General features: G+C 70.6%; 79 protein-coding genes (1 of these 79 only partly in view). 49 read left to right on the top strand and 30 right to left on the bottom strand.

Translation table 11 applies throughout. From position 1 onward, the window contains the following. Positions 1–275 carry the end of a hypothetical protein gene (locus ACFC51_RS32665; protein WP_376532317.1) on the top strand. Its footprint begins 667 nt before the window's first position, so 275 of the gene's 942 nt are visible here — the last part of the coding sequence; its start codon lies beyond the left edge, outside the window; the stop codon is at positions 273–275. Between the two features lie 111 nt (positions 276–386). Here the strand turns inward: ACFC51_RS32665 and ACFC51_RS32660 are convergent, their stop codons facing one another. From ACFC51_RS32660 to ACFC51_RS32580, 17 genes are all read right to left on the bottom strand, one after another. Further along, entirely contained in the window at positions 387–662 is a 276-nt protein-coding gene (locus ACFC51_RS32660; RefSeq protein WP_376532316.1) for a hypothetical protein, read from the bottom strand. Positions 663–821: 159 nt separating this feature from the next. Beyond that, positions 822–2,105 carry a hypothetical protein gene (locus ACFC51_RS32655; RefSeq protein ID WP_376532314.1) on the bottom strand — a complete coding sequence of 428 codons (1,284 nt, stop codon included), beginning with the start codon at positions 2,103–2,105 and terminating at the stop codon, positions 822–824. 96 nt (positions 2,106–2,201) lie between these two features. Then, positions 2,202–2,666 (bottom strand): hypothetical protein, encoded by a 465-nt coding sequence (locus ACFC51_RS32650; RefSeq protein ID WP_376532312.1) that lies wholly within the window; start codon positions 2,664–2,666, stop codon positions 2,202–2,204. After that, positions 2,659–3,099 carry a hypothetical protein gene (locus ACFC51_RS32645; RefSeq protein ID WP_376532310.1) on the bottom strand — a complete coding sequence of 147 codons (441 nt, stop codon included), beginning with the start codon at positions 3,097–3,099 and terminating at the stop codon, positions 2,659–2,661. Before ACFC51_RS32645 ends, ACFC51_RS32650 begins: the two co-directional genes overlap by 8 nt. Positions 3,100–3,297: 198 nt before the next feature. Continuing rightward, complete coding sequence (locus ACFC51_RS32640; protein WP_376532308.1) at positions 3,298–3,570, bottom strand: hypothetical protein; 273 nt, start codon at positions 3,568–3,570, stop codon at positions 3,298–3,300. Between the two features lie 109 nt (positions 3,571–3,679). After that, positions 3,680–4,111, bottom strand: coding sequence for a hypothetical protein (locus tag ACFC51_RS32635; RefSeq protein ID WP_376532306.1), 432 nt, complete (start codon positions 4,109–4,111; stop codon positions 3,680–3,682). A 113-nt stretch (positions 4,112–4,224) separates the two neighbouring features. Continuing rightward, positions 4,225–4,731, bottom strand: a complete 507-nt coding sequence (locus ACFC51_RS32630) for a hypothetical protein (protein WP_376532304.1) — start codon at positions 4,729–4,731, stop codon at positions 4,225–4,227. Between the two features lie 60 nt (positions 4,732–4,791). After that, positions 4,792–5,628, bottom strand: a complete 837-nt coding sequence (locus tag ACFC51_RS32625) for a hypothetical protein (protein ID WP_376532302.1) — start codon at positions 5,626–5,628, stop codon at positions 4,792–4,794. A 192-nt stretch (positions 5,629–5,820) separates the two neighbouring features. Continuing rightward, on the bottom strand, positions 5,821–6,915 hold the full coding sequence (locus ACFC51_RS32620; RefSeq protein WP_376532300.1) for a phosphoadenosine phosphosulfate reductase family protein: 1,095 nt from the start codon (positions 6,913–6,915) through the stop codon (positions 5,821–5,823). 135 nt (positions 6,916–7,050) lie between these two features. Continuing rightward, positions 7,051–8,136, bottom strand: coding sequence for a hypothetical protein (locus ACFC51_RS32615; RefSeq protein ID WP_376532298.1), 1,086 nt, complete (start codon positions 8,134–8,136; stop codon positions 7,051–7,053). Positions 8,137–8,225: 89 nt separating this feature from the next. Then, entirely contained in the window at positions 8,226–8,897 is a 672-nt protein-coding gene (locus ACFC51_RS32610) for a hypothetical protein (RefSeq protein WP_376532296.1), read from the bottom strand. A gap of 80 nt (positions 8,898–8,977) precedes the next feature. Beyond that, the gene (locus tag ACFC51_RS32605) at positions 8,978–9,331 is read right to left on the bottom strand and encodes a hypothetical protein (protein WP_376532294.1); all 354 of its coding nucleotides are present in this window, start codon (positions 9,329–9,331) and stop codon (positions 8,978–8,980) included. 96 nt (positions 9,332–9,427) lie between these two features. Beyond that, positions 9,428–9,850 (bottom strand): hypothetical protein, encoded by a 423-nt coding sequence (locus ACFC51_RS32600; protein WP_376532293.1) that lies wholly within the window; start codon positions 9,848–9,850, stop codon positions 9,428–9,430. A 160-nt stretch (positions 9,851–10,010) separates the two neighbouring features. After that, a complete protein-coding gene (locus ACFC51_RS32595) occupies positions 10,011–10,829 on the bottom strand; it encodes a hypothetical protein (protein ID WP_376532291.1) in 819 nt (272 codons plus the stop codon). A gap of 102 nt (positions 10,830–10,931) precedes the next feature. Then, the gene (locus ACFC51_RS32590) at positions 10,932–11,285 is read right to left on the bottom strand and encodes a hypothetical protein (RefSeq protein WP_376532289.1); all 354 of its coding nucleotides are present in this window, start codon (positions 11,283–11,285) and stop codon (positions 10,932–10,934) included. A gap of 169 nt (positions 11,286–11,454) precedes the next feature. Continuing rightward, a complete protein-coding gene (locus tag ACFC51_RS32585) occupies positions 11,455–14,448 on the bottom strand; it encodes a hypothetical protein (protein ID WP_376532287.1) in 2,994 nt (997 codons plus the stop codon). A gap of 191 nt (positions 14,449–14,639) precedes the next feature. Next, positions 14,640–14,915 (bottom strand): hypothetical protein, encoded by a 276-nt coding sequence (locus ACFC51_RS32580; protein WP_376532286.1) that lies wholly within the window; start codon positions 14,913–14,915, stop codon positions 14,640–14,642. Positions 14,916–15,187: 272 nt separating this feature from the next. Between ACFC51_RS32580 and ACFC51_RS32575 the strand changes: the two genes are divergently transcribed. The 17 genes from ACFC51_RS32575 to ACFC51_RS32495 all read left to right on the top strand — a co-directional run bounded on the left by ACFC51_RS32575 (position 15,188) and on the right by ACFC51_RS32495 (position 25,503). Beyond that, complete coding sequence (locus ACFC51_RS32575; protein WP_376532284.1) at positions 15,188–15,643, top strand: hypothetical protein; 456 nt, start codon at positions 15,188–15,190, stop codon at positions 15,641–15,643. A gap of 69 nt (positions 15,644–15,712) precedes the next feature. Continuing rightward, positions 15,713–16,171 (top strand): hypothetical protein, encoded by a 459-nt coding sequence (locus tag ACFC51_RS32570; RefSeq protein ID WP_376532282.1) that lies wholly within the window; start codon positions 15,713–15,715, stop codon positions 16,169–16,171. An 80-nt stretch (positions 16,172–16,251) separates the two neighbouring features. Continuing rightward, a complete protein-coding gene (locus ACFC51_RS32565) occupies positions 16,252–16,812 on the top strand; it encodes a hypothetical protein (protein WP_376532280.1) in 561 nt (186 codons plus the stop codon). Beyond that, positions 16,809–17,039 (top strand): hypothetical protein, encoded by a 231-nt coding sequence (locus ACFC51_RS32560; RefSeq protein ID WP_376532278.1) that lies wholly within the window; start codon positions 16,809–16,811, stop codon positions 17,037–17,039. The genes ACFC51_RS32565 and ACFC51_RS32560 overlap by 4 nt, the downstream gene beginning before the upstream one ends. A 167-nt stretch (positions 17,040–17,206) precedes the next feature. After that, positions 17,207–17,602 (top strand): hypothetical protein, encoded by a 396-nt coding sequence (locus tag ACFC51_RS32555; RefSeq protein ID WP_376532277.1) that lies wholly within the window; start codon positions 17,207–17,209, stop codon positions 17,600–17,602. Between the two features lie 89 nt (positions 17,603–17,691). Beyond that, positions 17,692–18,489: a hypothetical protein gene (locus tag ACFC51_RS32550; protein ID WP_376532275.1), complete on the top strand. Its 798-nt coding sequence runs from the start codon at positions 17,692–17,694 to the stop codon at positions 18,487–18,489. Positions 18,490–18,581: 92 nt separating this feature from the next. Then, a complete protein-coding gene (locus ACFC51_RS32545) occupies positions 18,582–19,031 on the top strand; it encodes a hypothetical protein (RefSeq protein WP_376532273.1) in 450 nt (149 codons plus the stop codon). Between the two features lie 82 nt (positions 19,032–19,113). Next, positions 19,114–19,374, top strand: a complete 261-nt coding sequence (locus ACFC51_RS32540; RefSeq protein WP_376532271.1) for a hypothetical protein — start codon at positions 19,114–19,116, stop codon at positions 19,372–19,374. Between the two features lie 127 nt (positions 19,375–19,501). Next, positions 19,502–20,329 carry a hypothetical protein gene (locus ACFC51_RS32535; RefSeq protein WP_376532269.1) on the top strand — a complete coding sequence of 276 codons (828 nt, stop codon included), beginning with the start codon at positions 19,502–19,504 and terminating at the stop codon, positions 20,327–20,329. Positions 20,330–20,407: 78 nt separating this feature from the next. Then, the gene (locus ACFC51_RS32530; RefSeq protein ID WP_376532268.1) at positions 20,408–21,253 is read left to right on the top strand and encodes a hypothetical protein; all 846 of its coding nucleotides are present in this window, start codon (positions 20,408–20,410) and stop codon (positions 21,251–21,253) included. 29 nt (positions 21,254–21,282) lie between these two features. Next, entirely contained in the window at positions 21,283–21,756 is a 474-nt protein-coding gene (locus ACFC51_RS32525; protein ID WP_376532266.1) for a hypothetical protein, read from the top strand. An 83-nt stretch (positions 21,757–21,839) separates the two neighbouring features. After that, positions 21,840–22,220, top strand: a complete 381-nt coding sequence (locus ACFC51_RS32520; protein WP_376532265.1) for a hypothetical protein — start codon at positions 21,840–21,842, stop codon at positions 22,218–22,220. Positions 22,221–22,415: 195 nt separating this feature from the next. Then, the gene (locus tag ACFC51_RS32515) at positions 22,416–23,753 is read left to right on the top strand and encodes a DNA cytosine methyltransferase (RefSeq protein ID WP_376532263.1); all 1,338 of its coding nucleotides are present in this window, start codon (positions 22,416–22,418) and stop codon (positions 23,751–23,753) included. Positions 23,754–23,854: 101 nt separating this feature from the next. Continuing rightward, positions 23,855–24,217, top strand: a complete 363-nt coding sequence (locus ACFC51_RS32510) for a hypothetical protein (protein ID WP_376532261.1) — start codon at positions 23,855–23,857, stop codon at positions 24,215–24,217. Next, complete coding sequence (locus ACFC51_RS32505; RefSeq protein WP_376532259.1) at positions 24,214–24,639, top strand: hypothetical protein; 426 nt, start codon at positions 24,214–24,216, stop codon at positions 24,637–24,639. Before ACFC51_RS32510 ends, ACFC51_RS32505 begins: the two co-directional genes overlap by 4 nt. Positions 24,640–24,769: 130 nt before the next feature. Beyond that, positions 24,770–25,201, top strand: a complete 432-nt coding sequence (locus ACFC51_RS32500) for a DUF4262 domain-containing protein (RefSeq protein ID WP_376532257.1) — start codon at positions 24,770–24,772, stop codon at positions 25,199–25,201. A 101-nt stretch (positions 25,202–25,302) separates the two neighbouring features. After that, complete coding sequence (locus tag ACFC51_RS32495) at positions 25,303–25,503, top strand: hypothetical protein (RefSeq protein ID WP_376532256.1); 201 nt, start codon at positions 25,303–25,305, stop codon at positions 25,501–25,503. Here ACFC51_RS32495 and ACFC51_RS32490 read toward each other — a convergent pair. Then, positions 25,494–25,871 (bottom strand): hypothetical protein, encoded by a 378-nt coding sequence (locus ACFC51_RS32490; protein ID WP_376532254.1) that lies wholly within the window; start codon positions 25,869–25,871, stop codon positions 25,494–25,496. The genes ACFC51_RS32495 and ACFC51_RS32490 overlap by 10 nt on opposite strands. Before the next feature lie 109 nt (positions 25,872–25,980). On the opposite strand from ACFC51_RS32490, the gene ACFC51_RS32485 reads away from it, so the two are divergent. The 23 genes from ACFC51_RS32485 to ACFC51_RS32375 all read left to right on the top strand — a co-directional run bounded on the left by ACFC51_RS32485 (position 25,981) and on the right by ACFC51_RS32375 (position 42,039). Then, the gene (locus ACFC51_RS32485) at positions 25,981–26,349 is read left to right on the top strand and encodes a hypothetical protein (RefSeq protein WP_376532252.1); all 369 of its coding nucleotides are present in this window, start codon (positions 25,981–25,983) and stop codon (positions 26,347–26,349) included. An 84-nt stretch (positions 26,350–26,433) separates the two neighbouring features. Continuing rightward, positions 26,434–26,778 carry a hypothetical protein gene (locus ACFC51_RS32480; protein ID WP_376532250.1) on the top strand — a complete coding sequence of 115 codons (345 nt, stop codon included), beginning with the start codon at positions 26,434–26,436 and terminating at the stop codon, positions 26,776–26,778. Between the two features lie 236 nt (positions 26,779–27,014). Next, positions 27,015–27,479: a hypothetical protein gene (locus ACFC51_RS32475; protein ID WP_376532248.1), complete on the top strand. Its 465-nt coding sequence runs from the start codon at positions 27,015–27,017 to the stop codon at positions 27,477–27,479. A 797-nt stretch (positions 27,480–28,276) separates the two neighbouring features. After that, positions 28,277–28,897, top strand: a complete 621-nt coding sequence (locus ACFC51_RS32470) for a hypothetical protein (protein ID WP_376532246.1) — start codon at positions 28,277–28,279, stop codon at positions 28,895–28,897. Continuing rightward, the gene (locus ACFC51_RS32465; RefSeq protein WP_376532244.1) at positions 28,861–29,334 is read left to right on the top strand and encodes an XF1762 family protein; all 474 of its coding nucleotides are present in this window, start codon (positions 28,861–28,863) and stop codon (positions 29,332–29,334) included. The genes ACFC51_RS32470 and ACFC51_RS32465 overlap by 37 nt, the downstream gene beginning before the upstream one ends. A 100-nt stretch (positions 29,335–29,434) precedes the next feature. Further along, complete coding sequence (locus ACFC51_RS32460; protein ID WP_376532242.1) at positions 29,435–29,791, top strand: HNH endonuclease; 357 nt, start codon at positions 29,435–29,437, stop codon at positions 29,789–29,791. After that, positions 29,788–29,964 carry a hypothetical protein gene (locus ACFC51_RS32455; protein WP_376532240.1) on the top strand — a complete coding sequence of 59 codons (177 nt, stop codon included), beginning with the start codon at positions 29,788–29,790 and terminating at the stop codon, positions 29,962–29,964. The genes ACFC51_RS32460 and ACFC51_RS32455 overlap by 4 nt, the downstream gene beginning before the upstream one ends. Beyond that, positions 29,961–30,539: a hypothetical protein gene (locus ACFC51_RS32450; protein ID WP_376532238.1), complete on the top strand. Its 579-nt coding sequence runs from the start codon at positions 29,961–29,963 to the stop codon at positions 30,537–30,539. Before ACFC51_RS32455 ends, ACFC51_RS32450 begins: the two co-directional genes overlap by 4 nt. 366 nt (positions 30,540–30,905) lie before the next feature. After that, positions 30,906–31,523 (top strand): hypothetical protein, encoded by a 618-nt coding sequence (locus ACFC51_RS32445; RefSeq protein WP_376532236.1) that lies wholly within the window; start codon positions 30,906–30,908, stop codon positions 31,521–31,523. A gap of 56 nt (positions 31,524–31,579) precedes the next feature. Further along, the gene (locus tag ACFC51_RS32440; protein WP_376532234.1) at positions 31,580–31,825 is read left to right on the top strand and encodes a hypothetical protein; all 246 of its coding nucleotides are present in this window, start codon (positions 31,580–31,582) and stop codon (positions 31,823–31,825) included. Next, positions 31,822–32,160: a hypothetical protein gene (locus tag ACFC51_RS32435; RefSeq protein WP_376532232.1), complete on the top strand. Its 339-nt coding sequence runs from the start codon at positions 31,822–31,824 to the stop codon at positions 32,158–32,160. The genes ACFC51_RS32440 and ACFC51_RS32435 overlap by 4 nt, the downstream gene beginning before the upstream one ends. Before the next feature lie 419 nt (positions 32,161–32,579). Further along, complete coding sequence (locus ACFC51_RS32430) at positions 32,580–33,242, top strand: hypothetical protein (protein WP_376532230.1); 663 nt, start codon at positions 32,580–32,582, stop codon at positions 33,240–33,242. Between the two features lie 285 nt (positions 33,243–33,527). Then, positions 33,528–35,315: a hypothetical protein gene (locus ACFC51_RS32425; protein WP_376532228.1), complete on the top strand. Its 1,788-nt coding sequence runs from the start codon at positions 33,528–33,530 to the stop codon at positions 35,313–35,315. A 46-nt stretch (positions 35,316–35,361) separates the two neighbouring features. Then, complete coding sequence (locus ACFC51_RS32420) at positions 35,362–36,375, top strand: hypothetical protein (RefSeq protein ID WP_376532226.1); 1,014 nt, start codon at positions 35,362–35,364, stop codon at positions 36,373–36,375. A gap of 41 nt (positions 36,376–36,416) precedes the next feature. Then, complete coding sequence (locus tag ACFC51_RS32415; RefSeq protein ID WP_376532225.1) at positions 36,417–36,644, top strand: hypothetical protein; 228 nt, start codon at positions 36,417–36,419, stop codon at positions 36,642–36,644. A 225-nt stretch (positions 36,645–36,869) separates the two neighbouring features. After that, complete coding sequence (locus tag ACFC51_RS32410; RefSeq protein ID WP_376532223.1) at positions 36,870–37,406, top strand: endonuclease domain-containing protein; 537 nt, start codon at positions 36,870–36,872, stop codon at positions 37,404–37,406. Beyond that, the gene (locus tag ACFC51_RS32405; protein ID WP_376532221.1) at positions 37,403–37,861 is read left to right on the top strand and encodes a DUF5949 family protein; all 459 of its coding nucleotides are present in this window, start codon (positions 37,403–37,405) and stop codon (positions 37,859–37,861) included. The genes ACFC51_RS32410 and ACFC51_RS32405 overlap by 4 nt, the downstream gene beginning before the upstream one ends. A gap of 96 nt (positions 37,862–37,957) precedes the next feature. Then, complete coding sequence (locus ACFC51_RS32400) at positions 37,958–38,512, top strand: hypothetical protein (protein ID WP_376532219.1); 555 nt, start codon at positions 37,958–37,960, stop codon at positions 38,510–38,512. A 457-nt stretch (positions 38,513–38,969) separates the two neighbouring features. Then, positions 38,970–39,422, top strand: a complete 453-nt coding sequence (locus tag ACFC51_RS32395) for a hypothetical protein (protein WP_376532218.1) — start codon at positions 38,970–38,972, stop codon at positions 39,420–39,422. 35 nt (positions 39,423–39,457) lie between these two features. Next, entirely contained in the window at positions 39,458–39,976 is a 519-nt protein-coding gene (locus tag ACFC51_RS32390; protein WP_376532216.1) for a bifunctional DNA primase/polymerase, read from the top strand. A 3-nt stretch (positions 39,977–39,979) separates the two neighbouring features. Then, positions 39,980–40,546, top strand: a complete 567-nt coding sequence (locus tag ACFC51_RS32385) for a hypothetical protein (RefSeq protein WP_376532214.1) — start codon at positions 39,980–39,982, stop codon at positions 40,544–40,546. A gap of 213 nt (positions 40,547–40,759) precedes the next feature. Then, on the top strand, positions 40,760–40,996 hold the full coding sequence (locus ACFC51_RS32380; RefSeq protein ID WP_376532213.1) for a hypothetical protein: 237 nt from the start codon (positions 40,760–40,762) through the stop codon (positions 40,994–40,996). 245 nt (positions 40,997–41,241) lie between these two features. Then, a complete protein-coding gene (locus tag ACFC51_RS32375; protein WP_376532211.1) occupies positions 41,242–42,039 on the top strand; it encodes a hypothetical protein in 798 nt (265 codons plus the stop codon). Positions 42,040–42,131: 92 nt separating this feature from the next. Here the strand turns inward: ACFC51_RS32375 and ACFC51_RS32370 are convergent, their stop codons facing one another. Next, positions 42,132–42,584, bottom strand: a complete 453-nt coding sequence (locus tag ACFC51_RS32370) for a hypothetical protein (RefSeq protein ID WP_376532209.1) — start codon at positions 42,582–42,584, stop codon at positions 42,132–42,134. 107 nt (positions 42,585–42,691) lie between these two features. Between ACFC51_RS32370 and ACFC51_RS32365 the strand changes: the two genes are divergently transcribed. Then, positions 42,692–42,913, top strand: a complete 222-nt coding sequence (locus ACFC51_RS32365) for a hypothetical protein (protein ID WP_376532207.1) — start codon at positions 42,692–42,694, stop codon at positions 42,911–42,913. A 32-nt stretch (positions 42,914–42,945) separates the two neighbouring features. On the opposite strand, the gene ACFC51_RS32360 is transcribed toward ACFC51_RS32365, so the two are convergent. The 11 genes from ACFC51_RS32360 to ACFC51_RS32310 all read right to left on the bottom strand — a co-directional run bounded on the left by ACFC51_RS32360 (position 42,946) and on the right by ACFC51_RS32310 (position 49,116). Beyond that, entirely contained in the window at positions 42,946–43,200 is a 255-nt protein-coding gene (locus ACFC51_RS32360; RefSeq protein WP_376532205.1) for a hypothetical protein, read from the bottom strand. A gap of 150 nt (positions 43,201–43,350) precedes the next feature. Further along, entirely contained in the window at positions 43,351–44,115 is a 765-nt protein-coding gene (locus tag ACFC51_RS32355; RefSeq protein ID WP_376532203.1) for a hypothetical protein, read from the bottom strand. Beyond that, entirely contained in the window at positions 44,112–44,570 is a 459-nt protein-coding gene (locus ACFC51_RS32350) for a hypothetical protein (RefSeq protein WP_376532201.1), read from the bottom strand. Before ACFC51_RS32350 ends, ACFC51_RS32355 begins: the two co-directional genes overlap by 4 nt. Beyond that, positions 44,567–44,833 carry a hypothetical protein gene (locus ACFC51_RS32345; RefSeq protein ID WP_376532200.1) on the bottom strand — a complete coding sequence of 89 codons (267 nt, stop codon included), beginning with the start codon at positions 44,831–44,833 and terminating at the stop codon, positions 44,567–44,569. Before ACFC51_RS32345 ends, ACFC51_RS32350 begins: the two co-directional genes overlap by 4 nt. Beyond that, entirely contained in the window at positions 44,830–45,273 is a 444-nt protein-coding gene (locus tag ACFC51_RS32340) for a hypothetical protein (RefSeq protein ID WP_376532198.1), read from the bottom strand. Before ACFC51_RS32340 ends, ACFC51_RS32345 begins: the two co-directional genes overlap by 4 nt. A 191-nt stretch (positions 45,274–45,464) precedes the next feature. Continuing rightward, entirely contained in the window at positions 45,465–45,731 is a 267-nt protein-coding gene (locus ACFC51_RS32335; protein ID WP_376532196.1) for a hypothetical protein, read from the bottom strand. A 226-nt stretch (positions 45,732–45,957) separates the two neighbouring features. Further along, positions 45,958–46,236 carry a hypothetical protein gene (locus tag ACFC51_RS32330; RefSeq protein ID WP_376532194.1) on the bottom strand — a complete coding sequence of 93 codons (279 nt, stop codon included), beginning with the start codon at positions 46,234–46,236 and terminating at the stop codon, positions 45,958–45,960. After that, complete coding sequence (locus ACFC51_RS32325) at positions 46,236–46,895, bottom strand: hypothetical protein (RefSeq protein ID WP_376532192.1); 660 nt, start codon at positions 46,893–46,895, stop codon at positions 46,236–46,238. Before ACFC51_RS32325 ends, ACFC51_RS32330 begins: the two co-directional genes overlap by 1 nt. A 124-nt stretch (positions 46,896–47,019) precedes the next feature. Beyond that, complete coding sequence (locus ACFC51_RS32320; RefSeq protein ID WP_376532190.1) at positions 47,020–47,592, bottom strand: hypothetical protein; 573 nt, start codon at positions 47,590–47,592, stop codon at positions 47,020–47,022. Between the two features lie 3 nt (positions 47,593–47,595). Then, positions 47,596–48,513, bottom strand: coding sequence for a hypothetical protein (locus ACFC51_RS32315; protein WP_376532188.1), 918 nt, complete (start codon positions 48,511–48,513; stop codon positions 47,596–47,598). A 138-nt stretch (positions 48,514–48,651) separates the two neighbouring features. Beyond that, entirely contained in the window at positions 48,652–49,116 is a 465-nt protein-coding gene (locus tag ACFC51_RS32310; RefSeq protein WP_376532186.1) for a hypothetical protein, read from the bottom strand. A gap of 171 nt (positions 49,117–49,287) precedes the next feature. On the opposite strand from ACFC51_RS32310, the gene ACFC51_RS32305 reads away from it, so the two are divergent. Genes ACFC51_RS32305 through ACFC51_RS32275 form a run of 7 tightly spaced genes read left to right on the top strand, consistent with a single transcriptional unit; the run spans position 49,288 to position 52,626 of the window. After that, a complete protein-coding gene (locus ACFC51_RS32305; protein ID WP_376532184.1) occupies positions 49,288–49,773 on the top strand; it encodes a DUF6221 family protein in 486 nt (161 codons plus the stop codon). Next, a complete protein-coding gene (locus ACFC51_RS32300; protein WP_376532182.1) occupies positions 49,770–50,009 on the top strand; it encodes a hypothetical protein in 240 nt (79 codons plus the stop codon). The genes ACFC51_RS32305 and ACFC51_RS32300 overlap by 4 nt, the downstream gene beginning before the upstream one ends. Before the next feature lie 4 nt (positions 50,010–50,013). After that, on the top strand, positions 50,014–50,304 hold the full coding sequence (locus ACFC51_RS32295; RefSeq protein WP_376532180.1) for a hypothetical protein: 291 nt from the start codon (positions 50,014–50,016) through the stop codon (positions 50,302–50,304). A 37-nt stretch (positions 50,305–50,341) separates the two neighbouring features. After that, positions 50,342–50,767, top strand: coding sequence for a hypothetical protein (locus ACFC51_RS32290; protein ID WP_376532178.1), 426 nt, complete (start codon positions 50,342–50,344; stop codon positions 50,765–50,767). Continuing rightward, the gene (locus ACFC51_RS32285) at positions 50,757–51,257 is read left to right on the top strand and encodes a hypothetical protein (protein WP_376532176.1); all 501 of its coding nucleotides are present in this window, start codon (positions 50,757–50,759) and stop codon (positions 51,255–51,257) included. The genes ACFC51_RS32290 and ACFC51_RS32285 overlap by 11 nt, the downstream gene beginning before the upstream one ends. Then, the gene (locus ACFC51_RS32280; protein WP_376532174.1) at positions 51,254–51,436 is read left to right on the top strand and encodes a hypothetical protein; all 183 of its coding nucleotides are present in this window, start codon (positions 51,254–51,256) and stop codon (positions 51,434–51,436) included. Before ACFC51_RS32285 ends, ACFC51_RS32280 begins: the two co-directional genes overlap by 4 nt. Next, positions 51,433–52,626, top strand: coding sequence for a hypothetical protein (locus tag ACFC51_RS32275; RefSeq protein WP_376532172.1), 1,194 nt, complete (start codon positions 51,433–51,435; stop codon positions 52,624–52,626). Before ACFC51_RS32280 ends, ACFC51_RS32275 begins: the two co-directional genes overlap by 4 nt. Positions 52,627–52,689 lie beyond the last annotated feature (63 nt).

The raw sequence follows: 52,689 nt of genomic DNA, 5'->3' as shown, positions 1-52,689 counted from the left end.
CCCTGGCGAAGGTCATCAAGGGCGTGCTCGTCGAGGAGCTGGCGCCGGCGTCCTCCCGCGCGATCCCGCCCGCGGTGACCCGAGCCGTTGACAAGACCGCCATCAAGATCGCGGACGCCCTCAACCGACCCCGGATCCCCCGCTCGGAGGTCACCCTCCGGCTCATGGAGGCGTTCGCGGACCCCGAGGATTCCACCGTCTACGACGCGGTCCTCGAGCGGATGCAGGAGGAGGAGACGGCCACCAGGAAGGCCGCCAGGAAGGCGCTCAAGTAGCGCTCAGCGGCCGCACAACACGGAGGCCCGGCCATAGGTGGTGGCCGGGCCTTCGCGTGTGGAACAGGTGTGCAGCATACGGCAGTTACCTCACCCCGTTCCGGAGCGGTGTCACTCCAGCACGGACGCGCGTTCGTCCGCCGTGCTCTGGAGCTGGGTAACGTAGTCCTCGAGCGAGTCACGGTCCGGGCTGTCGCCGATCGCGTCGACGACTTCGTGCCTGTGGACCAGGATCTTCGAGTTCTGGACGTACGCAGCCACCCACACCTGGGTCTGCAGCTCCCCGCCCTCGTCGTCGGGGCCGGCCGACAGGTAGAGGACCGGATCCTCCCCCGGTGAGGCGAGGAGTTCCAGAACATCGGCGCGGGTCACGGTGGGTGCCCTCATGGCATGGCCTTTCACAGTGGGAAGAACTCGGCATGTCGCCGCAGTGCGGCGCGTCCCCGCGCGTGCGGGGGCGGGCTCTGGCCCGTTGTGCTGGCCCCGCCAGTGCGGGGAGGCGGCGCGCAGTGATGGCGCGCGCCGTGGTGTTCAACGTACCGGCCGCTACCGGGCCGCGTGGTGCTCCCGGTCATGTGCGCCGTGGCCGTCCGCCATGGCGTCGTAGCAGTCCACCCCGCACGCCTGGCCCAGGGACGCGCTCATCCACCCGCCCACGGCCACGGTCGTGCCGCAGTTGTCGCAGTGCTTCGCCCCGTGCGGCGGGCAGGGCACCGTGCGGGCACGGGCCCGAGGGCTCGGCCGGTACTGCTCGGCCTCGTACTTGTGCCACTGGTACTCGCTGCGAGCGTCGTCCAGGATGAAGAACCGGCCGCCGCGGTCGTCTTCCTCGTCGAGGTGACCGCCGTACGCGACGACCTCCCACCACACGGCCGGCTCGCCGTCCTCCAGGACCGCGGACACCTCGACAAGCCGCATCCGCTCCCCGTACGGATTCAAGCCCTTGTCGTACAGCTTCTGCTGCCCGGTTACCTTGACGACGGCCAGCGCCTCGACCCGGGCCCGCGTCGCCTCGGCCGCTTCACGCACGGCCTGCTCCTTCGCCTCACGGGCCGCACGCCGCTTTTCTGCGGCGGCCTGGCGCTTCCGGGCCTTCTTGGCCTCCTCGGCCTTCTCCGCCGCGTCCAGGGCCTCACGGGCGGCACGCTCCCGCGCCCGCCGCTCCTCGTACTCCTCGTACGACGGGTGCTCCGAGCACCGGCCGTTGTGCTGGACCTCCTGGCGCCCCGCCCCCTCACGGACGACGACGATCCGGGCCGTGCCAGGGGAGACGGACCCGCCGCACAGCGCGCAGTACGTCCCCGGCTCCGCCACGGCCTCCGGGCACCCGCCGCGGTGCTCGACCTGAGCCTCCTTCCCGCGGCCGACGAGAACCCCCTGCTCCACCTGCAGATCCCGCGCGCACCACCGGCACGGCCCCGGCTTGTAGTTCGGGCGCCCGGGGCCCGGGTCGACGATGTCCACCGGAAGGTCGGTGACCGGCGGCCGCGCGGCCAGATGCTTGCGGAGCTGTCCGAGCCCCGCAGCGCCGAACGCACCCTTCGCCGTCCGGAAGTGCCGCGACCACAAGGCTTTGAGCTCCCCGTCCGCCTGGACCAGGTGCAGCGTCACCGCGGCGTCCATGAGCGGGTACGGCTTACCCGTGCGGTGCGCCTCGCCCCACCCGGTGAGGTGCTCGTCGACGACCAGGAGCAGCGCGCCGGCCGCCGTCTCTACGACGGCCCCGTGCCCCACCTCCGGCCCGAGCACCGCGGCGGCGCCCTCCGCGTGCTCGTCCAGACCGGTCAGAACCCGCCTCCACGAACGGTGGACGTCTGCGTCCTCCGGCACCCTCGGCACCGTCACCCGAACTGTGTTGTCCTGCATTGTGACCCTCCCCGGTCGTCGTGCTGAATGCTGCCGGGCGGTACTGACACCGCCCGGTGGTTACGCGATTTCCATCCCTGAGCGGCACGCCCCGTGGTCCCATCCCTCGGCGACGGGGTAGCCGCAGAAGCACGTCCCCTCGACCGCCGGCAGACCGCGCATGCGGCGCTGCAGCGCGACCATCAGGGCCGTCTCGTGGATCCACCCCCGGCGGCCCACCATCTCCAGGAGCTGCCCAAGGTCGCGGCCGTGTTCGTCGAACGCCACGGCACCGCTGGGCTCCGGCCCCCGGGTCGCCTCCCACGCCAGGCGTGTTCCGGTCTCGTCCTCGTGCCGGGCGATGAACCCGAAGATGCGGCTGCACCGCATGTCGTCGAGCTCGTCCAGGCGCCAGATGCTCCCGTCGGGGTCGTGCCACCAAGTCGACTGGGACAACAGCTCTGACCAGTGATCGACAGGACGGCTGTACGGGGCGTCGTCGCCGGCGTCACAGTCACTGAGGTCGACGCCGAACCAGTCACCCACGATGCAGCGTCCGGTACTGGTGCTCGATGATCCCCCGGCGGTGCTCCAGAGCGCCGGCGACGATCCCGGCCCAGTCGACGGCCTGGTGCCGCAGCTCGGCGTACGGCTCCCGCTCCCAGTCCGGCGCGCCCGTGTTCTCTTGGAGCAGCGCCTCGGCGAGGCACTCGCCACAGATGTTCTCCGCCTCACTCTGGTACCGGAGTCGCGTCTCCTTGCGGTCCGGGTGCAGGCGCATGTGCCGCCACGACGCCTCGACGAGGAGACGTCGCCAGTCGACGGCCACGGCAACGCGCTCGAGGATGGCCGCCATGGCGTCGGTGACGGCCTCGTACGGTTCGACGGGCATGGTGGCGACCTCGCCGTAGGAGTAGTGGTGGCCGGGGCCGATGACGTCCTGCCGGAGAGACCGGACGACAGCGAGGTGGTTGGGCATGAGGGACTCCGTTCCTGGGGTGGCGCCGCGGGCGGTGCGCCGCAGCGGACCGGCAGTGGGGCGTGACGGCTCGAGGCCTCGAGCCGTCACGGCCGGCGTGGGAGGTGATCGGCGCGGGGCACGGTCCAGCGGGAGCTGTTCGGCTTCCGGTGCCGGTACGCGTTGGTCGGTCGCATGGGTGGTGCCTCCGTTCGTTGGTCAGGCGGCCTGTGAGTTGGTGGAGCGGGGCACAAGGTGGAGGAGACGCCCGTCGGAGCGCTTGGCCGCACGGGTGCGGTCACGGTTGCGCTGAGCACGCTCGTCCGGCAGCAGCCAGTCCCGTTGAGCGGCGGCCAGCGCGGCGCGGCGCGCGGCCTGCTGGGCAGGCGTCGACGCCGCGGCCGGGGCCTTCCTGGCCTGATCGCCCACGGCCGGGTCGCCGAACCTGCCCGTCGGCCACTGCTCGGCCATAACGCGCTCGTACGGCGTCATCTCGCGTCTCCAGCCGGTAAACGAGGTGATGACGAGGGCCGGGCGCACACGGCGCCTGCCCCCGCCAACCCGGGCTGGAATAAGGAACGTCGAAACCCAGATATCTGTGTCAGAACAGGCCGGGCTGCCCCGCGTCCTCGAGCGCCTGCCGCTGCTCCACGGCGCGGAGAGCCGCAGCGAGCGAGGCCTGACGCTGCGCTGCAGCCGCCTTCCGGGCCCGCAGCTCCTCGGACGTCGCCCAGCGGACGAGCACCTCGTGGTCGCTGAGCCCTGGCGCCTCGCTGATGACGGTGCACTTCACGAACGGCTGCTCCAGACGCCCGCTGATCTCCGAGAGGGTCCGGATCCAGAACGGGCCGAACGCCCCGGCGACGACGACAAGCACGCCGGTCTCGGCGTAGTGCTGCTGGCGTACGGAGAACCCATCGGTCGGGTGCCCGTCCGGGCCGGCCTGCTGCTCCCGCTCGGTCAACCCGAGGTCGATCAGCCCGCCGTCGACGAGGTGGCGGCGGATCGTGTGCGCGCGCGTGGTGCTCGGCATGAGGTGGTCCTCTCTTCGTGGTCGGTGCCGGTGCTCTCCGGCCCCTGTAGGGGTGTTGCGGGTACTGCTCCCGGGGCTGTGCCGCGACCGCCCCCAGGAGGCGATGCGGGGGTCTACAGGTCGCCGGGGGCGTCGGGGTGCTTCGGGCACGGCCCGTAGGCCCCAGGGCGGCCGGGGAGCGCCAGGTGGACGTGCGGGCCGGTGCCGGAGAGGCTGCACGAGGTCGCCGGGTCCTCGGCACAGTGGGTGACACACCGGCAAGTCCGGTCACGGTTAATCCACTCGACCACGGCCTGCTGGTGCTGCTCCCGGATGGTTTCGACGAGGTCGCCGAGGGCGCCGATCCGCGGGTCGTGCCGGCCGATCTCCTGGGCGATCCACGGCACGGCGGCGATCTCCTCGGGCGTCCTGCGGAATCCGGCGCCCTCCACGGTGTCGACGAGGTGCTCCAGCGACATGGTGGGGACCGTGGCGGGCGGCCCGGTTAGCAGACCTTCGAGCAGCGCACGGGCCTCCATCAGTTGGTGCGTCGCCGACTGCGGCGCCCCGTCGTCGGCGTACGTCTCGGCGAGGCCGACCAGGTCGCGTATCTGCCCGAACGGGCTGGGGTTGGTGGGCACGGTGGTTCTCCTTCGGGGTGACCCGGGCGCCCACGGCGGGCGCCCGGGAAGCTGAGGGGGTCAGGCGGTGAGGGTGAGGAGCTGTCGGTCGTCCGGGAGGCTGTTCAGCATCTGGTTACGCCAGGCCCGCGCGTACTTCGGGCAGCTGCTGCAACTCTTGTGCGTGCACCCGGGCATCGGCTCCCGGTTGAGGGCGTTCAGGGACCACGCCATCGAGTCGGAGCTGTAGAGCAGGTGGGAGACGTCGCGGAGACCGGTCACCTTGTAGCCGAAGCCGTGAAGGCGGAGCCCCATGGACCACAGGGTCTCGATGATGCGGGTGGCCTCGCTGGTGTTCTGTCGGCGGCACACGGAGCCGATGCCGACTACCGGTTCGAGGGTGAGATCGACACCGGCCTGTGCGTACAGGTCGATGCACCGCAGGTACTCGTCCAAGGTGAAGCCCTGGATCACGGGCATCCACGGCAGATCGGCGTCCAGCGTCATCAGGTTCAGGTACGACGCGACGGTCTTGATCTGGTGGTCGTGCACCGTCAGACCGGTCATCGAGAGGATTTCGTCCTCGCACATCCAGTCCTGGATGGCGCAGACGTCCATCATGCCGATCTCGTCGTAGTACCGGCGGGCGGCCGCAGCGTACGTGTACGGGGAGAACGTCCACTCTCCGTACTGCGAGAGCTGCATGAAGCCGCCGGAGTCAAGCATCCACGGCGTGACGGCGCGCGGCAGGCTCTTGCGGCCGTCGAGCCGGTGATGGGCGATGCAGAGCGGGATGCAGTCGTCGCCGAACTCCGGACGCTCGAGCCAGGAAGGGGCGTTCGTGCCCAAGTACGTGACCCGGTCGACGTCGGCGAACCAACGGCGGTCCACGTGCTTCGGCGCGGGACGCTTTAGCATGGGCTTACTGTTCATGGAAGGTGGGGGAACGTCGAAGAGAAAGGCAGAAGGCACGGTGATTCCTCACTTTGTGGCCCGTCAGCGGTTGCTCTCCGCCAACACCCAGAACAGTACACCAATGTGAATGTCTGAGGTAGGGGGACGAGGGAATCCGAACCGCCCACACCAGACATGGCGCGGGCGGACGGCCGGTCAGGCGGCCAGGCCGTACAACCGGTGCTGACGGCTGCGGTACCGGCTGGTCTCCGCCCGCCCGATGTGTGCCGCCATCGCTGTACCGGCCGGCGGCCGCGCGGCGGGCCCCTCTGCCGCCTCCAGCGCCTCGGCGCGCCGGATGATCTCCCGCATCGACAACCCCTTCTTGAAGTCGGCTCCGACCACGACTTCGGTCCGGGCGTACGCCGCGGCGAGCTCCGGTACCCGGCGGGCCCCGTTCACCAAGTCGCTGTTGCACCCGAGGACACAGAAAACGCAGCTCAGGCGCCGGTTTCCCCAGTCGTACGCCGGGTGGTACGGCAGACGCGACCGGGCTATCTCCGCCCACACCTTCCGGTCGCTCCACGCATGAATCGGCCGCCAAGTCGTGATGTGCCGCTTCCCGTTGCTCGCCCCGCGGTTCACCTCCACCTCGGCGAGCTGCGCCCGCGCGGTGCTCTCCGCGGCCCGCTGGCCGATGCACTCCAGGATCAGTACGGGGCGGCCCAGGTCGCCCAGCTCGTCGACAAGCCGGGTGTAGAGGGTCCGGATCGGGCCCCGCTTCGCGTCCGGGGTGCACCAGCGTGCTGCGCTCGACGGCCAAGCCGGGGCGACCTTCGCCGTGGCCGGGTCCTCGCCGCGCTCGCGTGCCTCTTCCTCGGCCTTCGCCTTGAGCTTGCCGTACCGGATCTCGACGCGGTCGAGGAGATCGGCGCCCTTCGCCTGGACCACCTCGAACCGGGGGACTCCGGCGAGCGCCGCCTGGAGCTCGGCGAGCTCGCGCGTCCCCTCCCACTCGACCCGGCCCAGGTCCGCGTGGACGACGACGACCTTGTGCAGCATCCCCAAGGCCTTCGCGCGCCGCACGACGTACGAGAGCATCGCCTGCGAGTCCTTGCCGCCGCTGCTCGAGATGACGATCCAGTCCGCGTTTCGGATCATCTCGTCCGGCACGGTCGTCGACGGCTCGAGGGGGACAGACGCGTGCACTCGGCTTGTCCGCTTCCGCTTCGGCTTGGCCGGCGCTTCGGCAACGGGGGCCGCCTGTGGGCTCTGGATGGCGGGGAGGTCGAACAGGGTCGCGGTCTGCATGGCGGAGGTCCTCGAGGGCGTGAAGCGGGCGGGGAGCAGCGACGGGGGCCGGGGCGCAGCGCGGGGACCCTTGCTGCGGGACGGTTGGCGGCGGAAGGCCGGGGCGCGGTCGGCGCGCCCCGGCCGGTGGCGCGGTCAGGCGTTCAGAAACCGCTTCGCGGCCTCGCCCGGGGTGAGCTCCTCACCGTCGGGCAGGCGCCACACCAGCAGTCCCGTGGAGCTCATGGCCGAGTCGCCGGGGGCTCCAGCCACACGGAGCCGAGTCGGGATGGACCGGCCGACGAACTCAGTGCGGACCGCGACCGGGGCGGCGGCCGGGGCCGACTGCATGGCGGTGACCTCCGCCACGTACGCCCGCCGGTAGACCAAACCGCCCGCTGTCCTCGACGCGGCGCGCGCCTTCGGGTCCTTCTCGGCCTCCCGGCGGGCATGCTCGTACCCGGTGGCCTGTACCTGCGTGATCTGGTTGCCCTCGCGGTCGAGGATGTTCCACCAGTCGTCGCTTATCGGGCCCTCGGGGGCCGGGGAGAGCTCGGGCATCGGCTGGAGCTTGTCCAGGGCCACCCGGATCGTCGCAAGGCCGTGCCGGGCGCTGACGGCCTCCACCATGCCGTCCGCGTCGGGCCCCGACTTCACGACGACGACGTCACGGTGTGCCTCGCCCTCCTCGGGCACGTAGACGGCCGTGGAGTCGACGGGGAACCGCTCGGCGAGGACGGCCAGGATCTCCGTGATGCGGTAACGGAGCTGGGCGCACCGGTGGGTGAGGGCGGTGTGCTCGACGAGGGACGGCTGTGCCTGGAGTCGGGCGCCGGTCGCGTCTAGGTCTCGCCTGGCGGCGGCGAGACCAGCCGGGTCGGCGGTGTACGCCTGAGGGGACTGGAGGGCCTCGGACTTGGTGGACGTGGGAGCGCCGGAGGGGGACGCGCAGGGAGCCGCGGGTTCCTCCGCGGCGGCCGGCTGCGGCTGCTGCGGCGAACTGGCGACGCGGGCGACGAGGCGCGTTTTCATCAGACGGCGGTCGTGTACGGCTCCGGTCCGGGTGGACTTCTCCGTGATGCGCACAAACTTGGGCGATGCTTCGACGATCGTCAGGACTTCGGTCGTCTCGCCCGCGTTCCACATCAGGGTGTCGCCGACACTCAGGAACTGCGCCTCTACTGCGGGCTTTCGGCCGACGCCCTGGAGGCGGATGGTTCCGATGGGTGCGGTCTTGGACATGGGTCTCTCCTCGGTGGGATGCGGTGTGCGGGGGAGGGTGCCGGGGCGCGCGGCGTACGGTCGCGGGCGCGCCCCGGCGGGAGCTGTTGTCAGCGCGGGGACTTTTTCAGCAGGCGGGCGATGAACAGGGCGCACTCGGCCGTGTCGATCCCGGCGTCGCCCGTGTTCTGGCCGCGCCACAGCTCCCGCTCGCGGCCGTTGCCGTCGTTGATGGTCACGGTCCACCTACCGGCCCAAAGCTCCATCGGGGTGTCCACGAAAACCCAGTCCTCGTGTGCCTCGTGCACGTAGGCGACCAGGTACGCCCGGCCGTCGTCGGGGAAGACCGTCACGTCGGGGTCCGTAGCGATGACCAGCCATGTGTTCCCGGCGTCACCGTCGGCGTGGGTGCGAATGCCCGGGGCGGCGAGTGCGGCCGTCAGGCGCTGGCCGGCGGTCGGGAGGGTGTGGCGGGCGAACCACTGTGACGTCGCCTCGGTGACCCGCGCCACCTCGTCGACGAGCAGCGGAATTCCGTCCCCGTAATACACCTCGTTCGCAGCGCTGGTGTCCCCGCCGTGGCGGTACGCCCTGGCGCCGAGAACGGCGTACTCCGGGGCGGGGTCCTCCATCGCCGCGTAGGCCCCGATCAGGACGTGTGCGCCCTTCATCGCGTCCGCGGAGGGGACGTTCGAGGGGTGGACGACAACACCGTCGTCGGTGATCAGACCGGCCAGGCTGGAGGGGAGTGCGGCCATCAGGGTTGAGGCAAGGGTGGTCACGGGGTGCCCTTCGGGAAGTTCGGGAGCGGCGGGGAGGGTGCCGGGGCGCGGCGCGTACGTCGCGCCCCGGGCGGAACGGGCTAAGCGGCGTTGTGGGTGGGGTCCTGGATGCCGCAGGTGAAAATGCCGTCGACGGGGGCGCACGGGCCACAAGCCGGTTCGTTGCAGCACGTGGTGTAGCCGTCCTCGACGTCGTCTTCGCCCCCGTCGCCGACGATGTGCCCGCACTCGGAGCAGTGGGTGACGGCGGGGAACACCAGGAAGTCCGGGCCGAACAGCTCTTCGGGGGTGTAGGGGTGCCGCTCGACGAAGGAAGCACGATCCCACTTGATGAGAATGCGGAGTTCCGCGTCGTGTTCGCTGACGGTGCCGAAGCGGCCGTCGGAAAGTCGCCGCACTCGGGTGTTCCAGGGCAGGTCAACGTTGGTGTTCAACAGGGGTTCCTTCGCGTCGGGTGGGCGGTGGGGGCAGACCCTGCCGGGGTGCGGCGCGGATGGTCGCGCCCCGGCAGGGGGTGAGGGGCCGAACTGTCAGACGACGTCGGTGACGTCGTAGAAGCTGGCCAGGCCCCGGCCGAACCGGTCCCGGTCGGAGGTGAGCGACGGAGCCGCGAACTCGCCGCGCACGACCGCCTGGTACGCCGCTTCCGCCATGCAGAGGTAGGCGTGGTCCAGCGTGTAATAGCGGTCGATCGACCAGTAGTCCACGCCGAACCGGCGCTTCTGCGTGACCGGGTCGATGAACTCCACGAACCGGATGATCAGGTCGGCGTTACCGTCGGAACCGTTGATGACGGACTCCCCCAGGCCCTTACCACCGAGCACGTTCAGTGCGTAGGCCTCGGCCTGCTCCGGCACAACGTCGGTGCCGGTCTCGGAGCTCAGCACGACGCGCATCGGGCCGAAGCTCTCGCCGAGCTCCGCAAGGGACTTGACCACCAGGGCAGCACTCATGGGCGTTTCCTCCTTCGTGGTGAGGCGGGTTGCTCTCCCGCCGACAAGAAGAACAGTACACCAATATGAATCTGACGCAAGGGGTTGCCTGTAAATCGGGCCCTTCGAGCCTCACAAATGACATTGGCTTACCGTCGTGCCGTGTGGAGTCTGAGGGTTGTCAGGCCGCAGCCGCGTACCGGCGACGGTCCGGCACCACCGCCCACCGCCCGGCGGTGACCGGACCGCCGGCCACGGGCCCCGGGAACAGCTCCATCTGACCCGCCCCCGCGAACCCCTGCTCCTCGACCCGGGCAACCTCCTCGACCACCAGGCGCTCCGCCTCGGCGACCACCGCCCGCCCGGCCACGGACTCCGGCAGCATCTGCACCAGGTACACCGTCACCGCGGCTTCCTGAACGGCCACCAGGTCCACATCGCCCACGGCGGCCCGCACCTCCTCGGCAACCGCCCCGTACTGCTCCCACAACGGCCGGGAGCTGTCCCGCACTGCCGCGCCCCGCCCCGGAGCGCCGAGACCCTGCACCAGGGCCCGCAGGACGTCCGCACGGAACACCCGGGCCCGCGTGCGTAGCGTCGACGCATCCTCGAACTCCAAGAGCGGCTCAGCAGCCACGGACCGCCTCCACGCCCCGAACACCCGCACCGCCCGCGTGGCCAGAGCCTCGACCTCCTCCAGGACCCGCACCAGGGCCACCAGGTACCCGGCGACCGCCCGCGCCCCGCCTTCGACCGTCAGGCGCCGCCGGTCCTGCCACCCGTGCCGCTCCCCGTTGCCCCAGTTCTCTTCGTACACCGACCACCGCGGATTCACCTTGAACGGCGTCCACGCCTCCACACCGTGCACGCCGGCCAGGGCCCACGCCACGTCGTGGTGCTGCTCCGCCCGACTCTTCGACGCCGCCGGAAACACCAGGTCGACGGTGAACCGACCAGGGGCCGACTCGTACGGGCGGGGGATCTCAACGAACGCGCTCATGCGCGGTTCCTCTCTTCGCAGTGCGGCGGTAGCTCTCCGCCGCAGGGGACCCGTGCCCACGGGGTTGCGGGCACGGCAGACAAGGGGGCGCGTGCAGCTGTCTCAGCGTCGGCGGAACAGACGCTGCGGCCATCTGGGGCGACGGCCGCCACGGATGTACGCCCGGACCATCGCGGCCACGACCGCCGGGTCGGGCGCCTGGTGCCATTCGACGATGAGCACCAGGGCGTCACGCATCTCCGTGTTCGGCCGCTCCAGGGTGAGCTTCGCTCCGCCACGGGTGGCGTGCCACAGCATCCACACCCGGTCGGTGTCATAGCTCCGCTGGCGGTCGTTCAGCGGCCGTGCGGTCGGCAGGCCCAGCCGGCGGGCGACGTCGTCGGCGAACGACACGAACGTCGCCGGTGACCCGTCATCGGCCAGACGGGAACGGAGCCAAGGGGGAAGCGCGGACATGAGAGGGGCTGTGCCTTCCTGAGAGCGGCCCGCAGCGCCCGGACGCATCACACGTCCGGGGCGGCGCCAGCAGGGCCGAGAGAGGGGATTTCAGGGCTTCGAAAGGGCCCGGAGGCTGTACCGCCCCCGAGGCGCCGCCCACGCTGATCGGTGGGCGGCGCCTGGCAGGTCAGGCCGGCCGCGTCCCGCCCCACCGAACCCCGGCGGTCAGGATCTGGCCCCGGGCGCGTGCTGCGGCGCCCTTCGCCCTGTCGTGGGCGTCCTCCCCAGCCGCCGAGGAAGGCGCGGCCCGCAACGCCTCCCACGCCCTTTCGACGTCGGCCCTCGCCTCGACCAGTTCGGGCCGGAGGTACGCGGGGGCGGCTTCCTCCTCAGCGCGGAGCTGTTCCACCAGGTCCGTCAGCTCACGGAGGCTCACCGGAGCGAACAGGCGGGTGAGGGAATCGACCGTGACCACCAGGTGATCGCCAGGCCCGAACACTCGAGCATCGCCGATGACGCTGTCGGCGTGGCTGCGGGTCACCCAGGACACACGCACCCACGGGGCGCCGGGGCCCGTGTGGCTGCTGATCGTGTCAACCATGCGGTCCTCGAGGCGGACAGCGGCCACCACGTCCATCCCGATGACCAGCTTGTCAGCGCGCACGGGCACCGCCGTGCCCTCGGCGACGACCGCGTACATCTCACCAAGGGCCGTCCTCAACCCGTCATCGATCGGTCCGGACAGCTCCGCGAGGACCTCCGCCATCTCCCGCCGGTGCGCTCCCTCCCGGACAAGCCGTTCCGCGTCCTCGTACGGCGGGAGCAGTACCAGGTGCGCACCGTGGCACCCGCGTCCCGGCCTCACGCTCCAGCCCTTCAACTCGAACCGGGCCACGTACCCGTCCATGAGGACATCCCACGGTGCACCGTGCGCGTCCACGCCCTGCAAGCACACCGCGTTGTGGTTGGTCCGGAACACGTACCCGGCGCCGCCCTCCACGGCCGGCCGGTCTTCCCCGGCCTCCAGAACGGCACGGGCCCGCTCCTCGATCACCCGGTTCGTGGCGAGCTTCTGCGCCTCGAGGAGGGCGCTCTCCTCGCGCGTCTTCGCTGCCTGCTTCGCACGGACCCGGGCATGAACGTCTGCGCGCTCCTCCACGGTGGCCGGGCGCATCTCGTCAACGGGGGCCTTCCTGATGTCGAAGCCGTACTCGTCGTCGACCAGGGCGCGCACCATGTAGTACGGGGCGTCCCATTCCGCCACCGCGCCCGTGTACTCCGGCAGCACGCGGCGCGCCCGGGTCTCCGGGTCGAGCACGACGGGGCGAACGATGACAACGTCCCCGGGGGCGTACCGCTCCCCTTCCGGCTTCTCCTCGGTAGCGATCCGGACGTCCCATCCGGCGAGCTCCTCCCGCACCAGCGGGTACAGCTCCGGGCGGATCGGCCGAATCGTGTGCGCGAAGCACCGGGCCAGTGCCTCGTCGGTCGTCTCCGCCTCCACCGGCGGCTCAGCAAGGACCGTCTCCGCCCGCCACTTCGCCGCGAACCCACGGGCGAGGCGGATGTCCTTCTCGCTCCACACCTGGGGCTCCGGCTCCCCGGCCGGCTCCGAGGGCCCGGCGGGGCGCTGCGGCGCGTACCGGGCGTTCTGCGTGACGATCGCCTGGTCGGCCGGGTCCTGGAAGAACACCGCCCGCTTGCCCCGCAGGTTCTGGACGATGCGCCGGATCCGATCGGCGGGCACTCCCCGGTGACGCAGCTCCCCGTTGAGGTAGAGGTCGTGCGGGGCGTCGACGACGTCGTCGACGGTCGGCGGGACTGGGCGCAGCTCCCGCACCCGGCACTGCCGGACGCCGTACGTGACGCCGTCCTCGTCCGGCTCCACGGCACGGACGTTGTAGCACCCGGCGCCCACCCAGTTCGCCACCGTGCCCTCGTACTCTTCCAGGACGTACGTACGGCGGGTCTCGGGCCGGTAGAAGGTGCCCCGGACGATGACGCGGTCCCCGTAGGCGTACCGCTCGTTCTCAGGCTTCTGCTCCATTGCGATCTCGGCGGACGTCGCCGGCCGCAGCCACACCTCCCCCCGGACGTCCCGGTACACGATCCGTGCGTCCCCGCCGGACGCCGACATCTCCCGCACGCCCTTGCGACCCTCACCCATCATCGCGTTGTTGATCTCCCGCAGGGCGACCAGCGACGGAATGCGCTCCGGAGTACCGCCGTTCACCGTCCGCATGTGCCAAAGCAGCGGGCGCAGGTCCGACAGCAGCGGCACGTCCCGCCTCCCGTCCTCCCCCTCAACGGCGGCCACCACCTGGCCGCCGCTCAGCCGCCACACGTCCCGCAGGTGCCCGTACCCACTGGGGGCGAACTCCCGCCCCTCGTCCGTCTCCACAACCCGGCCCGGGAACTGGACCAGATCACCGAGAGACAACCCCAACGCCTTCACGGCCTCGCTGATGCTCTGCGGGCGCGGCTCCTCGGCCACCCGCGCGGTGCGGCGCTGGAAGGTGAAGACGACGTCCCCCGGGCCGTTCTTCACGCCGCGCCAGTCCACCGTGAACCTGTCCGCGTTGCCCTCCGTGCGGGCACCGTCGCCGTGCTTGATCCCCACCGCGAGGGCCAGCCGCTTACCCTCCTGCGGCGGGCAGACCCGTTCCACCCCGTCCTTCGTCGAGGTGACGTCATAGGTGGCATTGCTCAGGTCCGCGTCGCACAGGGACCTCATCAGCGCGTTGTACGGGTCCACCTCATCCCACAGGCGGATCGTCACCGGCTTGCACCCGTACAGGCGCGCCGGGGCCGGCCGGGCGCTCTGGTGCGCGCCGATCGCTTCCGTCAGCGTGGTGTCCCATCCACGGAGGTCGGAGTCGCCACCGTCCGCGATGCTCTCCACAAGCGCGGTCACCTCGGCGTGCGTCATGTGGTGGAGCTGCTCCCGGATCGCCCAGTACCGGTCCCGCTCCGTCAGGATCACCCGGTAGCCCCCCGTCTCGGCCTGAGCGCGAAGGATCCGGCACACCGTGACCCGGTTCGCCTTCCCCTGCTCCGTCTCACGGTCACGGGACATCAGCTCATCCACCAGACGAGCCGTCACAACCCCGTCGTTGTGCAGACGGGCCCAGCCGGCAATCTGCTGCGCCATGTGCTCGGCGCGGGCGGTAGCGGTCAGCATCAGGGGAGCTCCTTCATTCGTGGTCCGGCGTTGCTCTCGCCGGGAAGTGGGCGGGGCCAAGACCCCTTGCGTCGCGCCAGGAGGACCCAGCACGCGCGGCTTTCTGTACTTTCTGGACCCCTCCATCGCGCGCGGGCGCGATGGGGGCCGGGGCGCACCACCCGCCGTGGTGGCGGGCGGTGCGGGTGGGCTTACACGCCCTGCTGGTTCAGCCACAGGTCGAGCATCGCTTCGCTGGTGCCGCCCTGGAGTGCTGCGGTGTGGGCGGCGGACCGGTCACCGGCGATGACGATGTGGTACTCACCGCCGTCGATGGCGCGGGCTTCGAGGTCCACTTCCTGGAGCAGCGCGTCGTAGCTCTCTTCCTTGGTGAGGGCGAGGCGGTGAACCTTCGCGTTCTCGGTGCCGGGGTGGGCGACGACTGCGAGGAAGAACAGGACCTGCGGGGTCTTCGCGAGGGTGACCACGGTGGGCTCCTTCGTTCGTGGTGGCCCCGGTTGCTCTCCGGGGTGGCGGGGTGAACCGCTGAGAAGAACAGTACACCAATGTCAATTCAATGCAAGGGTCACGACCGAAGAACTTCAATAATGCCTGTTCGAGAGGCTTCTACTCCCCTTTCGCCGATTCAGTGATTCACATTGGTTGCATGTTCGGCCATGTGTCTGTAGGTTCTGTGCCACGCCACTACGGCGGCCCCGGGGCGAGCAACCCCGGGTACCACGAACGAAGGACTGCACCCGTGCGCTTCCTGACCCGTATCCCCCGGCCGGCCGTGCTCCTCGCCGCCGGACTCGCCACCGCCCTCCTCGGCACGGTCGCGGCCCTCGGCCCCTCGGCCGCCCTGACCTCGGCCGCCCCCACCCCCGCCGTCACGGCCACGCTCCCCGGCGACGACAACGGCGACGGCCGGATCGAAGAGGACGAGACCGGCTTCGACTGCCACACCATGGGCAACCGCCTGTGCGGCGCCGACGTCCCGCCGGAGTGCGAAGGAGCCGGAGCAGCGCTTGAGCTCTGCGTGACGGTAGCCAGCCGCGCCCCGTACGGATGGGAGAACGCCGACGGCTCCCGCGTCGACATCCCCGCCGGCCGCGCCGTGGTGCTCGGCCTCGACGTGAAGCCGGGCACCACGGAGTTCATGGCCGCGCTTGACGCCCTGGACGCCGAGTACCGCGAGCACGCCCCGCGCCACTGACACCCCGTCCGCACCTGCCCGGGGCGCGCCGCCCGCGCCCCGGGCCCCTGACCGCCGAGAGAGGCCCCCGTGTCCGTCCTGCCACGCAGCATCCCCGCCAAGTACACCGAGCAGCTGCGCGCCGCCCTCACGGCCGCCGGTGTCGCCTTCGAGCCCACGGTGAAGGAGGGAACCCGCCTCACGTACGACGTCGTCCACCAGGGCGTCACGTGGGAGCTGCGCTATACCGATCCGGCCGGCGGGCTCGGCCTCTGGAAGACGACCGCGCCGGTGCCCGGTTACGACTGGGGCCCCGGTCGCCTCACTGACGAAGTGGCCGACGCGATCACCGCGCCTCGGCCGGAGCCGGAGCCGCTGCCCGTCGACCTGTACCCCGGTGCGCCGCGTACGCATCTCGGTATCCGCGTGCCGGAGTTCGTCCGCGCCGAGTACGACCCGAGGACGGGCCGGTGGTCGGAGCGCGCCCGGTGGTGGCGTCTCGGCGTCACCACGACCTGCGGGGAGCTCCCGGACACCCGCCCCCGCTGAGCCCCGCAGAACGCCGTACAGCCCCGGGGTGTGCCTCGTGCCGCCCCGGGGAACCCGCCGATCACCCGAAGGATGGAACGATGCCCGCTGTCTTCTTCGACCTCGACCCGACCCTGTCAGGCGTCACCCTGCCCAAGGTCCCCGCGTGGAGCAGTCTCTACGGCTCGTCCGACCAGGCCGCCGTGCGCCCGCTGCGCGCCCGCGACGTACGCCCCGGTGACCGGTGGGTCGGAACGCTCGACACCGCCCGCTTCGTAGACCGCACGGCGCCGCTGGAGCGTCTGCGCGGTTACTGGGGATACGAGTTCATCGCCGCGCCCGTCACGGTCGACGACGGCCGCATACAGCTCCGCGACGGGGACCCGTACGCCGTCGACCCCGATGACTGGATGCTGGTGGTACCACGCTGCTCCCCCGTGCCGCCCGCTCCGGAGGACCCCGACGGGCTGCGGGAGTTCACCGTGATGTGGGAGGCACAGTTCGAGGCGTCCACACCGCTGGAGGCCGCGTGGCTCGCTTACGAGCAGTTCCAGAGCTACGCCGACGTGCGCAGCGCGTGGCCGCCGGTCCTGAACGTGGCCCACCACGGGGGCAGTGACGCGACGGTCACCATCGACCTGAACAAGGAGACCGGACGATGAGCCGCGACTGGACCGGCATGCGCCGCTCCGACTTCAAGGAGGACGAGGGCGAGCCGCTCGTCCTGGTGGACGCCGACGCCGTGCCCCGGCCCGTGCCTGCCGTCCCGGACGCGTACGGCACGGATGCCCTGTTCGGGGAGGAGCCGACCGGACGCCCCGTCACCCGGGCCCGCAGGCCGGCCGCGTCCCGCGCCCCTCAGCCCGACAGCCTCTTCGAAGATCTCTGAACAGTCAGCCAATGCGAACGCGTCCGCCCGTCGTCGAGGGGTTGGGCGCGTCTCACGTGCGGAAACGCAGATTCTTACGGGCATGGCTTCACATCAGATTGACATTGGTGTATCGTTTTTCTTGTTGGCGGAGAGCACCGCCGACACCACGAACCGAGGAGCACCCCATGGCATCTGCCAACGCCCGCCGCGCCGCCGCCGTCCTCCGCGACCGCACCCGCACCAACCGCGCCGCCGCTTCCGCCCGCCGCGCCATCGCCACCGCCGCCCGCCGTGTCCGCACCGGCCCCCGCTCCCTGGCCACGCACATCCTCGCCACCGGCACCGCCCCCGACGCCGCCACCATCAAGGCCGTCTCCGCCGGACTGCGCAACGCTGCAAAGAAGATCGGCATCAAGGTCAAGGGGCACCGCGTCCGCGTCAGCCGCTCCCTCACCGGCCCCACCACCCTCGCGAAGACCGTCTACCGGTACACCCGTGAGCAGGTCGCCCAGCTCGCCGCCGCGTACAAGCCGCGCAAGGCCGAGTGCAAGGCGCTCCGCGCCGCCCTCCTGGCCGCCTGACCCACCCCCGGCCGGCCGGGGCGCGCGACGTAACCCGCGCCCCGGCCCCACCCTCGCCCACCCGTTCACGCCGGAGACCGGAGACACCCATGCCTGCACACCCCACCGCCCTTGCCGCCGCCCACCGGGCCCGCACCATCGCCACCATCGCCCGCACCCGTGCCGCCTGGCCCGTGATGCAGAACAACGAGACGGGCCGCGCGGCCGCGCAGATCGCCGAACTTCTCGACACCACCGCGCACTCGCTGGAGACCGAAGAGCCGCAGCAGCTGGACGGGATCACCATCACCAACGCGCTGGACCTCGACGCGTCGATGGCCCTGCACACCGCCGAGGACCTGGCCGCCGAACACCCCACGCTCGGCTTCCCGCCCCGGTTCGCCCAGTACGTCACCGCCCCGATGTTCCGCGACGCCATCGAGGTGCCCGCCTCCGGCCTTCCCAGCGGCTCCCCGTTCACCGCCCAGGAGGACGACCTCTTCGTCCGGCTCACGGTCATGCACGGCGTCCTGGAGGGCATCACCGCCCCGGAGTCGGTGGCCGCCATCCTCACCGTGGTGTTTGAGCTCCACCGGCGGCACAGCGTGGTCGTCGCTTCCGCCGCCGTCGGCACCGCCCGCCCCGGGAACCGGCCCACCGCCCCCGCCGTGGTCGAGATCCCGTTCCCGGACACGGCCATGGCGCTGCGCCGCGCCCACGACGCGCACGGCAAGACCCTCACCTACCCGCTGCGCCGCCGGGAACTGCCCTGCCACATCAGCGCGGCCGGCCGGACCCACCCCGCCGTCCGGATGGTGTCTTACCTCGGCGTGACCATCGGCACCTGCGACGACCACCAGTACGCCGCCGCCACCGCCGCCCAGGAACTGCACGCCACCTTCGTCTGACGCCCCGGGTGGGCGCGACGCAAGCCGCGCCCACCCGCCCTACTCCCCGGCGAGAGCACGCCGGGCCACCACGAAGAGATCGGAACACCGTCATGACCACTGTTCAGCCCGAAGCCCCCGCCACCCCCGTTGTCGACGACCTGTACGACGAGGACGGCAATTACACCCCGGCGCCCGGCGTCGAGTACCCGTTCGCCGTCTCCGACGTCGCCCGCGCCGTCGCCCGCCTCCTCGGCAAGGGCTGGACGGCCGAGTCCGGGGCCTGGGGAACGACCGGCACCGTGTCCGGCCCCGACGGGGCTACCTTCACCTTCCAGGTCGACTACGAGGCCGATCTCTGCGTCGAGTTCTCCCGCTCCGAGGACGACGGCTGGCCGGAGTCGCCCGAGCTGCCGGAGGACTTCCACGAGTGGGACCACGGCGTGCACCTCGCCCTGGCCTGCTCCGCTGACGGCCTGGACTACCTCGCCGAGAAGTACGCCGACGCGATCCGTGCCATCACCGGATACGCCCCGGCCAAGACCGACGCCCCGCAGGTCTGACCCTCCCCCGGTTCGCCGCTCCCCGGGGCCTGGCTCACGAGCTGCCCCGGGGAGCGGCACACCCCCAGAAAGGACAGCCCCGATGGCAACGCTGCTGCTGGGCCGCTGGGACCACGGCGGGAACCTCCTGATCGAGGAATCCCTTCGGGTCGACGATGGCGACGAAGCCACGACCGACAGCCTGGTCGACGACCAGGACGACACCGACGGCATGGCGTGGGCCGCCACCTTCGACGTCGACTCCCACAGGCGGGCGATCCAGCGCGCCTACGACGAGTACGTCCAGCACGAGGGGACGGACCTGATCGACCAGGTGCACGGCTACGAGCCGAGCACCGCCTGACCGTCCGGCCGGCCGGGGCCGCGCACACCGCGCGCTCCCGGCCGGCCGCGACACAAGCCCCACCCGCATGACCACATCACCCGGCCGGAGAGCACCGAGCCGGACACCACGAACCGAAGGACCCGTTGTGACCCTTGCCATCGCCCACGCGACCACCGCCGAGCCGATCGCCGCGCTCCTGCCCGCCCGCCGGGGCCAGGCGTGGAAGGTCGGACCGGCCCCGTACGGGATCCGAGCCAACGCGGCCATGTCCCGCATCACCAACCACGGCCGGGCCCTGATCGTCGTCGAACAGGGCGGCATCGTGGAGATCTACCTCGACCGGCCCGACGACTTCCCCACCACCCCCGTGATCGCCGTCTTCGCGACCGACCCGGACCCCGTTGCCGCTCTCGCCGCGCACATCCTGCGGTCCGTCCTGCCGGGCCTGGATCGGGAGAGGGCCGACGCGACGATCCACGCCCACGGGTGGCAGCAGGTCGTCGTCGACATGGCGCCGGAGCTGAACGAGGTTGCCTACTCGCTGATCGATCACGGGGCGCACCCGCAGGTCCTGGAGCGTGCCGACGGTGTCGCCATCAGGTGGAAGGCCGACAAGGGCGCCCACTGGACCCTGGGAGTGATCGGGGCGTCGGGGAACCTGACCCTCAGTTACGAGGGGCCCGTGGGCGGCCTGTACGGGGTGCTGCCGGTCCTGCTGCCGTCCGCCGGTGGATACGAGCCCGACGACGCGGGGAGCACGTTCACGCGGCACCTGTGCGACCGGTTCCCGCAGTTCCGCCCCCTGACGGGGTGGGAGGTCGAGTTCGGCACGCAGGCCAACCCGCGCGGCCTGGTCGCCCTGCCCGACGCCGGGCACTCCCCCGACGAGATGGACGACTCCACCCCGGTCATCGCGGAGTTCGGCCACCTCGGCGCAGACCTGCTGCTCACCGCCGTTTCGCACCTGGCCTAACCCACCCCGCTTGCCGCGTCCCTGGTCCACCACGGCCCGGGGCGCGGCCCCCGCCGCGTTCAGAAAGGCACCGCTGCCATGAGTCCGACCGTTACCGCCCCCGCCCGCACCGCCTGCCCGTCTCTGTCCCTCGGTGAGCGCCTGGCCGGCCTGCTCCCCGCCCGTGCCGGCCAGCCCTGGACCGTCACCCCCGCCACGGCCTGGTGGACGACGAAGCCCGCTGCCCGCCTCGAACAGTGCGGGCGTGCCCTGATCGTCGTTGCGCGCCCGTGGGACACCGAAGTTGCGTGGGAGCTCCCCGGCCGCACCCCGTACGAACCCGACCTGCGTCTCTCCCGGACCGACCCGGTACCGGTCGCCCGTGAGGTGCTGCGCCTGGTGCTGCCTGTCGTCGACGACGAAGTCGCCGGAGCCCGCGTCGGCGGCCCGCGTGTGATGGGGCGTCTGGAGCTGCTGAACGAGATCGGAGCGGCGATGCGCGCCCAGGGGGCGGCCACGTACAACCGGGTCGGGCTCCTGATGGACACGTCGACTCTGGCGTGGGGGTCGGGCGGCCTGAACTTCTCGGTGACGATGCACGGCACGAACCCTGTGTGCGACATCCAGATGCAGGGTCCTGTGCGCGCTGTGGAGCGTGCCGTGGCCCACTTCCTGCCCGAGCCGAACGGCGGGCGTCAGCAGGCCCCTGAGGGTGTGCGTGGGCGGCTCCAGCGGCGTATCGGCGCGTACCTGGCCCGGTGCGTCGACATCGAGCAGACCGAAGGGGGCGGTATCGCGTTCGGTACCCGGCCCGGCCCGTACGGGTACGCGGCCCCGGCCCTGGACCCGGCGGCCCGCGCCCACGACACCGCCCCGGCCTCCGTCGACCTTCACGGCGTCGGCGTGGACCTCCTGGTCTCGCTCGCCCCTCACCTCGCCCGCTGACCCGCCCACTGCTCAGGAAGGACCCGCCCGTGCTGCGCCCGCTCAGCGAGATGCATACCGCCCTTGAGGAGGCGGAGGAGCAGGTGCTGACCGCCGCTCACGCGATGCTCCCGCTCGTCTCCGCCACGATGCACGCCCTGTTTCCGACCGGTGCGTTCCTTGTTCTTCACGGGGCGGCCGGACTGTCCGACTACGAAGAGCTGACGTTGAACTCGGTGCGTGACACCACGGGGGAGGTCCTGTGGAGCGGCGCGCACTGGGACGGGTGCGAGCTCTTCCCCGGGGCCCTGCCCGCCGAGCTCGCCGCACTGTGGAGTGAGAGCACGGCCGAGGACCCGACCGACCCCGGGGCGCTGCTGTGGCTGCTGAGGCGCATCGACTTCCTGGCCCCGTACGACCACCTGCCGGAGCTCCCCGGGGACCTTCGGCACGAGGGGGAAGCCGAGGAGCCCCTCCGCTTCATCCCCGTCGCACCGGCGCCCCCGGCCGGCGAAACGGCCTGACCCTGCACCACCGCGCCCGGGACGGCACGAGCCGCCCCGGGCGCTTTCCCCTGCTCTGCCCCCTCGTTGAACCGGAGCCCTCCGTGCTGACCCCTGCCCCGCCCGAGCAGCTCGCCGCCCTGGACGCGCTGCTGCGCCCCGGGCCGCCCGCGCCGATCACCGCCGTGGTGGACACCGCCGAAGTCCATGCCGAGGCGTCCCGTGGGCTACACACGGACGAGCACTTCGGCCACTACTGCCGGGTGGCCCTGCCGTCGATCCTGCGCCGCCTTCTGGTCGCGGAGTCCGACCTGGCCGTGATGCGTGGCGCCGTGGCCCGGCATGTCGCGGCCGACGATGCGGGTGACGACCCGTCGCCCGGGGAGCTGCTGGACGACTTGAAGCGGGCCGGTCTCGACCTGCGGGACGACGTCGAGACGGCAGCCGCGGGGATCCGGGCGGAGTACGCCGCGGTGTTCGGCTGACCGCGGGTTCCGTCCGGCTGCTGCGCCCGGTTCCGCCGTCCTGGGGAGCCGGGCGCACCCATGCCCGCCCGAACGTGCAGCCCATGTAAAAGTTCGATCTGTTTTGCCTGTTCACAACCCAATGAATTGACATTGGTGTACTGTTCTGGGTGTTGGTGGAGAGCACCGCCGACAGACCACGAAGAGAGGCACCCAATGAGGATCCTGCCCCCGGCGGTAGCCACCGCGATCCACGTCGCCACCCTCGCCCGCAAGTCGGGACTCCCCATACCGCCCAAGGTGTTCGCCGTCCTGGAGACCGCCGCGAACCCCTGGCCCGCCGAGTGGCTGCTCGCCCCGCTCCCCGGCGACCCGATCCGCATCGTCGAACTGTTCGCCGGTCCCGGCGGCTGGTCCGAAGGCATCGCCGCAGTCCTCGGCGCGGCCGTCGACTCCTGCGGCGTCGACATCTCCCCCGACGCCTGCGCCACCGCCCGTGCTGCCGGACACCGCCGCATCTGCGCCGACATCACCACCCTGGACCCCGAGCACCTGGCGCTCCGCTACACGCGCGGCCTGATCGTCTCCCCGCCCTGCCCCTCCTTCTCCCCGGCCGGGAAGCACTCCGGGCAGGAAGCGGCGAACATCTTCACCCTCTGCCGTGTCCTCGCCCAGACCTCGGAGGCGGGCGGCTTCTGCCTCGTCGAGGACTGCGACTACGAGTGCGGCGACGACTGCGACGACCTCGACCTGTGCGAAGAGCTCGGCTACCACGACGGCTACGCCCCCCGCTCCGGGGTCACCTGGGACGAACTGCGCGCCCAGCTCGCCCCCCTCACCGACGGCCGCATCGGCCTCATGGCGGAGCTCCTGATATGGGCGTACGGGCTCCGGGCCGCAGGCGCCCCGCTGGAGTTCCTCGCCATGGAGCAGTCCCACCGCCTGCCCCAGCAGATCGTCGACGACATCCGCCTCGAACTGACCGGCGGTCTCGACAGCGGCGAGTGGAAGTTCGCAGACGCCCGGATCCTGGAGGCCTCCGAGTTCGGTCTTGCATCCCGCCGGGAGCGCCTGTTCTTCCTCGCCGCCCGCTGCACCCGCGCCTGGGCCATGCCGAAGGACATCCCCGTCACCACGATGGCGGAGGCGCTCGGCTGGGGCCCCGGCGAGCGGATCAACACCCGGGGCGCCCGGCCCGTCGACCCGACGACCGGACGGGCCAAGGGCGGGAACGAGTTCTCCACCGACAAGCCGTCCAACTGCCTCACCGGCAAGGCCCGCACGTGGAAGCGCGTCAGCGACGGTCTGCGCCTCACCGTTCAGGAGGCCGGTCTCCTCGTCGGGTTCCGCGCCTCGTACCCGTGGCAGGGAAGCCGCACCAGCGCCTTCCAGCAGGCCGCCGACGTCGTCTCCCCGGTCATGGCCGCCGCCGTCCTCTCCGCCGTCCTGGGGATCCCCTGGAGGGCCCGGGTTCTCGACTACGAGGACCAGCACTACCGCATGAACTACTACCTCGGCCCTGACGAACACGACGACTTCGACCTGACCGCCTGACCGACCCGGCAGATGCCCGGCCCCGGCACCACGGGGCCGGGCATCTGCCGTTCCTGGGGCCGGGGCTGTCACAGATCGCGCCGTCCGACGTTCCTCCTCACATGAGCACCCGTGACGCATTCCGCCTTGCCTTCGACGCGGGCTCCGATCCGCACGACCGGGCCGTCATCCTGACCGCCACGGTCACCGTGGACGGCCAGACCTTCACCGCTCAGGACCAGGTGGACCGTGTTGCCTGGGAGCACATCGCAGCGGATCCACCCCTCCGAACCCACATCGAACAGCGGCTGCGCCACCGGCTCGCCGAGGCCCTTGTGGAGCGCCTCGACCCGCCTGTCACCGTGCACGTCCCGGTCTCGTGCGCCGAGGCCCTGTCCGCCGCCCTGGCAAGGGCCGACGCCGGCATGAGCGGCGCGCCGGGACCGCATGCCTGTCAGCCGTTCGAACTAGGCTCCGAAGTATGAGCACCCCCGACTCCCCGCCCCCGTTCGACCCGCACGACTTCCCCGCCGACCTGGTCGCTGCCCAGCGCGACACGGTCATCCTGGCCGCCGAGCTCGAGGCCCACGCGGCAACGCTGCCCTGGTCCCGGGAGCCTCACCCCGGCTGGCCCAAGGTCGAGGAGCGGGGCCGGGAGCACGAGGGACGGCCCGAGTCGCCCGGGTGGACGCCTGAGGAGACCGCCGAGTACGACCGGCTGAGAACGGCTCTCCTCGAGGCGGCGACGACCGTCTACGGCCACCCGTGGTGGGCGCGCTGCGCACAGGAAGGGGTCAAGGGCCCCGACATGGTCAAGGCGCGCCAGGCCCTCCGGTACGCCCCGGGCGCCGTCCCGGACGGGCAGCGCACGGTCTTGGACCAGGAGGACGTCGACAAGGCCGCGTGAGCCGTTCCCGGGCCCGCACCGCGCGGCCGCCGCCCCTTGCCCCCGGGTCGGCGGCCGCCGCCGTGTGTGGACGGTAACCAGCCGCACCGGGTCACCTACGCGCCCCTGCACCCGACACCAGGAGCGCCACGTGCCCACCGACGACCTCACCTCGGACATCTCGACGCTGCACGGGAAGCACAGCCACGACGTGCTGTGGATCTTCGACCCGGAAGGGAAGGAGCCCTTGTTCGCGTACACCGTCGGGCTCGGCGTCCGGCCCGGCCAGGCCTACGAACTCGCCCTGACCGGTCTGCCGTCAGACCTGGCGTGCGCCATCCTCAACGGTGCCGTCGCACAGCTCGTGACGGACGACCTGGCCCCGGCCGATGGGCTGGAGCTGGACGACGTCCTGGTGGGCTTCAAGGTCCGCCTGCGGCCCGTCGACGACACCAGCGCCCTCAAGGGCATCCGGGCCGAGCTCGGCGTCGACGTGCCCGTCTGGCAAGTCCTCTGGCCCGACGCGTGGGGCCGCTTCCCCGGGGAGGGGAACGTCGACGAACCGCGCCAGGCGCTCCTGTGACGAAGAAGTTCGCGGGGACTGCTGTCGGACACGGGCCGAGCGCACCTATGGGGTGAAGGGCAACCCACACAGGGGGGCGCCCCCGCTCGAGAGGCCGAACGATGGCTCAGAACTCCGCCCGCACCTACCTCGTGATCAACGAGGAAGGCGAGGACCCCACTCCGTTCCGTCACGTGGCCCCGGCCGGTGCTGTCGTCACCGTCCGCGTGGACGGCCGCCCCGCCCGCGTCAAGCTCACGGACACCCCGCTGCCCGGGCGCGGCAACGTCTTCGGCGCGGAACTCCTCGACCGTTACCTGTAGCCGGAGCGCCTGGTGGCCCCGCCCGCGACCTGCGGGGCTACCAGCGCGGCCAATCCACCCTGCTGGGTCTCCCCGGCCGTCCTGGACGGCTCCGAGGCGCTCCCGTGCGCCGTCCGCAACCCGGGCTGAGGCCACTGGTACGTCAAGACAGTGACGTTCGTGGATCCGTCGAGGTCCACCTCGACCTGGTAGCGCACCGTGCCGTCGGACCAGTCCTGGCGGGCCACGACCTTCGCGTACCGCCACCGCCCGGCCGACCGGACCCGGAGCGCCGGACGGTCGCCGCGCGGCCACACCCACACCGTGGGCCGGGGCCCGTCCTCCGGCCGCCACGGCGCCGCCGGCTGCGCCTCCGGAATCGTGCTCATCCCTTGAGCGTAAACGGCCCGCCCCGGCAGCCCGTCCGGCCCCGGGCGACACAAGGCGTCGGCGTCCGCACGATGCGCATCCTCACTCCTCGAGCCGAAGGCCCATGCCGTGAAGACCTCGCCCGTATCGCCCGACCGCACGCTCCGCCTGGCCGTCGTCATCACCTGTCTCGTCATCTTGTTCGTCTGCCTGGTCGTGCAGGCCGCCCGCGCCTTCGACGACGACCAGGCCGCGCCCCGCGGCGTGTGCCCCGCGGTGTCCGTGACCCCGCTCAACCCGGCGACGTGCCAGCTGTACAGCCCCGGCACCGTGCCCGCCCCTGTTACCAACGATTCCAGGAGCAGCGCCCAGAAGCCCCGGCAGCAGGCCCCCGCGGCGAAGGCCCCCGCGCCGCCGGTGAAGGCCCCGGCGCCGCCGGTGAAGGCCCCGGCGCCGCCGGTGAAGGCCCCGGCCGCGCCGCCTCGTCCCGCCCGCTGAGCAGCCCCCAGGCGCCCGCGACACAAGACGCCCGGGTCGTGCACGGTCCGCCGGTCCAGTACCTCGCACGGAAGGTCTCCCCTCATGCCTGTTCAGCCCCTCAGCCCCCGCCGCCAGGCCCTCATTGCCGTCGCCGTGGTGATCGCGGCCGTGGCTGTCGGTGCGGTCTGCTTCACGCTCGGCGTGATCTACGCCAACGACGGCAGCTCCACACCGGGCCCGACCCCGACGACGAGCAGCCCCGCCACGAAGCCCCCGACGACCAGCCCCACCACACCCGGGGAGCCGTCGGCCACGCCGTGCGCCGACTGCGGTGTCTCCGAGGGTGGCACCAGCGGGGGAAGCGACCCCGACCCGCAGCCCTCCGGCGGCCCTGCGGGAGCCTCCAGCGGCACCGGCGGGGGGTTCTTCGCCGGCTCCGGTGCATGACCCTGCTCCCGCGCTCTCCCTGATGCTGCGCCCCGGCCGAACCACGGTCGGGGCGCAGCCGTTTCCACCCCTCCGCGTGGAAGGTGTGGGCAGGTCGCCGGGGGTGCCCCGGCACGTCCGGAGCGGACGTAAGGGTTCCACTGCCGGCATGGTGCGCGCCTTGCCCGCGCCGCGTTCCCCCAGCCGCACCAGGCGGCACCGCGCCGCGGGCGGAGAGGAGCACCGTGCAACCGCACGTGACCCAGGCACTACACGACTGGCGTGGGGCGTGGACCGTCCACGAACGCGCCGCGCAGGACGCGTTCACCGCGGCGTTCCCCGCCCTGGACGAGTCCGATCCCAGATGCCGGTGCTACGGGCCGACCCTGCGCTGGGACGAGCCGGGAGAGGGGGAAGGGAAGGTCTGCCTCGACGACCACGGGCGCGCCACGCTCGAGTTCGAGCGCGTCCCAAGGGCTGCTGTCGGCGCCGCCATGACGGAGACGTGGGGTAGTGGCTGGTTCGACGAAGGCGACGCCGGCTTCGCCAAGGCCGAACCCGGCCGGTACTTCTACGACGACGAGACCAACTACTCCGAGTTCGAGTTCGACGTCCTCGACGACGGCACCGTGACGTTCGGGATCTCCTACGTGAAGATCGAGGACATCGTGGTCATGCTCGACGCCCTCGAGCGGGGTCTCGCCGCACTGCGCCCAGCCTGACCCGGCAGAGGTGAGCTGACGTGTTGCCCCGGATCCGCATCACGTCACCGGGACCTGCCCGGCACAGCGCGCACTGCAGCTGACAGCTGGCCCGCGCGCAGAGAACGTAAGGCCCCGCGAGGATGTGCTCCTCGCGGGGCCTTACGTGCGCCTGCCGAGACCGCCACCGCGCGCAGCGCCGGTCTCGGCTTCACGTCACTTGCCGGTGCTGCTGGTGTCCGCTTTCCGCCCGCGCTGAGTGATCCGCGCGGCAATGATCGTTGCGGCGGCCGAGAGCACGGCCGGGATGGTGGCCACAAGGATGGTCTGCATGTTTTCCCCTCGGTTTCCGGAGTGCGGTATTGCGCTCCGAACGGCATCTTGCACACTCCCGAGAGATGGCGGGACACCCTTCCCGTTGGGCTATTTTCCCAGGTCAGAGTCCTCAAAAGGTTCAGGGGTGAGTGTCACTTCCTGGTGGGGTTTCGCGGAGTTTCCGTACAGGATCGGGCGCCATTTCCACGTAGCCCGAAGGCAGTCGACGGCGTCACCGGCTCGAATGAGACGAAGCGTCTCCGACGGACGCCGCGCAGCCCTACCGGGTTTCGGCCGTCGACGCTGTCCGATTCCGATCCCGGCATCTGCGCAGTGCAGAAGCCGGATTGCGCAAGGAAACCCACTCCCCAACATGGCTCAAACAGGCGTCACCGTGGCCGAAACTCCCCTTTGGCCCAGTTCCCGTCACTCTGCGAGGACGGCGGTCGTTCCCCAGCAGGGCCGCGCGGAATGTCTGCGGGGCAAATCCGAGAGGGAGTCTCATGCTCGACCTCGTTGACGGCGCATCCGCCGCGCAGATTGATCGCGTCGGAAAGATCTTCCTCGCGGACAAGGTGCGAAGGTCCGTGACATTCGACTTCCTGCAGGACAAGGGGCCGAACCGGCATCTGTGGGTGACGTGTCACGAAGGGCTGTGGTTCGAGGTCGTCACATGGCCGGGCTGCCTCACCTTCCACGGCACCGTGGGCGGCTACGTCTTCCGGCGCTTCCAGGACGACATTCTGAGCGCCTTCCAGGGGCAGATGGAACCGGACCGGTGGGCGGGCTTCCTGGCCAACGGCCGGGACTCCGTCCTCGTATATGCGGGGGCGGACCGGGCCACCGGCTACATCCGGGACGCGGTGAAGGCGGCAGAGGAGCAGTACCCGGACCTTGCCGAGCAGGTCGAGGCGACGTTCTTCTCCCCGGACGCCTCCGCCGACCTGAAAACGGCAGACGGGATCCTGGCGTCCGCAGCCGCGTTCGAGCACGACGCCTTCCGCTTCGACACAAGTGACTGGGACCTGTACCAGTACGACGCCCGGTACCTGTACGCCTGCCACGCCGTGGCCTGGGCAGTGGAGGAGTGGAATGCACGCCGGCCGGTCACCGCCCCCGTGTAGGGCACGCGTTCGTCGCCGCCTGGCACCGGCACCACAAGCCGCCCGCGGGCTCGATATTCAACGTCGGCGCGGCCGACCAGACCGGCGTGCTGCGGGCCGTCGCCATGGTGGGGCGGCCGGTAGCCCGTCACCTGGACGACGGGCAGACCCTCGAGGTCACCCGGACCGCGACCGACGGTGTGCGCAACGCCAACAGCCTGCTGTACGGCGCAGCGTGGCGGGCGGCCAAGGCGCTCGGGTACACCCGGCTGATCACGTACACGCAGGAAAGTGAATCGGGCGCCAGCCTCCGCGCGGCCGGCTGGACCGTCGTGGCCCGGCGACCGCCGCGGCGGGGATGGGACTGCCAGAGCCGCCCCCGCAGCGGCAACGGCACGGACGGTGTGGCCCGCACCCTGTGGGATGCACGGCCCGCCGTGGGGGCGTCAGGACACTAAGCGCCGTCGCTGTGCATGGTCCGGCTCTCGCTCCGGGGGCGCTCACCTGGGCCGCGCTCCCCGCGGTCCGGCCCCCGGGGCAGTCGAGGAGACCAGTGCTGTGAAGGCACGACGACGAACCGGCCCTACCGAGGCGGTGAAGGTGATCGTCTACGACCGCGACGGCGGCGCCTGCGTCCGATGCGGAACCCGGGAAGGCCTGACGATCCACCACCGCGTGAACCGCGGTATGGGCGGTGCCCGGGAGGAGTGGATCAACCAGGCCCACAACCTGCTGCTCGTCTGCACGGTGTGCAACTCGTGGTTCGAGGACAACCCGCGGGAGTCGTATGCGGCCGGTTGGAAGGTGCGTCGGCCGCAGCTCCCGGGCGAGGTCCTCGTGCGGTACCCCGACGGTAGCGAGTACCGGCTCACCCCGGACGGCGTCCGCTGCACGACCGCGGCAGCCGCCCGATGAGGCGCCGACTGTGGGGTGCCAGGGGCCGGGAGACGTACGTCCCGGTCGAGCGCAGCAAGCGGGCCGCCCGCGGCCGCGCGCTGACGGGGTCGGAGCCGGGATGGGTTGCCTACGGCGTCGCCGGAGTCGTCGAGGCCATGCTCGACTTCCTGTTCTCCTGGGGGCGGCGATGAGGCGCCGCCGTCAGTGCCCGGCATGGTCCGGGTTCGCCGTTGGTATCCAGTGCGCGCGTCTGGCGAAGCACGACGGTCTCCACGGTGCTTCCCCGAGCGCAGACTACGGCCGCCACTGGTCGTGGCCGGACGACGACCCTGACCACCTGGACGTGCTGCCGGGCACCGTGTGGTTCCAGTCGCCCGCTTCCGTGGCCCACTCGAGGACGTTCCGTGTCGGCGAGTGGGCGGGGCGGGTGGTCGGGGCCGCCGCGTTCTGGTACCTGTTCGGCCCGATCGACGCCGCGGTGTACTTCGGGCTGGATCTGCTGCTGTCGGTTCGGCGGCCGCACTTCGTCGACGTCGGCCGGTTCACCGCCGGCGTGTTCCTCGTCAGCCGCAGGAACTACCCGCCGATCTTCGCGATCGGCTTCACCCGGTACGGGCCGGAAGCCAACGCCGAACGGAGCGGCCTGCAGGTCATCCTCGGTCCGGTGTCGCTCATGGTGTGTGCGCTGCTCCCCCGGAAGGACTGGGCCGACTACCAGCGGCGGAAGGCCGAACGCGCGGCGCAGCGGAAGGGCGGTGTCCGGTGAGTCCCCGCATCACGATGCAGCGCCGTGTGCGTGCCCCTCGAGGCCTGCGCCTGGGCCCGTTCCTTCTGTGGGTCACCCGGATCCCCCAGGCCCCGAACCTTGGCTTCGGGCGGATCGCGACGACGGACACCCCCAGCAACCCAGCCACCGGTCAACAGATGGCTCGGGACGCGAATGGGCGGGTCCTCGTCGTCAGGGGTGTCGCGTTCGCCGTGCTCCGCTGCAGGTCAGTGCTTGTGCACGGAGGGCGCCTCTGACAGGGGAATTTACTTTGGTGTACTGTTCTGGCCGATGTGGTGGCATGGGGTTGCCCCAGCCGCCGCCACGGCGCAGAACCGCGCCGAAGCAGGACGGAGAACAGCCGCCATGGCAAAGGCTGGAATCAAGTACGGCAGGCGCATCGCAGCCCCGGACTACGCCCGGATCGCGGAAGACGCCGAGGACTCGGTAATGCGGGCTCTCGGGGTCAAGCGGCCCGAGGACCTTGTCGCGAAGCCGCCCGCGGACCTGGTCGTGGCGGCTGCCGAGGTTGTCCGCCAGGCTGACGCCGAGATCGCCGTGCACATCGACGAGCGGGACCATGCGCTCGCGCACCTCTGGTTCTACGAGCAGCGCCTGGGCCTGGCCGTCACCGCGGGTCTCGCGCAAAGCGGGTACCGGCAGGCCCTGGCGAAGCTGATGTTCGGCGACAAGAAGCACCTGCTGCCGGACGTCCCGACGAACGAGGAGCTCGTCCGGGCCGCCGAGGAGGCGGGGATCGAGCGCGTCGACAATGCGGAGGCGCAGCTCCTGGAGACCGCCCCGATTGTCTACGCGGCGCGGGCCCGCCGGAACCTTGCCGTGCGCTACATGCAGGAGGCCGTGTTCGCCCTGTCGGAGCCGCCCTACAAGTGGAAGCCTGGGCAGATCGCCGAGCACGCTGGCGTCGCCCAGTACCTGATCTACCAGCACCGCACCGCCGCTCGTAAGCGCCGCGGTCTGTAAGTGCCTGTTTCTGAACCAGGGCTCGACGGCTTGGCCGCATGACTACCGTATGTTGCATGACGATTGACAGTAAGCTTCTGGTCCTCGACTTGATCGCCCGGACGGAAAAGGCCGTCGAGACCGTCGCTCACCTCGCGGTAGACAGCGGAATCACCTTCCAGGTCGAGGACGTCGTGGATGCGGTGGAGAGAGACCTTCCCGCCGGCTACCCGGCGCCGACCGTCGGAGAGACCACGAGGCGTGACGTCATCACGCAGATGGCCCAAGGCATCCTGAGCGGGGACATCCACGAAGGAGCGTGATCCGATCGGCCGGGGCCGCCCTGGCGCTCGCCGCCGCCTTCCCCGACCTCAGCCCCGGCCGGATGATCCACGCCCTGGCGTGCCGTCATCTCGTCCGGACCGGAGATGACCGCCGGATCTTCCTCTACTTCGCCGCCGCCGACATCGAGCCGGACGGCGACTTCGACCCCGGACTAGTCGCGTTCACACGCCGAGAGGTAGAGCGGGTGCGGATGCTGGAATGGGAGATGACCGGCCAGCACATCGATGAGCGAGACGCCTTGGAGGCCGAGGCCCGCGCATCCCGCCGGCCGACCGGACCGGGCGACGCGGCCTGCCGCGTCTCTCAGAACTAGCCGGTTCTGAGAGGGGTTCTGCGAGAACCGACCTGGGGAAGCGCGCTCGGCGATGACCAGGAAGAACGCTTCTCACAACCGGTCGTATCTGCGAGAGCCGCAAACGGAACCATCGCTACCGTGAACCGCTGTTCCGTTGTTCCCCGATGCCGTGGTCGCACCGGAGACGGGTTTCCGGGCCCCGGTGACCGGGGCCCAGGAATCCGGTCCCCGGTGAAGCGGACTCCGGTCAACCGGGTTCCGGTCCCCTGGGCCCCTTTAGTAATAAGATCAAGTACCACCATCAAGTAACTTCCGATGCCTTCGCTTCGCTCAGGCATCGGCGTGGATCGGGCTTCTCTACGCTCGATCGCGGCCAAAGGCGCAGCAGCGGCCGGGCCGGGGTGTCACAGAATCCGGCGGGCGACGTTCTCTTCAGCATGACGACGCGAACGATGCTTCCGCCGAACCTGACCCGCCACTACTGGGATGCCCGCCGGGCCCTCCTGCAGGCCTCCGGTCGGGACATCGACCCCTGGTATCGGCTCACCCCAGGCACCCGCGCGGTCGCAGAAGCAGAGATGGAGCTCTTCCGCCAGGCGGTACGGGCAGCCGAGGCGGAGCAGGACCTCCTCGCAGCCCTCGATGACACGGCCGCCACCCCCGGCCAGCAGACCGCGGCCGCCCACACTCCGGCCGGCGAACCGGCCACAACCGTCGAGTCCACCTCGGAGGAATGCAGCTGCTCCGGCTGCTCCGCCGTCGCCACGTTGATGAAACTGACCGGAGCACCGGCCGACGTCCTCGAGCGCTCTGTGGGATGGCAAATACTCAGCAGTGGCCACGCTCCCGGTCCGGTTGCCTTTCGCGCCGTCCCGATCGAGGGCGGCGCCCCGACGCCCGAGGAACTGGAACGCCTCCGAACGAACGTCGTCGAGGCGATCACCCAGTGGGTCGCCGGTGGCCAGCCGCTCAAGGTCGTTCCGCCCCCGCCCACCTTCACGGGGATCTCCGTCTCGCACGGGGCCCTTGCCTACACGTACGACGACCTCAAGCGGGACATGGCCATGGTGAAGCACTTCACCGGTAGCGGGGGCATGTAACAAATTCCGGCCCCTGACGTACTACAGGGTGAGGCTGGCTCCTGACCCCGCACGCTCACGGGAAACGGCGCCCCAGCCACACCCCCCGGCCGGGGTGACGGCCCTCGCACACCTCCCCGGTGCAGGGCCTCACCCCGGCAACGACTTCCGGCACCAGGCCCACCCCCGCCCCCGTTCCCCGGGCGCGCCTCGCCTGCTGCCGGAACCCGCGGCCTGGCCGACGGTCTGGGCATGGACCCCGGCCAGGCCGCGACACTAGAACCCCGCGGACGGCACCTTCCCGCCATGCCCCGCACGCAGCCCCCACCCTCCCCGATGGTTCCCACGGCCAGAGAGCTGCGCAGAGGGCGTCAGCCGGGAGTCGTCTCCCGCGACGCGGGCAACGTCGCCGACATCCTGCTCCGGCTTCCCGCGGCCGCCCGGCGCAGCGCCTTCAAGCACGACATCACCGTCCGGGAGCGGCCCCACGTCATGCGGGAGGTCGAGCGGGCCACCGGCTCCATGTATGGGCTCTGGCACGACACGCCCTCCGGCTTCATCGAGGACGTCCTCGGCGAAAGCATCTGGAGCCGCCAGCGCGAGATCGTCGACGCGGTCCCCTACAACAAGCGCATCGCGGTCCCGGCAGGCTTCGGCGTCGGCAAGACGTGGATCGCGGGCCGGCTCGTCGCGTGGGCCGGGGCCGTGAACGCCCCCGGCACGATGGTCATCGTCACCACGGCGACCCGGTTCCGGCAGGTCCGAAACCAGCTCTGGCCCCACATCAGGAAGACGGTCGCCCGCGCGGGCCTGCCCGGATTCTGCGACACCACCCAGTGGAAGATCCCCGACCAGTGGGGCAACGACGTCATCGTCGCGTACGGCTTCACCGCGCCCGAGAACGACGAAGCGGCGATGCAGGGCATCCACGGCACGCCCAAGCTGCTCATCGTCGTCGACGAGGCCGGCGGTATCGCCCGCACGATCGGCAACGGCACGAACAACCTCCTCACCGGCGACGCAAGGATGCTGGCCATCGGCAACCCCGCGATGGACGACCCCCGGTCCTGGTTCGAGGGCCTGTGCGAGGAGGGCGAGGATCCCGAGGAGCGCGGCAGCGTCACCATCCCCATCGCCACGTTTGCCTCACCCGCCATCACCGGCGAGCGCGTCCCGTACTGCAACGACTGCCCCGACGGCGTGCCCCAGCACTCCCTCGCCATCCACCTGCCCGACCAGGAGTGGGTGGACCGCACGATCCGCGAGTACGGGCCCGATCACCCGTACGTCATCGCGAAGGTGCACGCCAAGTTCCCCAAGGGCGGCGGCGGCCTCACCATCCCCGTGACCTGGGTCGAGACGGCGCAGCAGAGCGACGACCCGACCGGGCCCGGCTGGCACCGGCTGTGCGATCTCGGCATCGAGGGGGAGACCGGCACCCACACCGTGAAGGAGGGCGCGTGGATCCGAATCGGCGTCGACGTCGCCGCGGACGGGGGCGACGAATTCGTCATCTCCCGCATCGTCGGAGACGCCATCGAGACCCGGTACTGCGCCTCCGGCGCCATCAACGACGACCAGGTCCTCCTCGCCGAGAAAGTCCTCGAGGAGATCAAGACCGCGGAGCGCCTCGCCGGTGTCCTGCGCTCTGCGCACCCCGTGCGCGTCAAGGTCGACAAGAACGGCATCGGCCACGGTGTCACCAGCATGCTGAAGCGGTGGTCCGAGACCGGCCGCCACAAGGCGACGATCGTCGGCGTCATGGTGTCCGAATCCCCCACCCAGGACGACCCGGGCGCCCAGATGCGCCCCTACCGCAAGCGTGACGAGATGTGGCTCGCCACCCGCGGCCTGCTACAGCCCGACCCGTCGACCGGCCTGGGACGGCTCCGCCTGCGCGTCGACCGGCAAACCGGCATCCAGCTCTCCACCCCCCGGCTGGGCTCCAACAGTGCCGGGTACAGCGTCGTCGAGTCGAAGAAGGCGATGAAGCAGCGCGGCATGAAGTCACCCGACCGTGCAGATGCGGCCCTCCTGACCGTGTACGAGCCGGAACCGATCAACCCGCCGCGGCGGCGTGGCCTACTCAACTAGGCCAGCGAGTCCCGAGCACCCCCCAGGACAGTGCAGTATCTGTTCCATGAGTTCGCCCGCTCTCCCCCTCAGCGCCAGCGGCGACCGCTCGACGCCGGCGGTCGCCCTCCGAGCCATTCCGTCGACAGCGCCCGCCCTGCGGGAGCTCGAGCGTGTCCTCGACGTCTTCCGCACGGTCAACCGCAGCAACAAGGACGTCGTCTCGGACTCGAGACTGCAGCAGATCGAATGGGTCGCCGGGGAGCTCGCCCTTGCCCTCCCGCTCGGGCTGACCGAGGCCGCGGACAGCTCCCTTGCCGAGCTCCTGGCCCCCGACGCCGTCTCCGCCTACCTCCTCTACGGCCGCGGCGGATACCTGCGGACCGCGCCGATCGTGGCGACCAACCCGACCAGCTACGACACCAGCGAACGCATCCGGATCTTCTGCCTCGAGGCCATCGCCCGCCAGGCCCGCCTCACCTTCACGGCCCCCGACCTGCCGCCGTGGCGGACCCGCCCCACCGTCTCCCCGCACCTGGCCAACCTGATCACCCAGCGCCTCGAGCATGACGCCGAGCAGTGGCACGAGACGGACCGGCCCGACACCATCGTCCGCGGCCTGGCCATGTGGGGCGTCATGCGGGATGTCCTGCCGCGCCTCGGCGAGCTCGAGGCCATGCTCCTCGACGACCTCACCCTGACCGACACCGACCGGAACCTGGCCCTGATCCGCCAGCCGCAGGGCGGGCTCCGCGGCCGCATGCCCGAACCAGAGACAGCCGGCCTGAGCGAGGGCACCGCCCGGCACCTGGCCGCCTGGCTCGACCGGCGCGACAAGCTGACCGGACGCCTCGAAGGCGGAACACCCCGCCACCTGTGGCTGGCCACCCCTCCCCACCCTGACGCCGGCGTCCCGATCCGCAGCCGCGGAATCAGCAAGTGGTACAAGAAGGTCGCCGACGCCGTGCAGATCAAGCAGGACGCCGACGGCACACCCGAGGCCGGCCTGGTGCCGACCAGGTGGGAGACGATGCGCCGCACACTCCTCGCCCAGCGCGAGGCCCTCGAAGCAACCACCTAGGACGCCCTCAGACGGCCCCAGAACGCTGGTACCGTCCCCGCATGAACCTCGCCCCCGCCCAGGCCCTGCCCGTGCCTCTCACGGCCGATGAGCAGGACACGGTGCGGCGTGCCGCGGCGGTCGCCGGCAGCAGCGTCGACGAGTTCATGCGGGCCGCCGTCCTTGCCGCGTCGGAGACCCGGTTCCTCATGGCGCTTGAGCGAGCCACCACGACCATTGCCGCCCGCGACACCACGGACGTCACGCAGCACGACTACGCGCCTGAATGAGCCCCCGCAAGACGGCCGCCGAGCGGATCGCGGCCGAATGGGCGGAGATCGCCGTGCACCGGCCGACGGTGCCGCGCGGCGCCGACTACCAGCGCAGGCCCATCGGCGGGCCCGCGGTCTGCCAGGACTCCGGCCGCTTCTGGACCCCCCCGCCACCACATGCACCGCGGCCCAGAGCGACCCTTCCACGGCCCCCTCACCGAGACGTGGACGCTCCCGGGCCGCGTGCCACGCTGGTACGCGTGGTGGCGTCTGTGGGGCGAGCAGGGCGGAACGTGCGCCACCTGCCCCGGGCCGGCCGAAGTCGTCGACCACTGTCACACCACCGGCCTTGTCCGCGGGCTGCTCTGCTACGACTGCAACCACAAGGAAGCGCTCCACGCCACCCGGGTGACGCTGGGCCTCCACACCACAGAACGGTGCTGGTTCCAGCCGTATTGGGAGCAGCCGCCCGCCGCCCGGTTCTCCTGGTACTGGCCCTACGAGCGGCGCTCGACGACGTCCGCCTTCCTCGTCGAGCCACCGGCGTGGGCCGCCGGCCGGGCGCACCAGAAACCGCGGTGCTCCCGCGCCTGCCCGACCGTGACCGGCAGAGCCCTCGCCGACGGCGTGCTCCTCGGCGGCCGCCGTCCGCCGCCCGGCGGGAAGACGCTTCGCCGACCGCTGCCCACCAGTTGGCTCGAGCACCACCCGCTGCGACAGGGACCGGTCACCCCGTTCCCCGGCGCCGTGTCACAGGCCGCCGATATCCTCCGCCCATGAGCACACCGCGCCCCTCGTCCCTGTTCGGCACCGTCGTCCTCACCGGGTGGATCGGCGAACACCCCGCTGATGGTGGCGACTTCTCCATGCTGATGGCCTACAGCCCCAACGACGGCGACCTCGGCGCCACCGCGGGACTTGCCGCACGCCGCGAGCTGGTTGCCGGCTGGGGCATGAAGGTGGGGGGCTTCGTCGAGAACCCGGTCATCCAGGGGACGCCCGTCACCGCCACGCTCGAGGGAATCACGGTGACCGTGACGGGCTTCCCCGGGCTGGACCTCGTACGCCCCACCTCGCGGGAGTGGGCGGAGATCGCCCTGCAGCGCGGTCAGATCTTCCTCGCGTTCGCCACCAGGGCCGCCCCGCCGAACCTGAGCGACAACCGGCTCATGCAGTTCGTCCAGGACGACGAGACCATCCAGAGCACCGTCTCGATGCTCATCCCCGTGCACTGACCTGCCGGTAGGGCCCGGCATCGACGGGGGTACGACACCGGGCCCTGCACACAGCCTATTCGTGACTGACACCTGATTCCGTACGAAGGGCACGAAATGACCGACAGGCCCGGGGCTGATCGCCTCGACCTCAACGCTGAAGATGCTCCGTGGCTGCAGGCGCTGGTCAGCCGGGTCTACGCCGCACAGCAGAACGGCGACCAGGACGAGGCTGACCGGCTGTTCGCATACGCCCGATCCGAGGGCAGTGAGCCACTCTCCAGACTTGCCGAGCAGCTCCTCGAGGGCCTGGCCTCCCGCGACAAGGCGGAGAGCAAGGGCAAGCGGATGAAGCCGCAGAACATCAGCGCGGCCCCGGCCGACCAACTCATCTGCGACTTCTGCACGAGCACCGGGCCCACTGCGTACTACGAGGTCACCGAGTTCAGCATCGGCGGCCCCGGAGGCAGCTTCCTCTCCGGGGACCGCTTCTACGCCTGCGCTCGCTGCCGGGAACTCATCGACGCCGGCGACTGGAAAGGCATGCGCGCCTGGATCGGCCCACAGCAGTACAGCATGGGCCTGCGCATGCTCCTCGTCGGCTTCAAGCAGCACCGCAAGGGCGACGCCGTCGACTTCGAGCCGGGCACGAACCCCGAACTGAACCGCTGAGTGTTCAACGGGCAGATCCCCGCCTGCCGACGTACCGTCACCCTGGGCATGCCCGCATCTGACAGGACACGGGCTGGCGGTTCCGCGTTCCATTCGCACGTTGCGCGGGGCCGCCCCTTCCACCGGCGCGTCCCCGCCCCATCTCGCTGCTCCTGAGCTGCTGGACGACGCCGTCGCCCGTCGGCCGCAAGGCGCCCACCGGATTCACTCCCTCCGACCGGGTGGCGGATGCTCCAGTCACGCCCCGAATGTCTCTGCCGTTCGCTACAGTCGGGTCTGCGGTCACCACGGTGACCGTGGGCCCGGCTCGTGGCCCGGTGCGTTCGGCCCAGACTGGACGCGCACGCCGAAGGTGCTCCGCGCCGAGCCACCCTCCCCACCGCTTCGCCTTCGCTGGTCTCGCTCTTGAGCGGCACTGGTGAGTCTGGGATCACCGCAGCCGCGGGAAGAGCTTGAGATGCCGAAGGACCACGCGCGCAAGAAGGCGCTCACCACCCTCAAGGACGCGTACGGCGTCAAGCACGCCGACGCCATCGCGCTCCTGGACCACCCCGACGCCGACGAGCAGGAGACCCTGGAGCGGTACCTGTTGGAGTACACCGACATCAACACGTACCGCGAGGCCGTCGACTACCTCCGCAAGGAGCAGGCCGACCCGCGCAACCAGATCATGTGCGACAAGTGCGACTGGACGTACGGCATGATCTGCCCCGAGTGCCCCGGGTGCGGCTGCTACAACGGCCAGTGCTCTGGCTGGCGGCACACCGAGTTCCAGGCCGAGATGGACGCAGCGACCGGGGAGTCCAGCGACTACGACCCCAACGCCTGCGAGGAGTGCGGGGCCGGTGGCGGCGGCGACCCGTACGGCGAGTGCTGCTGTTACGAGGACGACGAGGACCAGGCCGCGTGAACACCGCGACCGACTTAGAGGCCGCCACACGGGCGATGGGCCGGGGCCTGGCCCTGTTCCGTCTGCCCGCCGGCGGCCGAGTTCCCGCGCCCGGCTGGCACGCGCAGGCGACGACCGACCCGGCCGCGCTCGTGCAACTGCTCGACGGCGGCGCGAACGTGGGCGTCGGCTGCCGGGCCTCGCGCGTCGTCGCCCTGGACCTCGATGTGCACGAGGCCGACGGCCCGGCCCGCAACGGCATCGAGACCCTGCGGACGCAGCTTGACATCCGGGGCCTGGCCGACTGGCCGGAGACGTTCACCGTGATGACTCCGCACCAGGGTCTGCACCTGTACTTTCGAGTGCCGGCGGACTGCGTCATCGGCAGTGTCTCCGGTGGGCGGTCGCCGCTCGGGCCCGGGATCGACGTCCGCGGCCCCGGCCGCCGTCGCGGCGGGTACCTCGTAGGCCCCGGCTCCATCGTCGGCGGCCTGCCGTACCTCATCGCCCGGGACGTGCCCGTGGCACCGCTCCCGGACTGGATTGCAACTCTGCTCACCCCGCAGGAGGGATGACCCATGACGACGTACGAGACCACGGCCGTGCCCGGCCAGCTCACGCCGCCCGCGCCGCTGGACCCGCCCGCCGTGCACCAGCTCGCCCGGCACGCCCTGGACGTGCTGATGCCCGCGGCCGTCGGCACCGGAGCCGAACCGCTTGGGGAGGCCGCCGCACAGCTCGCCATTGCACTGTGCGCGTTCGCCCGACTAGTCGAAGCCGACGCCAACGACCAACTCTCCGAGGGCGAGGACGTCGTGGGGCGGCTGCGCCGGGCCTCGCTCCACGTCCACGAGCACCTGGTCGCGAAGGTGCCGGCCTCCGAGTTGGAGGCCCGCAACGTCGGGCTGGTCGACAGCAACCTGGAGGAGGGCCTGCCAGTGGTCGGGTCGCTGTCAGCCGAGCTGCTGCTGGCGGGCGGCCGGTCCGCCACGGTCCGACTCACCCACGAGGACGCGCATCAGGAGGTCGAGGTCGGCGACGGCCGCACGGCCCGGCTCCCCGCCCCTGACCACCTGATCGTCCGCAACGGGCTCCACGATCTGGCGCGGATTCTCGCGCCTCTTACCCGGGAGAGCCCGCAGTAAAGGAGACCACCGCACGACCCGAGGTGCCGCAGCCTGACCTGTTCGTGGTCGTTGCACGACGCCTCCGATCCTTCAGGTCGTTGGCGCGCAGGACGCGCGCCCGTTCGCCGATGACGGTCCGTACCGGGCAGCCCGAGACACAAGGGCTCTCGCCCGTGCACGGTCTCCCATGCCGAGCCCACCCGGGGCTCGGCGGACTGGGAGGACACCCACATGCAGACGCCCACCGAGCTTGAGATCGCCGTCTTCCGTGAGGGCGGTGACCCGGAGAAGGTCCGGGTTTTCGTCACCGTGGCGATCAGCGACGTGCAGCCCGGCATGCTCGACCTCGACCCGGCCGAGCGTGAGGCGGTGCTCCAGGGTGCCCTGGACGGTATCCAGGGCACCCTTCCGGAGGAGCTGGACACCCAGGCCGTCATGACGCGTACTGAGCTCGTAGAGCTCGTCTGACGGCCCGACACCAAGGGTGGGCCCCCGGCGCGAAGCCGGGGGCCCACCCGCTCCGCGAGATGAGCGATTTGCCGAACAGCGACGCTTATCTAGGGCGCAAGCCGCTTCGCGCAGGTCAGGCGACATGATGCGCTGTCAGGCATGTGAGTTAAGTGAGACGTTGGAGACGGTTCGGCCGAACCGTCTCCCGGGCCACTATGCCCCTTTGTCAGGCTGAACCTGACAAGCGGGCATAGTGTGGAGACATGACCGATGTGAAGCCCAAGAAGCCCCGGCTGTCGCCCCGCGACGAGGCGGTAGTGGCTGTCGCCGAGTCCGCCCGCGTCGTCGCCGAACTCGCACGCGGCCTTGTGCCCGCCATGTACGAGGAGCGTCGCTCCGATCCGGCCTGCTACCTGCGCGACGTCCTGACGATCCGCGACAAGTTCCTCCCCACCCTCCTCGCGCGCGCGGTGATCGCCAGCCGCGAGTGCGGAGCGACCTGGGAGCAGATCGGCGAAGCTGCCGGGATGACGCGCCAGTCGGCGCACGAGAGGTGGGCACCGCATCAGGCGGCGTGGGAGGCAGACGGCCGGCGGGGGTTCAGCCCGGGCGAACCCGTGGACGCGCTGCGGAGCGCGGCCCGGCTGGACGACTGGTACGCCCGCGGCCGCGACGGCAGCGACAGCATCGTCACCGGCCCACGCGGGTACCGCGCGGTCACCGACGGCCTGGACGCCACAGACCAGCCCGAGCCGGAGTGGGAGGAAGACCGTCCCGAGCGGCCGGCGACCGTGGCAGCGATGCGCGCCGCGCTCGCCCACTACAGCGGCCACGAATGGGGCGATCGGCCGCTGCGGTACCTGCTCGCGTTCCCACCGGTGGATCTTCTGGCCGACGCGATGGAGTGGGGGTGGTCGGATGCGCGCGTACGCGAACACCTCGTTGACGCCCTGGCCCGGCTCCTGACGTACGGTCGCCACGGGTGGCCCGCCGACGGGGACGACATCTCCCGCGACCTGGTGCTCGCGGAGATGATCGCGGGCGACCGCAGGTACCCCTGACCGAACTGCCGCACATACATGCCTGAACGACCCGGAGATACAAGACGTCGCCCCCGCTTCGAACCGAAGCAGGGGCGCTCTCGTTTCCGCACCTACTTGACGGGGTGCGCGTCTATCCAGTCCCTCAGCTTGTGAGCGGATCCGAACACGTCAGGCCGGTTCGTCACCCCGGGCACGACACCGCGGTCCTCCCCCACGGCGACGCCGGCCTCCATCTTGTCGATCAGCGCATACGCCTCGGTCCAGAACTCCGCCCCCACGGACTTCTCAGCGTTCATCGCCTTCCGCAGAGTGCGGGCGGGCTCCATCAGCTCCTGCATCTGCTCCCAGCACGTCCCCGCCTCCTTCTCAGGGCACCCGCCGGCAAGATCCTGCTCCGTCACCGCGGCCTGGAACTCAGTGCTGGCCTCATCGAGGCTCACCGCTTCCGCCCGCGCCTTCGGCTTCGCGTCGGCTTTGCTGTCCGAGCTGCAGCCGCTCGCGGCCGCCACGGTGACGCCCAGGATCAGCGCGCCGACCGTTCTCCCCCACACATGTCTCCCCATGACGCGGGATCATCGCACGCCGTGCCGGCGCGAACACGGGAAGGGGCCTGAACCCGTACGGTTCGGCATGGAGTGCGCGGGGTGACGTCCAGACAGACGCTGGAGACATGGCTCCTGCTGCGAAGCTCGTTGTGTACGCCCCGGACGAGAACGGTTGGCGCCGGGTGCGGTACGACGGCACCGCCATAGGGATCGCGTACCGCCCCGCCGACATCCGTGTCTTCCTCGCCACGGCCGGCCTGGACGACGCGGACAGCGTCGACCTGACAGACCCCGACTTCGTGGAGTGGCGGGGCGGCGGCCCCGAGGAGTGGGAGCCGTCACCATAGACCCCGCGATGGCCGCTGAGCCCAGCCGATCGCTACCGCTCTGCCTTCGGCTCCGGGGTGTTCTTCTCCGTCGCCGGGAGCTTGATCTCCTCGGTCTTGTCCCACCAGGCGTAGGACCACTCGTGCTGAATCGTCACCCTGTCGGCCCACGGAAAGACGCGGCTGGCCAGCGCAACCACCGCGGCGCTCAGCGCCTTCACGGCTTCATGACGACGTTCATTCCGGATGTTCGAGCGTAGGCCGCGTGGCACATGGAACTCGAACGTCAGCCGCAGAACCCTGGGCACGTCGCTATCAGATGGCACTGGTACCTCCCCTGTCGTCGGAAACAGCCTCCATAGTGCCCGACTTCTCAGGGAGATTGGACGTTCTCGGCGAGATGCGTCAACTCTGTACTGCTGTGAAGGGGTGGGTGCCCCTGTTCTCGACGAGAGGAACTACCTGAGCCCGTGAGGTGTGGCGCAGTCGTACGTGTCGCACCAGACGAGTTGGAAGCCGGAGCGGTCGAGAAGGGACTGGTGCCACCCGCCCGGGTCGTTGCCCGCAGCGGCGTTCGGCGATTTGGACTCGTCGTAGTGGCCGGGCTCCAGCGAGCAGTGCACTATGCCGGCGAGGGCGTGCAGGGCTGTCGCTGTGCACGCGCTGCACGACGGACACAGCACAGGGCTCGGTGAGGGGACCCAGGGGGCCATCGTGTTGGGCACCACACCGCTCCCCAGGCACTCCGTGCATGGGGAGGGCTTGGGAGGCTCGGTGACCGGAGGGAACGCCACCCCGACCGCCACCAGATCCTGGTGCCGGTCGGACGGGCCGATCGCGTCGACCTGGCAGTGCAGCGTCATGGTCCGCCACCCCTCGAGGGGCAGTGTGGAGGGGAGCTCGCCGCCGAGTCGCGCGGCCAGTTCCTCAAGGGTGACTTCGTCCTTGCCTGGGCGCGGCACACCGGCATTCCGAGGTTGCTCGAGGCTGTCCTGGGCGAGGCACTGCACGGCGTCCCAGAACGAGCGCGCGGCTTCGTCCGGCCCGTATCCCTCTCCCAGCTCAACCCGTCCGTCGGGATGGATCGTGACCAGCGGTCGCCCGTTCCGGTCCGGGATACGAAACGTGAACGAGGTGATCGGCTCGGCCGCACAGAGCGTGGCGTAGTCGGTAGTCGGTACGCCGCCGATACCGCGCGACTCTCCCACGGTGAACGCGTTCACGAGACGTCACCCCAGTAGCCGGGCAGCTCGACGACGTCGATGCCCTCCCGCTGCGAGAGCCGGTTCACACTCGGATCGGCGCTCCACACTGAAAGGCTGCCGAACTGGCCGTGAGCAGCGCGCAGCCGTTCACGTTTCACCACGGCCCCCGGCCGGAAGTCGTTGCGGGACCGCATCAGGAGGAGCCTGGCGGGCACTCCGTTCCGGCTGAGCCACGTTGCGACGAGCTGCTCCAGGCGCCGGTCCCCGCCCGTCATGACGAGTACGGCCTTCCCGCTCCTGCTGGCGCGCCGGGCGGCGGCCACGACATCGCGGTTGGGCGGACAACCCAGCATCGCGGAGTGGAACCGAGACGCGTCAGCCGCCAGGTGATGGATGGTGGAGACGTTGATGAGGCCGCCCTCGAGGTCGAACGCCACGGCGGCGGTCCTGGGCGGGGCAACTGCGGTGGTCACACGCTCTCCTCGTTGTAGATGCGGATCATCCGGAGGGACTTCTCCCTGCACACTTCGCACGTCTTCACGCGCCGGTCCCCCGTGCCGCAGATGGCCGCGGCCAGGGCGTTGGCGGCCCCGGTGGAGGTGATGCGGAGCAGGGTGCCGCTCTTCTTGCTGCAGGAGGCGCAGGCCTGCGCCTTCCCGGGACGGGTCCCACACGCGACCAGGACCAGGCGCTGCTCGAGCTCGAGAGGGCTGGGTGCTTCGGCGACGGCGGTCATCGGTGGCAGTCCTTCGGTGCGCGTGACTTGTGGTGGGCGATCGTCTGCAGGTCGCCGGGGACCTGCTCGTAGGCGGTCATCAACTGGCAGGCCGTGCAGCGACGTGCCAGGTAGATCCGTGAGGACGAGGCCTGGCGGCCCCGGGTCAGCTCTCCGTGGGCGGGGTCTCCGCACCACTCACATGACGGGTCGAAGTGGGAGATGACCGGGGCCGGCTTCCAGGGTGCCCAGGTGATCGGGCTGCCAGCGTGGTCGGAGGGCAGGGGCGCCTCCGTGTACGTGGGCAGGTCCGGGACGGCCCACAGACGGCGAGGACTGTGCTCTGCCGCGGGCTCGGGAAGAACGTCGGCCACGCCGGCGGGTACGAGACGGGGCTTCTCCGGCTCCGGCTCTCCGCGCAGGGACCGAAGGCAGGCCGGGCAGATGCTGGACTCTGTCACCGGCCCGTCCCACGGCCTTACGCCCGGCGCCCGCTCGGCATCCGGTTCGCACTCCAGGGGCACCGTGAACACCGGCATCGTGGGGGCTGTAACGTCCTCCCCTGCGACGTGCAGGAGCGGACGGCCCGCAGCCCGCAGCACCAGGCGCCCATCCCACTCGGCAGCGGCCGGTGCCTCGACGGCGAGAGCACTCACGTTTCCTCCCCCGGAGCAACATTCAGGAGAGCACCGGAGACCGCGGCCCACATGTTCGCCAGGCCCATGCGGGCGTCCCGGTCCCTCTCATGGGTGGTGACCTGCGAGAGCATGAGCGCCACGTGTGCCTGCTGGACGGGATCTCGAGAACCTGCGAGCTGCTCGGCCGTGGCGCGTTGAGCGACCGCCGCCGCGTGCGCGGTCTCCGCGCTCGTCGCCCACACCGCGGCCTGCCGTGCGGCCCCGGCCGCCTCGGCGCTCATCGGACACGCGCCGTCAGAAGAGGTACCAGGCCGGTGGTCTGCGAGCTCTCCCGGTACCGCGTGCGGCGCGCGGCGTGCACGCTGCGCCGGGCCAGGCACAGAGTGCCGGCGGGGACGTGGCAGGTGTCGCACGGCATGGAGTAGGGGCCGTGCCGGAACCGGGCCTGCGTCGCGTGCGCGGCGTCGTGTGCAGCGTCGGCAGCCCTGGACGGGGTGAGTACGGATATCACGCGCGCTTACCTTTCCGGCCGTCGCCCTTCACCGGGGGCGTGTACGGCTTCCACTGGATCGTGCCCTCCTCGACATGGCCCTTGGCCCGGGTCTCGCCCGTATCGTCGTCGCGGAGGTAGTTCTCCCAGAACGTGACCCGGCCCTGAGCGGCGCTCGGCTCCGCATACGGGCCCTCGTAGTCGCGGTGGGGCGTGGCGCCCTTGGCCGGGACCTCTGTCCAGTCGATGACAGCCCGGTACACGGCGCCGTGATCAGCCTTGATGTTCCGCGCCATCACGCACCGTCCTGGCTGGACTCGTTGCCGAGCAGGTGGGGGCGGGAGCCCTCGGCCGGGAAAGGCCGGCCGCGGTCAAGGATGTACTCCCACCTGCTGGAACGCGGGTTCGGCTCTTTGAGCCGCTTGTAGTACGCCGTGCCGTACTCCAGGTTGGTGCTGTCCCCGCGCTCCGTCGGCAGCTCGAGCGCCAGCGGCGGGCCGGGCCGGGTATCGGGCTCCTGCGGCGCCTTCGGCCCCCACAGGGCGATCACAACACCCCTGTGCGGGCCCTCGCACAGACGGACCTCGTGGAGCTCCTGGTGGTCGCCTTCCACCATGGACGCGTCGCGCAGACTCCGCGCCCAGGTGTTGACCTCGGTAGCTGTCGGCGTGGGGAAGTAGTCGAGGATGCTGCGTACCGCGGCCACCATCGTGAGCAGCTCGGTGTACGCGGCGATGGGGAAGCCGTCGGTCCACTGGTCCCTGAGTAGGGAGCACGCGGCCTTGTCGGCGGTCTCAGCGAGGTGGAGGTCGACGACGTCGCGGTCGAGATGCGTACCGCTGCGCGCGTGCGCGGCGCGGACCAGGTCGACGAGGTGCTCCCGGCTGACGGACGGAGGGATGGGCGTGCCGTCACTGGTGAAGAGCTGCAGGCGACCGGCGGATTTTTTGCTCATGGAGGGGCATCTCCTGGCGTGAGGTAGGGGTGAGGGCCGAAGCCCTCACCCCTGGAGTACGTTTTTCAGCGATTTCTGTTACAGCGGACGTCCGCCGGGGCGCGAAATCTGCTGTTCTGCCTGGTCAGGTGCCCTGAACTTCGACGATCACCAGGGACATGCGGGCGTAGCCCGTGGGGACGGCGGACCCCATGGCGGGGTTCGGGCCCAGCAGGTGCGTGTGGTCGTCATCGGGCAGGAGATGGCGCTCGAGGGGGCGGCGCGGGTTCGGGGTGACGAGTCCGTCGATGTAGGCCTTCGCGGTCGGTGACCAGTTCCCGGGGTCACGTGACCGTTCGATCGAGCGGGGGTGCAGCACGTAGAAGATCGCCGCTCGCTGGAGCTTCGGCAGCCGCTCGGCGTGGGCCATCTGTACGGCGTGCTCCCGGAGTTGCTTCCGGATGGTGTGCTCGGGCCGCCAGTGGAGCCGCAGATTACTGGTCAGCATCTGTTCTACGTACGGCATGAGCAGCGTCCAGGTGCGCCCCACGCCTTCCAGGCCAGCGAGCAGCGGTGCGAGCTCGGGCGGCTCCGGAACGGAGGGCAGGCCGGGGTGCTTCTTCTTCCTCGCCGGCTTCTTCGGTGCTGGGGCGGGGGACTGTCCGGCACGCCTGGCCATCAGGGCGGTGAACTCCGCCGCGGTCATCCTGGCAACCAAGGGTCAGTCCTCCAGAGCAGCGGTGCCGGCGTCAGTGAGCCGCCAACGGTTGCCCAGGTGGCCCAGCAGCGTCCTGCTGTGCTCGGTCTCGACCCTCACCCACCCCTTCTTCTTCACGCGCTTCACCGCGGCGTCGGCCTTCCGCCCGAGCTGGCCCCAGGCCGTGCCGTGGCTGCGCTCGCTGGTGTCGCGGATGGTCGGCTGCCCGCGGCCGGGGCGCATGGTGAACACCGCGCCGGACTGGATCAGCCGCAGCGTGGCGGCCTCTCCCGGCGTGGGCGGGGCCGGGGCGTCCAGGGTGCGCACCAGGGCCGCGTACTCGATGCAGCGTCGGCAGGCGGGCGGCAGGTCCTCGAGCGCGTCGCTCAGGTGCAGCGGGTTCGTACGGCCCGGCGTCTCGCACAGAGCACGGCCCGCCGAATGCCGGCGGGCGCGCCCGGAGACCAGGTCGACGGCCGCCGTGACGTGCCGCAGCGACTTCCCGATGCCCGTGTGCCGGGTGTTCTCCCGCACGCTGAATGTGACCGGCGCCGAGGCTGTGACCAGGTCCCAACGCTGCTTCTCCGCCTCCAACTTGGTGGCGGCCTGCGCCTCGCGCTCCTCGCGGCGCGCCTTCTCGGCGGCGCGCGCCTGGACGATGCTCTTGGGGAGCTCCGGCTCGAGGCCTCGCTCGTCGGCGACCAGCAGGGTGAACCCGTCCACGGAGGGCGTGTGACGTAGGCCGGGGAAGTGCCGCCCCAGGACGGCCGTGCACCAGTCACCGCCGCGGCGCTGGATTACGTCCTCCATCCGGGCGATGCTGCGGCCGCCGATCGGCCCGGCGTCCCTCCCCCGGGCCTCCCTCCGGACGTCCTCGTACTCGGGATACTCCGCCTCAGCTGGCTCGGGGGGCAGCATGATGGTGACGACGCGTGAACGCATCGAGGGTTCCTCTCCTTCGTGGTGCCGGCGGTTGCTCTCCGCCGGATGGCGCCATACCGGGCGCCTTACGGTCCTGCGTGTGAGGTTGTGGTTAACCGCCTAGTCGAGGCGGAAGGCCATCGTCGATGGTGACCGCGATCAGGCTTCCAGGCTCTGTTGCGGCAGGTTGAGAGTGCGGGTCGGAAGCGGGTAGTCCCCCGTGGGCCGGGTGTTCAAGCCGAGGGTCCACACGGTGACGGTGTGCTCGAAGTCCTGCCGGACACGGTGGTAGGTGTCGCTCTCCTGCCGGAGGAAGCGGCCTGCCGCGGTGCTGTAGCGCGTGGCTTCCGCGGTGCAGGTGAGCAGCTCCCCGAGCGCCGCGTCGACGGCGAGGTGCCACGTGTTCAGGGTGGTGGCCTGGGACCGCAGCATCTGCCTCGTGCGCGTGGCGCCGAACTCGCTGACGTGCCAGTGCAGATGCTCGAGGTCGAAGCCCTCGAAGGAGTCTGGGATGCCGGCGATCCCACTCTGGTACCGGTGGATGGCATCGAGCTCCGCCACGGTGAACGGGGCCGCGCCGAACTCGTGGTGTGAGAGATCGTCGTACGTCTCGGGACGGGGCACGCAGGATCGGCCTTTCCGGGAGAATCGCGCACAGCGAAGAATCGAACTGTTCGATATGGCTGGGCTCTTGGAGCAACCCTAGAGGGCTACTCATAAGTAACCGACAATAACTGTGATTGTTGTCGGTAACATTCGATCAGGAGTCAGTTCCAGTCTCAGAGGGGGATAGCGGTGACGGTTTCGCTGCGTGAGGTCCACGACTTCATCGTCAGGTGCATCGGCGAGGACACCAAGGCCGGCTGCGATGTGCAGCCGAACTTGGACGGCGTCTGGCCGGCGGTCTGGTACCAGGGTGCTGGCAGCCCCGACGACCCGCCGGACCTCTCAACTCTCATCCTTGCCGGGCCGGAGGGACCCGACTTCGACGCCGGCACCCCAGAGCGGGCTGCCTTCGTCGTACGGAACGCCCCGGCCCACGTCCTGGAGATCGTCGGCTACCTGCGATGGACGTGCGCCAATCACGAGCCCGTGCTCCAGCCCGCAGGGGTGACCGGCGAGACGGTCACGGAGGTCTGCCCCATCGACGGAGCGGAGTGCGAGCCACTACTCCGCATGGCCAAGATTTTCGAGGGCCGCCCCGGCTTCAAGAAGGAATGGCGGTGGGAAGCACCCCCGTTCGACCTCAACGAGGTTCTCGCCCGGGAGGGACGCGCATGATCGAGGACGCCGAGGAAGCCCGCTTCCAGGTCGGCCGCAACTACCCCTTCGCGGCCGAGTTCGAGATCTTCACCGACACGGCTGGCACAGTGCTCGGCTGGACCTTCGCCGTCGACAGAAGCCACGACAGGTACGGATGGGTTCTGGCGAACGACGCCAGCATCAGCCCGGCCACTGAGACGTACCGTTCTGACGCTGAGACGTACGGTCGGAGCACTGCATTGGACGGTCGCTAGAGCCATGAGCAGCGCTGACCAGGCACCTGATGCTGTACGGATTTCTTCGGGCGCGATCAACGCGGACAAGATCCTCTCCGGTGTCATCCAGACCGGCGACGCCCTAGAGGACATCCGCAACCGGGAGCCGTACGCCGTCGAGGCCGTCATCCTCCACGCGCTCGCCGAGTTCAGTCTGGGCGGGCCGGCCATGGGCAAGGACGAGGCGCGCCGCTGGCTCAGCCTCTACCTACAGCAGGTCGCGGCCGGCCGCTCCCCCGTCGACCCGGGCGTGCTAGCGCGTGATCTTGCATGACCGTGCCCCGCACTGAGGCTGTGAACTGGGGACGGTTGTGACTTCACAGAAGCGCGACCTGGTTCCAGTCGAGGAAGTCGTCCGGCGCTATGACGGAGGAAGGGGCGAACGCATCGAAGCGATCACTCGTGACCTGCGAACGCGGGGCCTCGAGATCTCTCAGGCGACGGTGCGCAGCGTACTGCGGGATGCTGGCGTGGCATTCACGCAGAGGAGGCGTGGAGCGAAGGTAGCGGAACACCTCGACATGCTGACTGCGGTTGCTCACGATGCCGGGGTCCACGCGGGCACCCTGCGCAAGGCGATCAGGCAGTACGAGGGTGGCTCAACGCTCAGCGCCGCAGCGCTAACGATGGGGAAGCCTCTATCGGAAGCAAGGGAAATCATGGCGGCTGCTGGTACGCCGTTGCACGACGAAGGCGACGGTTCAACGGATGACGAGGTGAAGTGCGATGGTCAGTGAACAGACCGCTCGCGCCTGGCGCGACTTCATCAGCGCCCGTCTGCTGCAGCAGCACCAGGACCCCAACAACGGGATGAGCGCCCACGACTACCAGAAGGCCGTCGACGAAGCCGAAGCGGAACACCAGGGCTTCCTCGAGGCGTTCCACCGCGGCGACCATGCCGCCGCCGAAAACGAGTGGTGGGGCCTCAAGAACATCGCGAACGAGTGGCGGGCGCACCCGGAGTTCCCCGAGCCGATCTCCGACGGCACCGTGCCTTGCCCCGTGCCGAGCCCGGACACCGGGCACCCCTGCGTGAAGCCCGTTCACCGGGGCTGGACGCCGTCCGAAGGACACGGCGGCGGCCACTTCTGGAAAGCCCCAGCGGTGACAACGCTGGAGGAGGCCGGAGTGCACTACGACGCCGGCTCGCTGCTGGCAGGGAAGCCCACGCCGTACCACCTGCCGGAGAACTGTGCCCCCGGGTGCAGGAAGTGGAGAGACCGATGAGCACCGCAACAGCTCCGCGCCACAGCCCGAGCCGTGATCACCGCCGCATCACCGTGCTGTTTGGCCGTGAGTATGAATGGTTCTGGGAGGACGGCCGTCTGACTCTCGAGCCGAACTTCTGGCAGTTGAACAAGCGCAGACTGCTCCGCCGCGGTATCCGGCCCTGGTTCGACCTGTGAGCGTCGACGCTTCGGACGGAGAGATCGTCGACGCCGAGCTCGTCGAGCCCAGGGAACTGCTGCTCGTCGCCGAATCGGCCGCGAGTCCGCTCGTCGGCCCGCACACCGTGCTGCGCGCTGGTGAGCAGATTCCCAGCACCGATGACCCGGTCACGAACTACACCACCCGGGACCTCTACCTCAGCCCAGAGACGACGCAGGCCCTCGAGGAAGCTGAGGAAGACGGGTCCGCGCCCCGGCGCACCGCGATGAAGGGCTTCAAGGCCTGGTGCGCACAGGAGGGCCGTGTCGCGGAGCCGTGCACGACCACCACGTACACCGAGTACGGCAGCCACCTGATGCGCCGCGGCCTCAAGGTGTCCACGATCAAGACCTACATGTCGCTGATCCGAACGTCCATGCCGCCCGGGAAGCAGCCCGACAGTAGCCTCTACCTGCAGCTTCTTGGGCATTACCGGAAGAAGAACAAGAGGTCGGTACGCCGCAAGGAAGCCTTTCCGATCACGCTGCCGTACCTGGTGCCGATGATGGAGAAGGCGGAGGCCGACGGCCGCCCGATCGGATGGCGCGATGCGGCACTGTTCGCCTTCGGCTACCGGTTCCTCGGCCGGTCAGTCGAGGACGTCGGCCTGGACATCGAGGACCTGACGATCACCGACACGCAGGTCTCGGTGTGGCTGGCGGAGGACAAGACCCACAAGGGCGAGGAGCAGACGATCGTCCTGCACGACCGGGCGGACCTCAACCTCGTCTTCCGGTTGCGCCGATGGCTTGCCTACCTGGCGGATCACGGCATCACGACCGGGCCCGTCTTCCGCGAGGTCATGCGGAGCGGCAAGGTCGCCTCGTCGGAGACCAGGGCGAAGAAGACCCGGAGGCGCCCAACGGATCAAGGCGACTACTTGCGGCCGCAGACGGTCAACGAGCGCGTGAAGAAGTGGTTCTACAAGGCCGGGCTGACCACCGACGGCCGTCCCGTCTCCTCCCACAGCCTCCGCGCCGGCGGCGCCACCGACCTCGGCATGAACAACGCCACCGAGGAGGACCTCGAGAACGCCGGCCGCTGGGCCCCTGGGTCCCCGATCCCGCGGAAGGTATACGTACGCCCAGCCAAGGATGCGAAGCGTGACCTGTTCAGCAAGGTCCCCGTACACCCTCAGCGTGCGGAGGGCGCGCCGCCTGATGCCTAGACGCCGTCCTGGGTGACCAGACGCAGCATGACGGAGAACACGGGAGAGTCGTCGAACGGCTGC

Origin of the sequence: Streptomyces sp. NPDC055962, assembly GCF_042270185.1 — a bacterium.
Lineage (GTDB): Bacteria > Actinomycetota > Actinomycetes > Streptomycetales > Streptomycetaceae > Streptomyces.
This window is presented reverse-complemented; position numbering and strand designations above follow the sequence as displayed.

Coding starts and splice junctions, on each gene's coding strand:
- ACFC51_RS32660 (WP_376532316.1), bottom strand. CDS start 662: ATGAGGGCACCCACCGTGACCCGCGCCGATGTTCTGGAACTCCTCGCC.
- ACFC51_RS32645 (WP_376532310.1), bottom strand. CDS start 3,099: ATGCCCAACCACCTCGCTGTCGTCCGGTCTCTCCGGCAGGACGTCATC.
- ACFC51_RS32640 (WP_376532308.1), bottom strand. CDS start 3,570: ATGACGCCGTACGAGCGCGTTATGGCCGAGCAGTGGCCGACGGGCAGG.
- ACFC51_RS32635 (WP_376532306.1), bottom strand. CDS start 4,111: ATGCCGAGCACCACGCGCGCGCACACGATCCGCCGCCACCTCGTCGAC.
- ACFC51_RS32625 (WP_376532302.1), bottom strand. CDS start 5,628: ATGCTAAAGCGTCCCGCGCCGAAGCACGTGGACCGCCGTTGGTTCGCC.
- ACFC51_RS32620 (WP_376532300.1), bottom strand. CDS start 6,915: ATGCAGACCGCGACCCTGTTCGACCTCCCCGCCATCCAGAGCCCACAG.
- ACFC51_RS32615 (WP_376532298.1), bottom strand. CDS start 8,136: ATGTCCAAGACCGCACCCATCGGAACCATCCGCCTCCAGGGCGTCGGC.
- ACFC51_RS32600 (WP_376532293.1), bottom strand. CDS start 9,850: ATGAGTGCTGCCCTGGTGGTCAAGTCCCTTGCGGAGCTCGGCGAGAGC.
- ACFC51_RS32595 (WP_376532291.1), bottom strand. CDS start 10,829: ATGAGCGCGTTCGTTGAGATCCCCCGCCCGTACGAGTCGGCCCCTGGT.
- ACFC51_RS32590 (WP_376532289.1), bottom strand. CDS start 11,285: ATGTCCGCGCTTCCCCCTTGGCTCCGTTCCCGTCTGGCCGATGACGGG.
- ACFC51_RS32585 (WP_376532287.1), bottom strand. CDS start 14,448: ATGCTGACCGCTACCGCCCGCGCCGAGCACATGGCGCAGCAGATTGCC.
- ACFC51_RS32565 (WP_376532280.1), top strand. CDS start 16,252: ATGCCCGCTGTCTTCTTCGACCTCGACCCGACCCTGTCAGGCGTCACC.
- ACFC51_RS32560 (WP_376532278.1), top strand. CDS start 16,809: ATGAGCCGCGACTGGACCGGCATGCGCCGCTCCGACTTCAAGGAGGAC.
- ACFC51_RS32555 (WP_376532277.1), top strand. CDS start 17,207: ATGGCATCTGCCAACGCCCGCCGCGCCGCCGCCGTCCTCCGCGACCGC.
- ACFC51_RS32550 (WP_376532275.1), top strand. CDS start 17,692: ATGCCTGCACACCCCACCGCCCTTGCCGCCGCCCACCGGGCCCGCACC.
- ACFC51_RS32545 (WP_376532273.1), top strand. CDS start 18,582: ATGACCACTGTTCAGCCCGAAGCCCCCGCCACCCCCGTTGTCGACGAC.
- ACFC51_RS32540 (WP_376532271.1), top strand. CDS start 19,114: ATGGCAACGCTGCTGCTGGGCCGCTGGGACCACGGCGGGAACCTCCTG.
- ACFC51_RS32530 (WP_376532268.1), top strand. CDS start 20,408: ATGAGTCCGACCGTTACCGCCCCCGCCCGCACCGCCTGCCCGTCTCTG.
- ACFC51_RS32515 (WP_376532263.1), top strand. CDS start 22,416: ATGAGGATCCTGCCCCCGGCGGTAGCCACCGCGATCCACGTCGCCACC.
- ACFC51_RS32510 (WP_376532261.1), top strand. CDS start 23,855: ATGAGCACCCGTGACGCATTCCGCCTTGCCTTCGACGCGGGCTCCGAT.
- ACFC51_RS32505 (WP_376532259.1), top strand. CDS start 24,214: ATGAGCACCCCCGACTCCCCGCCCCCGTTCGACCCGCACGACTTCCCC.
- ACFC51_RS32495 (WP_376532256.1), top strand. CDS start 25,303: ATGGCTCAGAACTCCGCCCGCACCTACCTCGTGATCAACGAGGAAGGC.
- ACFC51_RS32490 (WP_376532254.1), bottom strand. CDS start 25,871: ATGAGCACGATTCCGGAGGCGCAGCCGGCGGCGCCGTGGCGGCCGGAG.
- ACFC51_RS32480 (WP_376532250.1), top strand. CDS start 26,434: ATGCCTGTTCAGCCCCTCAGCCCCCGCCGCCAGGCCCTCATTGCCGTC.
- ACFC51_RS32470 (WP_376532246.1), top strand. CDS start 28,277: ATGCTCGACCTCGTTGACGGCGCATCCGCCGCGCAGATTGATCGCGTC.
- ACFC51_RS32455 (WP_376532240.1), top strand. CDS start 29,788: ATGAGGCGCCGACTGTGGGGTGCCAGGGGCCGGGAGACGTACGTCCCG.
- ACFC51_RS32450 (WP_376532238.1), top strand. CDS start 29,961: ATGAGGCGCCGCCGTCAGTGCCCGGCATGGTCCGGGTTCGCCGTTGGT.
- ACFC51_RS32445 (WP_376532236.1), top strand. CDS start 30,906: ATGGCAAAGGCTGGAATCAAGTACGGCAGGCGCATCGCAGCCCCGGAC.
- ACFC51_RS32440 (WP_376532234.1), top strand. CDS start 31,580: ATGACGATTGACAGTAAGCTTCTGGTCCTCGACTTGATCGCCCGGACG.
- ACFC51_RS32430 (WP_376532230.1), top strand. CDS start 32,580: ATGACGACGCGAACGATGCTTCCGCCGAACCTGACCCGCCACTACTGG.
- ACFC51_RS32425 (WP_376532228.1), top strand. CDS start 33,528: ATGCCCCGCACGCAGCCCCCACCCTCCCCGATGGTTCCCACGGCCAGA.
- ACFC51_RS32420 (WP_376532226.1), top strand. CDS start 35,362: ATGAGTTCGCCCGCTCTCCCCCTCAGCGCCAGCGGCGACCGCTCGACG.
- ACFC51_RS32415 (WP_376532225.1), top strand. CDS start 36,417: ATGAACCTCGCCCCCGCCCAGGCCCTGCCCGTGCCTCTCACGGCCGAT.
- ACFC51_RS32405 (WP_376532221.1), top strand. CDS start 37,403: ATGAGCACACCGCGCCCCTCGTCCCTGTTCGGCACCGTCGTCCTCACC.
- ACFC51_RS32400 (WP_376532219.1), top strand. CDS start 37,958: ATGACCGACAGGCCCGGGGCTGATCGCCTCGACCTCAACGCTGAAGAT.
- ACFC51_RS32395 (WP_376532218.1), top strand. CDS start 38,970: ATGCCGAAGGACCACGCGCGCAAGAAGGCGCTCACCACCCTCAAGGAC.
- ACFC51_RS32390 (WP_376532216.1), top strand. CDS start 39,458: ATGGGCCGGGGCCTGGCCCTGTTCCGTCTGCCCGCCGGCGGCCGAGTT.
- ACFC51_RS32385 (WP_376532214.1), top strand. CDS start 39,980: ATGACGACGTACGAGACCACGGCCGTGCCCGGCCAGCTCACGCCGCCC.
- ACFC51_RS32380 (WP_376532213.1), top strand. CDS start 40,760: ATGCAGACGCCCACCGAGCTTGAGATCGCCGTCTTCCGTGAGGGCGGT.
- ACFC51_RS32375 (WP_376532211.1), top strand. CDS start 41,242: ATGACCGATGTGAAGCCCAAGAAGCCCCGGCTGTCGCCCCGCGACGAG.
- ACFC51_RS32370 (WP_376532209.1), bottom strand. CDS start 42,584: ATGGGGAGACATGTGTGGGGGAGAACGGTCGGCGCGCTGATCCTGGGC.
- ACFC51_RS32365 (WP_376532207.1), top strand. CDS start 42,692: ATGGCTCCTGCTGCGAAGCTCGTTGTGTACGCCCCGGACGAGAACGGT.
- ACFC51_RS32345 (WP_376532200.1), bottom strand. CDS start 44,833: ATGACCGCCGTCGCCGAAGCACCCAGCCCTCTCGAGCTCGAGCAGCGC.
- ACFC51_RS32335 (WP_376532196.1), bottom strand. CDS start 45,731: ATGAGCGCCGAGGCGGCCGGGGCCGCACGGCAGGCCGCGGTGTGGGCG.
- ACFC51_RS32330 (WP_376532194.1), bottom strand. CDS start 46,236: ATGGCGCGGAACATCAAGGCTGATCACGGCGCCGTGTACCGGGCTGTC.
- ACFC51_RS32325 (WP_376532192.1), bottom strand. CDS start 46,895: ATGAGCAAAAAATCCGCCGGTCGCCTGCAGCTCTTCACCAGTGACGGC.
- ACFC51_RS32315 (WP_376532188.1), bottom strand. CDS start 48,513: ATGCGTTCACGCGTCGTCACCATCATGCTGCCCCCCGAGCCAGCTGAG.
- ACFC51_RS32300 (WP_376532182.1), top strand. CDS start 49,770: ATGATCGAGGACGCCGAGGAAGCCCGCTTCCAGGTCGGCCGCAACTAC.
- ACFC51_RS32295 (WP_376532180.1), top strand. CDS start 50,014: ATGAGCAGCGCTGACCAGGCACCTGATGCTGTACGGATTTCTTCGGGC.
- ACFC51_RS32285 (WP_376532176.1), top strand. CDS start 50,757: ATGGTCAGTGAACAGACCGCTCGCGCCTGGCGCGACTTCATCAGCGCC.
- ACFC51_RS32280 (WP_376532174.1), top strand. CDS start 51,254: ATGAGCACCGCAACAGCTCCGCGCCACAGCCCGAGCCGTGATCACCGC.